51 protein-coding genes and 1 pseudogene (2 of these 52 running past the window's edge) are annotated in these 57110 nt (G+C 67.5%); 19 read left to right on the forward strand and 33 right to left on the reverse strand.

The genetic code is table 11. The features are described from left to right. From benC to DIE22_RS17055, 6 genes are all read right to left on the reverse strand, one after another. Positions 1-596, reverse strand: the 5' portion of a protein-coding gene (benC, locus tag DIE22_RS17030) for a benzoate 1,2-dioxygenase electron transfer component BenC (RefSeq protein ID WP_124605605.1). It extends 427 nt beyond the left edge of the window; 596 of the gene's 1023 nt are visible here — the first part of the coding sequence; the start codon lies at positions 594-596; the stop codon falls past the left edge of the window. 39 nt (positions 597-635) lie between these two features. Further along, positions 636-1124: a benzoate 1,2-dioxygenase small subunit gene (benB, locus tag DIE22_RS17035; protein ID WP_124605606.1), complete on the reverse strand. Its 489-nt coding sequence runs from the start codon at positions 1122-1124 to the stop codon at positions 636-638. After that, positions 1121-2479: a Rieske 2Fe-2S domain-containing protein gene (locus DIE22_RS17040; RefSeq protein WP_124605607.1), complete on the reverse strand. Its 1359-nt coding sequence runs from the start codon at positions 2477-2479 to the stop codon at positions 1121-1123. The genes benB and DIE22_RS17040 overlap by 4 nt, the downstream gene beginning before the upstream one ends. Positions 2480-2595: 116 nt before the next feature. Then, positions 2596-3531 carry a catechol 1,2-dioxygenase gene (catA, locus tag DIE22_RS17045; RefSeq protein WP_124605608.1) on the reverse strand — a complete coding sequence of 312 codons (936 nt, stop codon included), beginning with the start codon at positions 3529-3531 and terminating at the stop codon, positions 2596-2598. A gap of 74 nt (positions 3532-3605) precedes the next feature. Continuing rightward, positions 3606-3896: a muconolactone Delta-isomerase gene (gene catC, locus DIE22_RS17050; RefSeq protein ID WP_124605609.1), complete on the reverse strand. Its 291-nt coding sequence runs from the start codon at positions 3894-3896 to the stop codon at positions 3606-3608. A gap of 25 nt (positions 3897-3921) precedes the next feature. Continuing rightward, on the reverse strand, positions 3922-5058 hold the full coding sequence (locus DIE22_RS17055) for a muconate/chloromuconate family cycloisomerase (RefSeq protein ID WP_124605610.1): 1137 nt from the start codon (positions 5056-5058) through the stop codon (positions 3922-3924). Between the two features lie 1018 nt (positions 5059-6076). Here DIE22_RS17055 and DIE22_RS17070 point away from each other — a divergent pair. Both DIE22_RS17070 and DIE22_RS17075 read left to right on the forward strand, forming a co-directional pair. After that, a complete protein-coding gene (locus DIE22_RS17070) occupies positions 6077-6970 on the forward strand; it encodes a hypothetical protein (RefSeq protein WP_124605611.1) in 894 nt (297 codons plus the stop codon). A gap of 307 nt (positions 6971-7277) precedes the next feature. Further along, entirely contained in the window at positions 7278-8054 is a 777-nt protein-coding gene (locus DIE22_RS17075) for a hypothetical protein (RefSeq protein WP_124605612.1), read from the forward strand. Positions 8055-8292: 238 nt separating this feature from the next. On the opposite strand, the gene DIE22_RS17080 is transcribed toward DIE22_RS17075, so the two are convergent. Then, the gene (locus DIE22_RS17080; protein WP_124605613.1) at positions 8293-9477 is read right to left on the reverse strand and encodes a sugar transporter; all 1185 of its coding nucleotides are present in this window, start codon (positions 9475-9477) and stop codon (positions 8293-8295) included. A 199-nt stretch (positions 9478-9676) separates the two neighbouring features. Here DIE22_RS17080 and DIE22_RS17085 point away from each other — a divergent pair, with 199 nt between their 5' ends. Both DIE22_RS17085 and DIE22_RS39210 read left to right on the forward strand, forming a co-directional pair. Then, a complete protein-coding gene (locus tag DIE22_RS17085) occupies positions 9677-10351 on the forward strand; it encodes an HAD family hydrolase (protein ID WP_124497714.1) in 675 nt (224 codons plus the stop codon). A 120-nt stretch (positions 10352-10471) separates the two neighbouring features. Beyond that, positions 10472-10555: pseudogene (locus tag DIE22_RS39210) on the forward strand (endonuclease); the annotation flags it as partial. A 238-nt stretch (positions 10556-10793) separates the two neighbouring features. Here the strand turns inward: DIE22_RS39210 and DIE22_RS17100 are convergent. Genes DIE22_RS17100 through DIE22_RS17115 form a run of 4 tightly spaced genes read right to left on the reverse strand, consistent with a single transcriptional unit; the run spans position 10794 to position 17545 of the window. Further along, a complete protein-coding gene (locus tag DIE22_RS17100; RefSeq protein ID WP_124605614.1) occupies positions 10794-12233 on the reverse strand; it encodes a hypothetical protein in 1440 nt (479 codons plus the stop codon). Between the two features lie 26 nt (positions 12234-12259). Next, positions 12260-12547 (reverse strand): PAAR domain-containing protein, encoded by a 288-nt coding sequence (locus DIE22_RS17105; protein ID WP_124605615.1) that lies wholly within the window; start codon positions 12545-12547, stop codon positions 12260-12262. A 1-nt stretch (position 12548) separates the two neighbouring features. Continuing rightward, a complete protein-coding gene (locus tag DIE22_RS17110; RefSeq protein WP_124605616.1) occupies positions 12549-14015 on the reverse strand; it encodes a hypothetical protein in 1467 nt (488 codons plus the stop codon). Next, positions 14012-17545 (reverse strand): type VI secretion system Vgr family protein, encoded by a 3534-nt coding sequence (locus DIE22_RS17115; protein ID WP_124605617.1) that lies wholly within the window; start codon positions 17543-17545, stop codon positions 14012-14014. Before DIE22_RS17115 ends, DIE22_RS17110 begins: the two co-directional genes overlap by 4 nt. Before the next feature lie 405 nt (positions 17546-17950). On the opposite strand from DIE22_RS17115, the gene DIE22_RS17120 reads away from it, so the two are divergent. From DIE22_RS17120 to treY, 7 genes are read left to right on the forward strand one after another with little or no spacing between them, the layout of a single operon-like run. Then, positions 17951-21343: an alpha-1,4-glucan--maltose-1-phosphate maltosyltransferase gene (locus DIE22_RS17120; protein ID WP_124605618.1), complete on the forward strand. Its 3393-nt coding sequence runs from the start codon at positions 17951-17953 to the stop codon at positions 21341-21343. Next, entirely contained in the window at positions 21343-24753 is a 3411-nt protein-coding gene (gene treS / locus DIE22_RS17125; protein WP_124497779.1) for a maltose alpha-D-glucosyltransferase, read from the forward strand. Before DIE22_RS17120 ends, treS begins: the two co-directional genes overlap by 1 nt. Continuing rightward, positions 24750-26951: a 1,4-alpha-glucan branching protein GlgB gene (gene glgB / locus DIE22_RS17130; protein ID WP_124605619.1), complete on the forward strand. Its 2202-nt coding sequence runs from the start codon at positions 24750-24752 to the stop codon at positions 26949-26951. Before treS ends, glgB begins: the two co-directional genes overlap by 4 nt. A 32-nt stretch (positions 26952-26983) precedes the next feature. Continuing rightward, a complete protein-coding gene (gene glgX, locus DIE22_RS17135) occupies positions 26984-29098 on the forward strand; it encodes a glycogen debranching protein GlgX (protein ID WP_124605620.1) in 2115 nt (704 codons plus the stop codon). Positions 29099-29107: 9 nt separating this feature from the next. Continuing rightward, the gene (gene treZ / locus DIE22_RS17140; RefSeq protein WP_124605621.1) at positions 29108-30991 is read left to right on the forward strand and encodes a malto-oligosyltrehalose trehalohydrolase; all 1884 of its coding nucleotides are present in this window, start codon (positions 29108-29110) and stop codon (positions 30989-30991) included. Next, positions 30988-33282 (forward strand): 4-alpha-glucanotransferase, encoded by a 2295-nt coding sequence (gene malQ / locus DIE22_RS17145; protein WP_124605622.1) that lies wholly within the window; start codon positions 30988-30990, stop codon positions 33280-33282. Before treZ ends, malQ begins: the two co-directional genes overlap by 4 nt. Beyond that, positions 33279-36053, forward strand: a complete 2775-nt coding sequence (gene treY / locus DIE22_RS17150; RefSeq protein WP_124605623.1) for a malto-oligosyltrehalose synthase — start codon at positions 33279-33281, stop codon at positions 36051-36053. Before malQ ends, treY begins: the two co-directional genes overlap by 4 nt. Before the next feature lie 145 nt (positions 36054-36198). Here treY and arsN2 read toward each other — a convergent pair whose 3' ends face one another. The 5 genes from arsN2 to DIE22_RS17175 form a co-directional block, all read right to left on the reverse strand. After that, entirely contained in the window at positions 36199-36657 is a 459-nt protein-coding gene (arsN2, locus tag DIE22_RS17155; protein ID WP_260426700.1) for an arsenic resistance N-acetyltransferase ArsN2, read from the reverse strand. 9 nt (positions 36658-36666) lie between these two features. After that, on the reverse strand, positions 36667-37389 hold the full coding sequence (arsH, locus tag DIE22_RS17160; RefSeq protein WP_124605624.1) for an arsenical resistance protein ArsH: 723 nt from the start codon (positions 37387-37389) through the stop codon (positions 36667-36669). Positions 37390-37409: 20 nt separating this feature from the next. Beyond that, positions 37410-38480: an ACR3 family arsenite efflux transporter gene (arsB, locus tag DIE22_RS17165; protein WP_124605625.1), complete on the reverse strand. Its 1071-nt coding sequence runs from the start codon at positions 38478-38480 to the stop codon at positions 37410-37412. Positions 38481-38549: 69 nt separating this feature from the next. Beyond that, on the reverse strand, positions 38550-39044 hold the full coding sequence (locus DIE22_RS17170) for an arsenate reductase ArsC (protein WP_124605626.1): 495 nt from the start codon (positions 39042-39044) through the stop codon (positions 38550-38552). 22 nt (positions 39045-39066) lie between these two features. Then, positions 39067-39402, reverse strand: coding sequence for an ArsR/SmtB family transcription factor (locus tag DIE22_RS17175; protein WP_124497728.1), 336 nt, complete (start codon positions 39400-39402; stop codon positions 39067-39069). Positions 39403-39573: 171 nt separating this feature from the next. Here DIE22_RS17175 and DIE22_RS17180 point away from each other — a divergent pair, with 171 nt between their 5' ends. After that, positions 39574-40464 carry a Fic family protein gene (locus DIE22_RS17180; protein ID WP_311767744.1) on the forward strand — a complete coding sequence of 297 codons (891 nt, stop codon included), beginning with the start codon at positions 39574-39576 and terminating at the stop codon, positions 40462-40464. A 20-nt stretch (positions 40465-40484) separates the two neighbouring features. Here DIE22_RS17180 and DIE22_RS17185 read toward each other — a convergent pair whose 3' ends face one another. Continuing rightward, positions 40485-40736 (reverse strand): hypothetical protein, encoded by a 252-nt coding sequence (locus tag DIE22_RS17185; protein ID WP_124497729.1) that lies wholly within the window; start codon positions 40734-40736, stop codon positions 40485-40487. Positions 40737-40852: 116 nt separating this feature from the next. Here DIE22_RS17185 and DIE22_RS17190 point away from each other — a divergent pair, with 116 nt between their 5' ends. Continuing rightward, on the forward strand, positions 40853-42103 hold the full coding sequence (locus DIE22_RS17190) for a phosphatidylserine decarboxylase family protein (RefSeq protein WP_124605627.1): 1251 nt from the start codon (positions 40853-40855) through the stop codon (positions 42101-42103). 34 nt (positions 42104-42137) lie between these two features. On the opposite strand, the gene DIE22_RS17195 is transcribed toward DIE22_RS17190, so the two are convergent. The 5 genes from DIE22_RS17195 to DIE22_RS17215 all read right to left on the reverse strand — a co-directional run bounded on the left by DIE22_RS17195 (position 42138) and on the right by DIE22_RS17215 (position 44697). Next, complete coding sequence (locus DIE22_RS17195; RefSeq protein ID WP_124605628.1) at positions 42138-42365, reverse strand: hypothetical protein; 228 nt, start codon at positions 42363-42365, stop codon at positions 42138-42140. Positions 42366-42620: 255 nt separating this feature from the next. After that, complete coding sequence (locus tag DIE22_RS17200; protein ID WP_124605629.1) at positions 42621-42962, reverse strand: DUF1488 domain-containing protein; 342 nt, start codon at positions 42960-42962, stop codon at positions 42621-42623. Between the two features lie 5 nt (positions 42963-42967). Beyond that, positions 42968-43516 carry a type 1 glutamine amidotransferase domain-containing protein gene (locus tag DIE22_RS17205; RefSeq protein ID WP_124605630.1) on the reverse strand — a complete coding sequence of 183 codons (549 nt, stop codon included), beginning with the start codon at positions 43514-43516 and terminating at the stop codon, positions 42968-42970. Positions 43517-43807: 291 nt separating this feature from the next. Beyond that, positions 43808-44173, reverse strand: a complete 366-nt coding sequence (locus tag DIE22_RS17210; RefSeq protein ID WP_124605631.1) for a DUF3022 domain-containing protein — start codon at positions 44171-44173, stop codon at positions 43808-43810. Between the two features lie 161 nt (positions 44174-44334). Next, positions 44335-44697, reverse strand: coding sequence for a hypothetical protein (locus DIE22_RS17215; protein ID WP_124605632.1), 363 nt, complete (start codon positions 44695-44697; stop codon positions 44335-44337). Positions 44698-44839: 142 nt separating this feature from the next. Between DIE22_RS17215 and DIE22_RS17220 the strand changes: the two genes are divergently transcribed. Next, positions 44840-45196, forward strand: coding sequence for a DUF3175 domain-containing protein (locus tag DIE22_RS17220; RefSeq protein ID WP_124497735.1), 357 nt, complete (start codon positions 44840-44842; stop codon positions 45194-45196). A 42-nt stretch (positions 45197-45238) separates the two neighbouring features. After that, a complete protein-coding gene (locus DIE22_RS17225) occupies positions 45239-46558 on the forward strand; it encodes a sodium:proton antiporter (protein WP_124605633.1) in 1320 nt (439 codons plus the stop codon). 10 nt (positions 46559-46568) lie between these two features. Here the strand turns inward: DIE22_RS17225 and ligD are convergent, their stop codons facing one another. The 11 genes from ligD to DIE22_RS17280 all read right to left on the reverse strand — a co-directional run bounded on the left by ligD (position 46569) and on the right by DIE22_RS17280 (position 55113). Further along, on the reverse strand, positions 46569-49382 hold the full coding sequence (gene ligD / locus DIE22_RS17230) for a DNA ligase D (protein ID WP_124605634.1): 2814 nt from the start codon (positions 49380-49382) through the stop codon (positions 46569-46571). Positions 49383-49406: 24 nt separating this feature from the next. Then, a complete protein-coding gene (locus tag DIE22_RS17235) occupies positions 49407-50432 on the reverse strand; it encodes a Ku protein (RefSeq protein ID WP_124605635.1) in 1026 nt (341 codons plus the stop codon). 211 nt (positions 50433-50643) lie between these two features. Further along, a complete protein-coding gene (locus DIE22_RS17240; protein ID WP_124605636.1) occupies positions 50644-51030 on the reverse strand; it encodes a DUF3022 domain-containing protein in 387 nt (128 codons plus the stop codon). Beyond that, entirely contained in the window at positions 51027-51188 is a 162-nt protein-coding gene (locus tag DIE22_RS17245; RefSeq protein WP_124497739.1) for a DUF1328 domain-containing protein, read from the reverse strand. Before DIE22_RS17245 ends, DIE22_RS17240 begins: the two co-directional genes overlap by 4 nt. A 53-nt stretch (positions 51189-51241) precedes the next feature. Beyond that, the gene (locus DIE22_RS17250; protein ID WP_124497740.1) at positions 51242-51430 is read right to left on the reverse strand and encodes a DUF3008 family protein; all 189 of its coding nucleotides are present in this window, start codon (positions 51428-51430) and stop codon (positions 51242-51244) included. A 70-nt stretch (positions 51431-51500) separates the two neighbouring features. After that, positions 51501-52937, reverse strand: coding sequence for an RNA polymerase factor sigma-54 (locus tag DIE22_RS17255; RefSeq protein ID WP_124605637.1), 1437 nt, complete (start codon positions 52935-52937; stop codon positions 51501-51503). A 236-nt stretch (positions 52938-53173) separates the two neighbouring features. Then, entirely contained in the window at positions 53174-53683 is a 510-nt protein-coding gene (locus tag DIE22_RS17260) for a ferritin-like domain-containing protein (protein WP_124605638.1), read from the reverse strand. Positions 53684-53719: 36 nt separating this feature from the next. Continuing rightward, the gene (locus tag DIE22_RS17265) at positions 53720-53995 is read right to left on the reverse strand and encodes a hypothetical protein (RefSeq protein ID WP_124497743.1); all 276 of its coding nucleotides are present in this window, start codon (positions 53993-53995) and stop codon (positions 53720-53722) included. 51 nt (positions 53996-54046) lie between these two features. Next, entirely contained in the window at positions 54047-54358 is a 312-nt protein-coding gene (locus DIE22_RS17270) for a hypothetical protein (RefSeq protein WP_124605639.1), read from the reverse strand. Next, on the reverse strand, positions 54355-54615 hold the full coding sequence (locus DIE22_RS17275; protein ID WP_124605640.1) for a hypothetical protein: 261 nt from the start codon (positions 54613-54615) through the stop codon (positions 54355-54357). The genes DIE22_RS17270 and DIE22_RS17275 overlap by 4 nt, the downstream gene beginning before the upstream one ends. A 195-nt stretch (positions 54616-54810) precedes the next feature. After that, positions 54811-55113 carry a hypothetical protein gene (locus DIE22_RS17280; protein WP_124605659.1) on the reverse strand — a complete coding sequence of 101 codons (303 nt, stop codon included), beginning with the start codon at positions 55111-55113 and terminating at the stop codon, positions 54811-54813. A gap of 154 nt (positions 55114-55267) precedes the next feature. On the opposite strand from DIE22_RS17280, the gene DIE22_RS17285 reads away from it, so the two are divergent. The 4 genes from DIE22_RS17285 to DIE22_RS17300 all read left to right on the forward strand — a co-directional run. Next, a complete protein-coding gene (locus tag DIE22_RS17285; RefSeq protein WP_124497747.1) occupies positions 55268-55522 on the forward strand; it encodes a hypothetical protein in 255 nt (84 codons plus the stop codon). A 64-nt stretch (positions 55523-55586) separates the two neighbouring features. Beyond that, the gene (locus DIE22_RS17290; protein WP_124497748.1) at positions 55587-56018 is read left to right on the forward strand and encodes a CBS domain-containing protein; all 432 of its coding nucleotides are present in this window, start codon (positions 55587-55589) and stop codon (positions 56016-56018) included. 89 nt (positions 56019-56107) lie between these two features. Beyond that, a complete protein-coding gene (locus DIE22_RS17295) occupies positions 56108-56590 on the forward strand; it encodes a PRC-barrel domain-containing protein (protein ID WP_124605641.1) in 483 nt (160 codons plus the stop codon). A 273-nt stretch (positions 56591-56863) separates the two neighbouring features. Next, positions 56864-57110 carry the 5' portion of an MFS transporter gene (locus DIE22_RS17300; RefSeq protein ID WP_124605642.1) on the forward strand. Its footprint extends 1049 nt past the window's final position, so 247 of the gene's 1296 nt are visible here — the first part of the coding sequence; its start codon is at positions 56864-56866; the stop codon falls past the right edge of the window.

Here is a 57110-nt window from a genome sequence, read left to right on the forward strand (position 1 = left end):
CTGCCGAGCGGCCCGTTCAGCTCCAGCGTGTCGCCTGGCGCGGCCGTCTCGAGCCACGTGCTCATCACGCCGCCCGGGATCTTCTTGATCAGGAAGCCGACCTTCGCGTCGCCCGGCGCGGACGAGAACGAGTACGACCGGTGCTGGCCGCTGCCCGGCACGCCGATGTTCACGTACTGGCCCGGCAGGAACGCCGGTGCGGCCGCGTCGACGTCGAGCTCGAGCACGATCGCCGCATCGTTGTGCTGCTCGACCTTCGTCACGGTCGCGGCAAACGCGCTGTGGCCGGTCTTGCACGCGACCGACGACGTCGGCACCGCGATCACGCAATCGCCTTGCGGCACCATCTGGCACGTCAGCACGAGGCCGCCGTCCTTCTCGTCCTCGGTGAGCGCGTCGTCGATGTAGTCGTCGCCGAGGTCGTAGCGGCCGCTTTCCGCGCGGCACTTGCAGGTGCCGCACACGCCGTCGGAGCAGTCCATCGGCAGGTTGATCTTCGCGCGGAATGCGGCGTCGAGCACCTTCTCGCCGGCCTTGCAGTCGATGAAGCGGGTCACCCCGTCCTCGAAGTTCAGTGCAATCTTGTAGGCGGACATGACATCGTCTCCCTGTATTACGTGTCGAAACAATCGGCGTCAGACGTGGTACACGTCGAGCACCTGCCGGATGTAGTCGTTCTTCAGCACGATCCTCTTGTTCGAGATCAGCAATGCGTCGCCCGAGCGGCGCAGCGTGACGAACATCGTGCCGAAGAAGTGATCGGTGACGCGGTAGCGGTGGTTGAGCGTGTGGAAGTTGTAGCGCACGTCCACCTCGCCGTCGCGCTCGGCCAGCACCTCGACGTTCGTCACGTTGTGGCTGGTACGCGGCTCGGGCGTCGACGCGCCGCTGCGCTCGGTCTTGATCCGGAACACGCGATCCTCGAGGCCGCCGCGATCCGCGTAGTACATCAGCGAGATCTGGCTGTGCGGATCGTCGGTCGGCCGGTCGTCGTCGTCCCATGCGGGCATCCAGTACGTGACGTCCTCCGTGTAGCAGGTCAGCCACGCGTCCCACTCGCGATCGTCGAGCAGGCGCGCTTCGCGATACAGCGCCGCGCAAATGGTCCGGTAATCGATGTTCATGCCTGTCCCTCCCCGCGTTCCTGCTTCAGCGCATCGCGCATCACGTGCACCCAGTGTTCGTGCTGGCACACGAACAGCCCTTCGTCCTCGCTGCGCTCGCCCGACATGCGCGGGTTCAGCCCCATCTTTCTCGCGTTCTCGTCCGGCCCGTCGATCCACAGCGGCGCGCCGCGCGACAGGTCGTTCCACATCGCCGTGATGCCCGCGTAGCCGGCCTGGCATGCGCGAAACTCCTCGAGGTCGTCGGCCGTGCCCATCCCGGTCACGTTGAAGAAATCCTCGTACTGGCGAATCCGCGTCGTGCGGTCGGCTTCGCTCTCGCCCTTCGGCGCGAAGCAGAAGATGCTGACTTCGGTCTTGTCGACGCCGAGCGGGCGCACCACGCGAATCTGCGTGCTGAACTGGTCCATCAGGAACACGTTCGGGTACACGCACAGGTTGCGGGTCTGGTTCACGATGAAGTCGGCCTGCACGTCGCCGACGCGCGCCTCGATCTCGTCACGGTGCTGGTACACCGGCCGCACTTCGGGGTTCATCGTCTTGGTCCACAGCAGGATGTGGCCGTTGTCGAAGCCGTACACGCCCGCGACCGACTTGCTCCAGCCGTTCGCATCGACGGCCTTGGTGCCGTCTTCCTTGCGGCGGCCCATCGTCGCCGCGTAGTTCCAGTGCACGGTGCTCACGTGATAGCCGTCGCAGCCGTTCTCCATCTGCATCTTCCAGTTGCCTTCGTAGATGTAGGAGGAGTTGCCGCGCAGCACCTCGAGCCCGTCCGGCGCCTGGTCGACGATCTGGTCGATGATCACGCGCGCCTCGCCGAGGTAGTCCTCGAGCGGCAGCACGTCGTCGCCGAGGCTGCCGAACAGGAAGCCGCGATAGTTCTGGAAGCGCGCGACCTTCTTCAGGTCGTGCGAGCCGTGCGTGTTGAACTGCACCGGATACTCGGTCGTCTTCTCGTCCTTCACCTTCAGCAGCTTGCCGGTGTTCGAGAAGGTCCAGCCGTGGAACGGGCAGGTGAAGCTGCCCTTGTTGCCGTGCTTGCGGCGGCACAGCATCGCGCCCTTGTGCGCGCAGGCATTGATCACCGCGTGCAGCTCGCCGGTCTTGTCGCGCGTGATGACGACCGGCTGGCGGCCGATCCACGTCGTGTAGTAATCGTTGTTGTTCGGGATCTGGCTCTCGTGCGCGAGGTACACCCAGTTGCGCTCGAAGATGTGCTTCATCTCGAGCTCGTACAGCGCCTCGTTCGTGAAGATGTCGCGGCGGCAGCGGAAGACGCCGGCCTCCTTGTCGTCCTGCACGGCGGTGGCGAGCAGGTGGTCCAGTTCGGTGGTGGGGTCGATCGTGGCGGACATGTTGGTTCCTCCTGTGCGCGTGCCGGGTCCTGCAAGCACGCTCGCATCGGTATCGATTGAATCTCGCGGGGACCCGGCCGGCGGCGGCGCATGCGCGCCGCCGCGCCGTCGGGTGGTTATGCCGTGGCGGAAGCGCGCAGGCGTTCGACGATCTGGTTGTCCTTGCCCTCGACGCGCGGCGTCAGGACGAAGTTGAACTCGATGTCCTGGTACGCATCGGCCTTCAACCCGAGCTCGGCGCCGCCGGTCTTGCCGGTGACGGGCGGAATCAGCGCCTCGCGCGTCGCATACGCGAAGTCATCCCAGATCAGCGGGTCGCCCTCGATGTTGAACTGCGTCGTGAGCTTGCGGTGGTCGTCGCTGGTCACGAAGAAGTGCACGTGCGCCGGGCGGTTGCCGTGACGGCCGAGACGATCGAGCAGCTGCTGCGTCGCGCCCTGCGGCGGACAGCCGTAGCCGACCGGCATCAGCGTGCGGAATGCGTACTGGCCGTCCGCGCCCGTCTTCACCGCGCCGCGCAGGTTGAAATCGCTCTGCTTGCCGGTCGGGTCGAAGTGCGAATAGAAGCCGTGCGAGTTCGCGTGCCAGCATTCGACCAGCGCGCCGGCCACCGGCTTGCCGTCGAGCCCCGTGACCGTGCCGTGGATCACGAGCGGGCCCGCGGCTTCGTCCGCGTCGACGTCGATCTTCGCGACGCCGTCGCGCACCGGCGCGCCGGCGACGTACAGCGGGCCCTCGATCGTGCGCGGCGTGCCGCCGTCCAGGCCGAGCGCCTTGTCCTCGGCGTCCATCCGGATGTCGAGATACTTCTCGAGGCCGAGGCCGGCCGCGAGCAGCGCCGCCTCGCCGTCCTGGCCGAGCTTGTTCAGGTAGTTCACGCCGGCCCACACTTCGTCGGGCGTGATGTCGAGGTCGTCGATCGCCTTGAACAGATCGCCGAGCAGCCGCTGGACGATCTGCTGCGTGCGCGCGTTGCCGCCGTTGCCGTCCGCATTCGACGCGGCCTTCAGCAGATCCTGCACTTCCTTGGTTTCGAATACTTTGACGCTCATGATGGTGTCTCCACGTGTATTGGGGGAATAGTGACCCGGGGTGCTCGCTGTCCGAGAACAGGCGGCTCCGTGGCTCAAACGTCGCCGTCGTGTATCGACGACGGGTGGCGACACAACGGCGTCACCGAAATCTTCATGTACGGGAACAGCGGCAGGCCGGTCAGGATCTCGTGCAGCTCGGCGTTGCCCGACACGTCGAACACGCTGGTGTTCGCGTATTCGCCGGCGATGCGCCAGATGTGACGCCACTTGCCGCTGCGCTGCAGCGCCTGCGAGTAAGCCTTCTCGCGGGTCTTGATCTCGTCGGCCACGCCGGCCGGCAGGTCGGCCGGGAGGTTGACGTCCATGCGTACGTGGAAAAGCATCGTGATGTCCTGGTACGTAAGCGGGTTAGCGGGAGACTTTCGTCAGCCCGTCGCGGGTGAAGCGCGCGACTGTCGCTTCGTCGAGCTCGATGCCGAGGCCCGGGCCGCTCGGCACGGTCAGCTCGAAATCGCTGTAGTCGAGCGGGGTCGCGAGGATCTCCTCGGTAATCAGCAGCGGTCCGAACAGTTCGGTGCCCCACTGCAGGTTCGCGAAGCTCGCGAACAGGTGCGCGGACGCGACCGTGCTGAACGCGCCTTCGAGCATCGTGCCGCCGTACAGCTCGATGCCCGCCGCATCCGCGATCGCCGCGACGCGCTGCGCGGCAAAGAGGCCGCCGCTCTGCTCGATCTTGATCGCAAACACGTCCGCGCCGTGCTGCTTCGCGATCTCGAACGCGCTGTCCGGGCCCTGGAGGATTTCATCGGCCATCAGCGCGACCGGGAAGCGGCACATCAGCCGGGCGAGCGCCGCGGCCGATGCGACCGGCTGCTCGACCAGTTCGCAACCGGCATCGGCCAGCGCCGGAATCGCGCGCGCGGCCTGCGTTTCGCTCCAGGCCATGTTCACGTCGACGCGCACCGACGCCCGCTCGCCGACCGCCCGCTTGATCTCGGCCACGTGCCGGATGTCCTCGGCGAGCGCCTTCGCGCCGATCTTCAGCTTGAACACGTTGTGGCGGCGCAGGTCGAGCATGAGTTCGGCCTCCGCGATATCGGTGGCCGTGTTGCCCGATGCGAGCGTCCACGCGACCGGCAGGCGATCGCGCCGGCGGCCGCCGAGCAGTTCGCTGACCGGCACGCCGAGGCGCTTGCCGTGCGCGTCGAGCAGCGCGGTCTCGAGCGCGCTCTTCGCGAAGTGATTGACCTTCGCGAGCTTGCCGAGGAACGCCATCAGCGTCTGGATGCGCGTGGCGTCACGGCCGATGATCGCCGGCGCGAGGTACGCGTCGATCGCGAGCTTCATCGTTTCCGGGCTTTCCGGGCCGTAGGCCATCCCGGCGATCGTCGTGCCTTCGCCGACACCCGTCACGCCGTCGCTGCAGGTCACCTTCACCAGCATCAGCGTCTGGCCGTGCATCGTGGCGACCGACAGCTTGTGCGGGCGGATCGTCGGCAAATCGACGAGGCGGGTTTCAATGCGTTCGATGGTGACTGGAGACATGGGGCACGCTGCGTGTGGGGAGTTCATGGGACGGATTTATACGCGGCGGGGAAATGGAGCGTCCAATACTTTTGGCCTCGCTTTTCAATACCTGACAGGTATTGGAATTCAGCTTAAGACACGGAATATTGCGGTGCGCCATACCTTTTTTGGCTAGGTATGCGGGCTGAGAGGCTTGCTGGAGCGGGGGCGCGCGTGTTCGGGGCGTCGCTTGGGCGGGGGCGCGATGCGGCTGCTTTCGGCGGCGGGAAAACCGGCTGAAACGGGTGGCCTGCCTGAGTCGATCAGGGTTTTCCTGAGGGCAAAACGGTGGGGTTGACCGTCGGTCTTCGGCTTCGGCATTCGGTAGCGGGCGCTCATGCGGACTCTCAAACGACTGCCTTCGTCCTCTGCCCGCACAACATCAAATCCCTGCGTTGGCACCCTGCACGCCCATTTTTTGGTGTGACTTAAAGAAGGAATTGGAAGCGGCCGTAAACGCAGTTATGAGAAAAAATCTGATCGTCTGGGGACTTGTCTTCGCGCTGACGGGTTGCGCAAGTTGGTGTGACGACAGCGCAAACAAGGAGAAGTGTCTGAACCGAGTGCACGTGGCTCAAGCTGTCGGCGTGGTGGCGCTTGTCGTCACGGCGGCGGTGGCGGCAGCAAAGGCGGGAGGCGGCGGGACTGGCAGCAATTACCCGGGAAACTGTCAATACGACTGGCAAACTGCCGCAGATGGGTCCCGTTGCGGCGCGCGCTCTGCAGAGTCACGCCCAGGCGGCTACTGACGCACAAAGGTGAAAGCACGCACACATCGATAAATTAGCGCGAATGACCGTCACGCACGAACGTACGAACTTTTCCGGCCTTCACAGCTGTCTCAACGACCTAGTATCTAGCAAGCGGGCGTCTGCAGCCGGCCACTTTCGGTCATTCGCCGCGCACAAGGGAATGTCAAACGACTGCCCTTACCGGCTATGCTTGAGACGCTGGACTGACCCCGTCCCGTGGCCCGGTATCGGAAAAGGACAACAAGATGACTTTGGTTATAGGGCACGCCACGAGAGAAATCGGATTCTTGATTGCCGACACCCTGCTGAGTTCGCCCGTCCCACTGAGAGGGGATGACGGGACAATCAACGGTGTCAGTCACACCTTAAAGATTCACATACTGTCAGGCCGCCTTGCTGTGGCGTTCGCTGGGGATCCGGGTTTGGCCAACGACCTCATTGCGGAACTAAAAGCTGAGGCCGAGGTGGATCCGAATCTAGACACGCCGCAACGTCTTTTCGAGAAGTACCGGCTACGCGCAACCGAGATACCGGAGATCAAACGCTCAGATTTTCTGATTCTGCGTCTGCTTAATGATGGCCCGAGACTCGACAAGGTGACGCTAGAGGACGGCATACGGGATGCAGAACGAGCTTACATAGGCGACGCGGAAGGCTACCGGCAGCTAACCGAACTTTTGGGCACGTATGCTGGACCGAAGGTACACATGGTGCAACAACCAGACGGTTCATTCATAACGGAACCGTTCGAGCCAATGGACGGCGAGCAGTGGTTCACAATCGCTACGGACGCGTTGGAGGCGCTGTGTCACAAAAGATCCGTCGAAACGGTCGGGGCAGTATCTGACGCGATTACTCGAGTAGTGAATGCTCGAATCTCCGGAGAACTGGAGTATCTGCAAGCGGTGTATGTGGGGCGATCGAATGAAGAAGGGCTTACCGGATATACGCTTCTCGCTGCAAACACAGGCACTCGGGCAACGGCCATATATTTCTACGCGGGGAAAGTGGGTTTCGTGTTTCTGCCTGGAGACCGGGCCGGGTGTCAGAGGCTGGCCGCTGACTCAGATGTCCAATTTATCGACGCTGCCCGACAGCAATACGGGATCGAATTGACCGGTCCAACTGGGCCAGCATGACCTCAAAGCGAATGGACTTCAAGACCGAGCAAGATCGATGAACCGGCTCGAAAAAGACGGCGTTATGCCTTTCACGTGAGACGCGAGCCGGGTGCGCGCATCGCGCTCGCTCGCGTGTCGATTCGGGTCCTTTTTCGGACAGGCACTAGTATGGCAATTGGTCATTCGAAAGAAGCCCCGTTTCAGCTACCGGGCAACCAAACAAAGACTTGAGTTGATGAGGCGTTGCTTCCATATGAAACCAAAAATCTGCAATACGTCGGGTATGATTTGTCGTAACACACAGAAATAAATTGAAAAGTACGCAATGGACTCATCGAAAACAATTCAAGTCGGTCGAGACAAGACCGCACCATTTGTCGCGTTCGGCGACGATAGTCAGTATGGGGATTCCCTTTCGTTTGCCTTCGTATTGGTGCCACGTACGCGTCTGAGGTTTGCTGAGCGAAAACTAGAGCGGCTGAAAAAGCGGTTCAAAATTCCGCTGGATACGACTCTTCATTGTCGAACCTTGTTCAGCGGCCAACAGCGCGAAAAATCTGGTTTGGGGCACCTGTCTCCCGGAGACGTCCGAGACGTCGTTGCCCACACCGTGACGATCATCAATGAAGTGAATGGACGGATTCATTTCGCCGTCCAAGACGTTAGCACTTTCTTTTCAGCGTTAGGAAGTGAAATCCAGATGTACAACCAGGACGGGAGTCCAAGCGTCGAACTCCCAGTTACCCGTGATCCTAAGGGCCTTCTCGGGATGATGGCGCTTGCGTGTTTTCCGCTTGACGAGACTGGCCGTCACGGGCCCACCGCCTCGCAGTGTGAAATTTACGTGTCAGAAGACAAAACCAAGATAAGCTTTATCGGCGACAAACGGTCTCGAGCGGATTCACACTATGCTGGTTTTTTCGAGCAGGGCAGCGCTTTCGGTCAACTGAACGCCAATATCGTTTCAGCTAATGCTATTCCGCTGCTTCAGTTGGCAGACGTTGCATCATACATTTGCAGCCACGCGTTTAGCAAAACTGGTGACGTGCAGTTTTGGAGGGATCAATGCGCCCGTATTGCAAATTGGTTTCGGGTAGGCTAAGAGCAAATGTTGGTGAGACTGCTGCTTTCGTAACGATTTTCCCAGGAACGAATGCGGAGAATTGAACGACCGAAGCAAGCTGCGAACCCGCCGTACAGCATATGTGGGTGCGAGTGACCGTTTCGAGTTGCGGATTCAACCCGTCGATGCAACACACTTGAGGCTGGATAGCAGCAAGGAGTGTTGCCATGAGCTCGATGCCGCGGGGCTCGGGAGCGACGGGCAGCGCTGACGGCGGCTACGCCACCGCCCGCCGCTCATGCAGCCGCAATGCGGCCCACGCGACCCCGGCCGAGAAGATCCCGACCACCCCGCCGAACGTGCCGATCCACGGCAGCCCGAAATCCCCGGCGATATGGTTGCCGAGCAGCGCGCCGGCGCCGATCCCGACGTTGTAGAGCCCGGAAAAGATCGACACCGCGAGATCGGTCGCCTCCGGTGCCAGCTTCAGCACCCACGCCTGCATCGCGAGACCGAAGCAGACGATCGCCCCACCCCACACCAGCGTGTGAACCGACAGCGTGACGATGTTCAGCGCGCTCGGGAACAGGATCAGCAGACAGGCCGACAGCGCGATGATCGACGCGAGCAGGAAGTCGGCCGGCCGTTCCGGAAACACGCGGTTGAAGCAGAGCGCGGCCGGCATGCCGGCGACGCCGAACAGGATCAGCACGTAGGTGATCCGGCTGCTGCTCGCATGATTGACGCTTTGCACGAACGGCTCGATGTACGTGTACGACGTGAAGTGCGCGGATACCACCAGCACGGTGATCGCGTACAGCGCCACCAGCGCCGGCTTGCGCAGGAACATGCCGATGCTCGCGAGCGAGCCGGCGCCCTGGCTCGGGAGCGTCGGCAGCGTCACGCGCAGCATCAGCAGCGCGACGGCCGCCGCGCCGCCGATCACGAGGAACGTGACACGCCAGCCGAGCGCCTCGCCGATCACGCGCCCGAGCGGAATGCCGGCGACCATCGCGATCGCCGAGCCCATCGCGAGCAGGCTGAGCGCGCGGCTTTTCCGGTCGCTCGGCGCGAGCCGCACGGCCAGCGGGACGGAAATCGACCAGAACACCGCGTGCGCGCACGCGATGCCGAGCCGGCCGATCATCAGCACCGTGAAATTCCACGCGACGCCGGTCACGACATGGCTGCCGATGAACACCAGCAGCGCGCAGCTCAGCAGCTTGCGGCGCTCGACGTGACGCGTGACGAAGGTCAGCGGCAGCGACACGACGGCGACGGCCCACGCGTAGATCGTCAGCATCAGGCCGACGGCGGTCGGCTGCATCTGCAGGCTGTCGCCGATCGCGCTCAGCAACGCGACGGGCACGAACTCGGTGGTATTGAAAATGAAGGCAGTGAGGGCCAGGGCCAGAACGCCCCACCACGACTGTTCGGAACTGACGGCGTCCGGGGTTGCCATACGGGAATTCGACAAAGGTTGGGGGCGCGGGCAGCCGGCCCGGCGCATCGGCGCGATTGTATCAGCGGCGCTTGACACGCTGCTGCCGGCCGCGATGCGGGGACATGGCGATGACACGGCCGTGCGTCGATAATGTCCGATGTGTCGAAGCAGCTTTCACGAACGATTCGCCCGAATGACCTCGGGCCGGGAGATTTACATGCGCATTGAAACGTCGTTTCTGTTCGATCTCGACGGCACGCTCGTCGACAGCGTCTACCAGCACGTGCTCGCGTGGAAGGAGGCGCTCGATGCCGAAGGCATCGAGCTGTCGGTGTGGCGCATCCACCGCAAGATCGGGATGAGCGGCGGCCTGTTCCTGAACCAGCTGCTGCGCGAGACGGCCGGCGACATCGACGCCGAGCGCGTCGAACGGCTCGCACGGCTGCATGCGGCCGCGTACCAGCGGCTGCGCGCACAGGTTCGGCCGCTGCCGGGCGCGCGCGAGCTGCTGGCCGCGCTGTCGAATGCAGGCATTCGCTGGGCGATCGCGACCAGCGGGCGGATGGAAACCGCCGCGATCAATCTCGAGGCGCTCGGCGTCGATCCGGCGAGGAACGTGGTCGTCACGCGCGACCAGGTCAAGTATGCGAAGCCGGATCCCGACCTGTTCCTGACCGCTGCCGCGAAACTGAACGTGCCGATCGAACATACGGTCGTGGTCGGCGACAGCATCTGGGACATGCTCGCCGCGAGCCGCTGCCGTGCGCTGGGTGTCGGGCTGCTGTCGGGCGGTTACGGCAGCGACGAGCTGGAACGCGCGGGGGCGCTGCGCGTGTATGACGACCCGGCGGATCTGCTGTGGCATCTGGACGAGATCGCGGCGCGGCCGTGATGCCCGAACCGTCCGCCTGACCTGCATCGTCCGGGTTTCCGAAAGCGTCTTCAGCGGATTCAGCGCTTTCGGGCCCGGGTTCGTGCCGTTCCCGATCGCCCGGTAGTGCCATGCGTGAGCAGCGCGCGTGCGCGGCACGCGTCGGATCACTATCCGCTCGTCGCGCGGATGCGTGCAATGCCGGGCACGCCGCTTGCACGCTGAACGCCCCGGCCTGATGGAACCTGACGGAGCTTGCCGATGCGAACCGACGAACTCGCCGGAACGGCGCTCGATTACTGGTGCGCGCGCGTTGTGCGCGGACGACGATTCGGCTACCGGCGAGCGCTCGGATATTCGGTCGATTCCGCGGATGTGAGGCTGCGCCGCATGGGCAGTCCATCAGCCTCGAATTGCCACGACCATGCGACGCACATGTAGAAACGACAACGTCCGGCGCGAGTCATCCGTACTCGCGCAAAACGTCATTCGTATAGAGGCGCGGTCCCCAAAAAAGGCGCCACGCGAAGCTCAGCACGACGCCGACGCCGATCGCGGCCGTCAACACGGTCTCGGAGGTGCTCCACGCCTGGTTGGGCGACATCAGAATCAAGAACGTCCACAGACCCATGAAGCCGGTCAACTCGGCCCACGGGAACAGCGCGTATTCGTATTCGGACTTCCACGGTACGTCCGCCACCGGTTTATCCTTGACGACGACATTCAGCGCGACGCCATTCGGCCTGGGCAGTGCGACGAGTTGCGCACCCTGACCGAAATGCGCCATCTTCGCCGCCAGCGCCTGAAGGAGCCACCGTGCTGCCGGCGCCTGCGGACCCACTGCCTGATCGAGCGCATGTTTCTCCACTTTCAGCTCGGTGTCCTTCACGGCTCCCAGCGTCGTGTGCAGCCCCAGTCCCTTCAGGCGGCTATACCAGAAATGGCGGATTCGCTCACGCGGCACCTGTTCCGCGCCGAGCAGCCGTGCGAGCGCCTTGTCGACTTCGTCTGCATCCGCGACGATCTGGCGGAACAGCCAGGCCTGACATTTCAGTTGCGGCTTTTCCCGCATGAGCTCAGGCGAACCGAGCAGCAACGCAACTGCTGCCTCGGAAGTGTCCGGCTGGACATCCGGCTGCGCGCCGTTGAGATGCCACGCCAGCATCAGGCGGTATTTCGGGTTCCGGGCTGGCGCGTATGAATCCGCATGGGCCGCGCCGGTGTCATCCTCGAACCAGATGTCCGCAAATCCCGGATCCTTGTCGTCACTCAACCACCGGATGCGAGGTTTCCCGGGTAATTGCAGTTGCGTCCACACGGCCTGCACGTCCACATACGATTCGGCACGCTCGCACTGCATCACGATGTCGAACGAACCGCTGCGCATCGCCTGCGTGAGCCGCGTCGACAGTGGCGTCAGCAGCTTTTCGATCACCGCGCGCTCTCGGGACACGCCGTCCGCTCCTTCGATACCATCGAGTCGCATCGCTCTGCCGGGATTTTCCGGCGGACTCCCTTCAAGCTTCAACATGCGCTCGGCAAGGTTCGGCTCCGGCGCAAGAATCACGTTGTCGAGAACGGCCAGGCCCGAACGAACCTGGCGTTGCCATCTCGTGAGCAAATGCCAGCGCGCCGCATTCCTGACCGCCGCTTCAAACGCGCGACTGTCGTACATCGACGCATAAAGCACAAAGCTGACCGCTATCCAGAGCGCAAATGGCGCGGCCAGCGCGGTTCGCATGAAGTCGTCCGAAGCCATGGACTTTCCGGGCGGCCACACGGCGACAGTGCCGGCCAGAAACGCGCACTCGATCAGGACAAACAGTGCCACATATAGCCAGACGGGCGGTGGTTTGTCCGCCGTCCACTCGCCGTGGGCAGGCGGGGTCCAGCGAAATTTCATCGTGCCTCCATGATGAGCACGTTGCGTTATTCAACAATCCAGTCGCGCTGCGAAGCGACGAGGCGTGGCGGCGGATTGCAGGCGCACCGGCAAAGATCACCCTCGAGCGCATGCTGCTTGCCGTTGAAATCATCCTCTCGTGGTCTCGCGCCGTCGGGTTCGATATAACCGATGATGTTGCATGCAGGGCATCGGACCCTCGCTCCCAGATAACTCAATTTTCGATCGTCGAGACCGATGTCATCGAGACCGTCAAGCACGACGCCATTCGCGGTGGTTCGGTCCTGTTGGAAGATGCAGGCGCTTTCGGCCATGTCACACGCCGATCCATTCCCAGTCGGCGTCACCGCCGGTATGTTTTGCTGCCGGCATCGTGTCTCCGTGCCGTAGCGTGACGATGCCCGCCACGTCGTAGCGCGTGGAATTCCAGCCTTCACGCACGCGCGGAAGCCATCGGCCGCTACGCGGGCAAGGCGTGCCAGGCTCGCTGAACTGCCGGGTCTCGTCGATGGTGTCGAACGAATACGGCTTGACCGGGGTCGGGGCGCTGCCTTCCCATCGCCATTGCACCGGGCCGTCGAGTTCGATGCCGTCGGCGGCCTCCTGGAGCATCTTCACGTTGCCCGTCAGCGCAACGTCCCCGGCCTTGAACGGTTTGAGCTGGAGGCTGCGATAGGCACCGTTTCCGGTCGTTCGCACCGCTCGGTATAGGCCGTCTTCCGCGAACGTCTCGCCCGGGTTGACCGGGCGGGATGACATCGTGGCTCGGTGCGTTGCCTCCCATTGTTCACGCTCCGATGAAGTCGACGGGTAGTCGTGGTCGAAAGTTATACGGCTTTTGATCGGCTTAAAATCTACTTGCGTCGAAAGCCCCCATCCGTAGCCCTCATATTCAATTCTCATAAAAGCCGCACCGGAAAGCTCATAATCACCTCTAGAAATATTATTATCAGGATAAGCCTCAAATATTAAATCCCTCCCCTCCCCAGCCTCAAGAACAACCACTCCATCCGGAAACTCATGTCGATTAATAATTTTTCTTCCAGACAACCCAAACCCCCAATCATCTCGCGGCCTCATCCTCCCTAGCTCACTATAAGGAGCAACTCCCAACCCACCACTTGTTGTTGTCCCTCCCCATTGATCCGGCGTCTTGAATTTAATCCATCCACTCCCTGAATTTATGAATCTCACCGACACAACATAATGGTCTAATTTTCGCTCAATGTTCACCGTCGTGAAATCGAGCTTTATGATCTTTCGCCCCTCCGCCCACGCTTGCTCAGAAAGTCTGAAAGGTGCATCAAACACTCGACGATTGAAGCTTTCCGGAATCAGGCGCAATGAACCAGACCTCCGAACGGCCTTACCTTCATCTACGCAGACAACACTGAACGTTGCAGCCGGATCATGCGTTTCGGGACCACCGGCCTGAATATCCTTATCGCACAAAGCGCGAGCCACGTCTTTCAGTTGCAGCACATCACTATTTTTCAGATTTAGAGAAAAAACCCCCACACCCGTTTGCGACCTATCATTGATGGTATCCCCTTTGGCAAAGTAAAACCTTCCTTCTCCGTCAAAAGTCATCTTTCTCGAACCGTATTGAAGGCCACCAGACCACGAAAGAAAAAATTCACCAGATTTCATGGAGTTATTATCTGAATTATTCGCCATAACGCATCGCCCCCCAACCAGCACAAAAATTAAAATCAAAATTATCTTTTTTAACAATTCATGCCTCACGTGCCGCACAATATTAACGTCTATGCCGTTCTTCACTTCTCGCCATTGGCTCGAATATTCTTCTGGGGTACTTCGTAACCGACCGCCCACAACTTGTTGGTCCGAGCCGAGAACCATCTACGAATGTACTCAAGGTAGTACGGCGACGTGGTCGCCGTCGGTTGAAGGCATCCGCCTCCCATGAGATGGGTTGCAGTTTCAACAACCCAGAACGTATCTTTGGCCTTATTAGCATCGGCAAGCGCGAAATCTATGCTCATACCATCTTTGACATAAATTTCATGCACAAAACCGCCCTGTTCCCAATATTCGTCAGGAAAATTAAACAGATGCCCCGTTTCATGCGCCTTTGTTTGCGTGAACAGTCGCATATATCGTCCATTGTTCAACTGATACTCCGTTTCCGGCCAATTCAGAGCATCGGCTCGCTCGGTTGTCGGATATAGATTGATGGTGATGTTTGGATTGAGAGCTTGGGCATCAGTCCCCCCAACCACATGCACATCAGCACAGAATTTGACGGAAACTCTGCAACCACAGGCGCCGCCCTTTTGGCACCCGCCAAGAATCAACTTGTAGTTGCCCTGATTCAGCGTTTTTTCAATCTGGCTTTTGTAGGTTGAAGCGTCGACTTCTTTCAGGTCTCGCTCCACCAGCATCAACCCCTGCGCACCAAGGGATTTACGAGAATTTGCTCCGTTCTGAAACGTTTCATACTGAACAACAACGTAGTCATTGTTCGCGTCCCGCAACGGCTCCCCGGTCGCTCGATTCATTTTCACCAGCAGTCGCGGCACCAATGCGATAACCACCTTCGCCGTCAACGTTTTACTGACCGAATCGTAGGTGAACTGGCATGTGGTCGGCGCCGTCCCTGCACACATGACAGGTTGGCCGTCCTCCGTAAGACGCTCGGTCCTCGCCCAGCCATACTTTTGATACGGCGGCGTCTCCCGCATCATCGTTGCCGATTCAACAAAATCGGCCAGTTGCCAGTTGCATGGCGCCGGACTCTGCAACTCAATGGGATCAGGCGGAACGCAGATTGACTTCTCGTTTTCGGCGTCGTTCACCGTCAAACCGCCATTGCCTGGCGTTTTGGAACCCGCACCCGACTTCCCACCGAACAAGCCACCGAGAAACGACGGCGCCGCGGCGCCGGTATCTGCCGACGCATCCGTCACGGACGCAGGAGATGCCGGCGGAACGAAGTTCGGATTGGTGCGCCAGACCTCGCAGCCCGTCGTATACGGCACGAACTGCGGCGCAAATGCCGCGCCGCCCAGATCCATCTGCGCCGGCCCGGTCTTTTTCAGGCTACTGGTCTTGAACAACACACCGCCGCGCGTCCCCATTTCGATGCCGCCTGGCGTCATGCGGAAATACGAGCCGCCAACGTTCATCACGATTTCCCTGGACGACTTGACGTGGAGCACGCCGTTCACCGTCTCGACCGTCATGTCTTCCTGCGACGCAAGCTGCATGCGACCGCGCTGTGCCTGCACCACGACCGCGCCCGCCGCCGCGATCAGGCTCATGCCTTTCTGCGTGAACAGCGACACCATGTCGTGCGCGGCCACCGTGAAGCGCTTCCAGACGCTCCAGCTCGCATCGCCCCTGGCGATGCCCGTGATGTTTTCGCCGGCGACGACCTGCACGCTCTTGCCCGCCACGACGCCGGCCGATGCCGGCGCGGTCACCAGCACACCGGACTGCTGAAGCTGGTCAAACGCCTCGTTCGCGGCCCGCTGACGGTCGATATCGGCCGCCTCGGCCTTCGACGCCTGAGCGGACGACGCCAGCGCTTTCGCCAGCGCCAGCGCATCCTCGAGCTGTGCAACGGTTTCCTGCATGTCGAGTTGCTTGCCGGACGCGCCGTGTCGCGCATGGGCCGACACCAGCACGCCACCGCCGCCTCGCAGCGCGGCAGGCCCATCCGATCTCAGTTCGGCACCGCTACCCCGCTCGCTCTGGGCGCGGTCCACCATATGTCCGAGATTGAGTTGCGACTTGCCATGCTCGGTCGCGACCTTGATGTGCTCGCGCCGTTCCCTGTCATCCATCTCCAGCGTGTTGTTCGAGCGCGTGCGGATCGTGTTGCGCGTGCCCCAGGGAACGCCCGCGACGATCGGATCCGTGTGTTGGGCGGTATGCAGCACGTGGCTGATGAACGGCAAATCCACGCAGCCCCACAGGAAGCTCACGCCGACCACCGTACCCTCGACGAGCCCGAAATGAAAACCGGTCTGGTTCGGCCCCGCGAACGGCTTGGCCAACCGCATCGGGCAGCTCTGCAGACCGGGCGTCCGCGTGTCGCGATCCAGATGAAGATCGACGATGTATTCGCCCTGACCATCCAGATACGGATCCCGCCAGCCGCCCGACGACGCGATCGTCCCGGTGATGACGCCGTCGATGCGCGGCCAGGTTTCTTCCTTCAACGGCAGTCGATACTGGCGATCGGACGGAATCGCGTCGAACGCCACGTGATATGCCTTCTTCCGGCTCGCGCGGCACGTCACCCTCACCACGAGCAGGCCATGCTTCGCATCCGGCAATGGCCGGTTCGACAGTTTCAGCACCGAGCCGGGCGTGAGGTCCAGCATGTCGCACTCGCCGCGGTACTCGACCTGTCCGGCCAGCGCCGCCTCGCGGCGCAGTTGCGCTTCCTCCCTCGCCTCGTCCTCGCTGGGGCTCGGCGCCCCCCAGGTATACGTTTCACCATACGTCGTGCGATCGTCGCGAATCGAGCTGACCGCCTCGATCGGCTTCGATATCGCCGATTCGGTATGGAACGTGCGTACCGCGTAGGCCGCCGGCAAGGTCTTCGCGTGCATTTCGAGCACGCCGACCGACTCGACGCCTCCGGCTTCCAGTCCGCTGTGCGGCCGGTACGCAACCGTCAAGCTGTCCGGGTCGCGGCGATAGTGCGCATATTCGTCGCCGAAACGAATGCGCTCGCAACGTTCGCCTTCCTCGCACACGAACCAGATACCCGAGCGTCTGCACAAGCGCGTAATGAACGCAAGGTCATCCTCGCCCCATTGCATCACGAAGCTGCGCCTGCGATAGGTCCGGTACAGCTGGAATTCAAAGCGCGCGAAGATCTTGTTGAACTCATGTTCCCGAAGAATCTGCTCGATGATTTCGGGAATGCTCATGTCGAGGAAAAACCGGCATTTGGGCGCATTGCGTAGCAGCGCCAGACGCGATTCCAGCACGATTTCGTACAGCGACTGGTCGCGGTTGGTCGCCTTCAGCGCGAAGCCGGTCACGATACCTTGCACTCGCCGCGCCTTTTCCGGTTGGCTCCAGCGGTCACGCGGCGGCGGCTGGATGACGAATGCACCCATTCGATTCAGGAATTCGCCGCGCGACAAATCATGCCGCGGATGCGTGAACTGAATCGCGTACTTCGTCGGCTCACCGATTCCACGCGCGCCTTCGAACTCGTACACGTCCGCGAGCGCGGCTGCCGGCGCACCCTTGATATCGAGGCGGTAGAACTGATGGATGTCGATGCCCGCACGCGCGGTTGTATCGGAAATTGCCGTGCTTGTGGTCAAGGCGCCCCCGTCGAACGTTTTTGGAATATCGCGAGCGATCCTAACCGTCCGGGAGGCAACGAGACCATAGGACCCGTATGAATTTGCCGCGTATATCGATGCGACCGTTTCATCGGGATCGGTTCTTGCGTACCGGACCTGCAGCGACAAACGCCCCATCCAGTCCGGACGTCGAGGTTTTCATCAGTGACTCGACGTCTTTGGAAAAAATTTCACGACGTCGGACCACTCCGCGGCCACGCCAACCCGCGCAAAAATGCGGCGACCGTTCCCCCGGCATGCAAAAACGACAGTCCGGAGCCGTCGAAAGCCCTGCGGGCGCTTGCCGCACCGGGCGCCGCACAGCAGGCACGCGCGTTGCGGCGAACCGCAGTCACCGTTCGCCACCGCCCGCACACGCCATCCATGAACGCCACACCGCCCTTCGCCCCGCACCTCTACTTCTGCGACGCCCGCCTCATCGGCCCGCTCGACGCGTGGCCCGACACGTTCGCGCACGTCGCGGGCATGGGCTTCGACCACGTACTGATCGGCGGCTTCTGGGCCGCCAGCGTCGCGGGCTTTCCGCGCCACGTCGCGGACTTCCACCGGCCGGCCGCGACGTTCGCGACCCGCGCCGGCGCGCTCGAGACGTTCTCGCGGCTCGCGCAGCTTGCGCACGGTCACGGGCTGCGGGTGCTGCTCGAAGTGGTGCCGGACCGCATCGCCCGCGACAATCCGCTGCGCGCCGAGCACCCGGACTGGTACGTCGTGCGCTCGCATGACGACGCGCTGATCGATCCGCGCTGCGCCGCACACGAACTGGACGTCGCGCATGCGCAGATCGGCGAGGACGCGACGCACGATGCACTGTCCGCGTGGTGGTGCGCGCACCTCGCCGCGTTCGCGGATGCCGGCGCGGCCGGTTTCCTGATCGACGCGCCGCACCGCCTGCCGGCCGCGTGGTGGCCCGGCTGGCGCGCGGCGCTGCGTCGCGCGCGCCCGGACGTCGCGGTGCTGGCCGGTGTGCCCGGCCATGCGCGCGACGCGCTCGCGCAGCTCGAGGCGGCCGGCTTCGACGCGGTGTTCTCGTCGGCACGCTGGTGGGATCTGCGCGCGCCCTGGTTCGTCGACGAACACCGGTTGCTGCGCCGCATCGGCTCGCCGATCGCGTTTCCGGACGCATTCGACGGCCCGCGTCTCGCCGACGACTGGAGCACCGCGCCGGACGAGACGGTCGCCCGCGCCTACCACCGCGCGTTGTGGACCGCGGCCGCGGTCGGCACCGGCTGGCTCGTGCCGATGGGCTTCGAGCGCGGCGTCGCGCTGCCGCTGATGGCACGCGACGCGGACGCCGCGCGCTACCGCGCCGCGTTCGACGGCGCGCGCTTCGACCTGTCCGGCACGATCGCCGACGCGAACGCGTGGCGCCGCGCGACGCCGCTCGCGGCCGAGCGCGGCGAAATCGCGCAACTGAGCGCGCCCGGCGCGGCCGCGACCGCGCTGCTGCGCGGCATGGGCCCGTCGCTCGAACACGACGACACCGCGCTGCTGATCGCGCTGAATCCCGATCTCGCTACCCCAGCGCGCGTCGATTCCGCCGCCATCCTGCCCGGCGTGCCGGGCGGCTTCACGCACGTCGCGACGCCGGACGGCACGTACAAGCACGCGCCGGTCGCGCTGGAGGCCTTCACGCTCGAGCCCGGCGGCCATGCGCTGCTCGACGCGTGGCGCGCGCCGCCCGCGACCACGCACGCCGATGCCGCCCGCGAGCACGCCGCCCTGTCCGCCGCGCTCGCGGGCGACCGGATCGCGATCGAACGCGTCGAGCCGGCGGTCGACGGCGGCCGCTTCGCGATCAAGCGCGTGATCGGCGAAACGCTGGTCGTGCACGCATCGATCTTCTCGGACGGCCATGCGCATCTCGCGGCCGCGCTGCAATGGCGCGCGGACGACGAAGACGCATGGCGCGAAGTGCCGTTCGTCGCGCAGTCGAACGACCGCTGGCACACGCGCATCGCGCTCGACCGGCTCGGCCGCCACGCGTTCCGCGTGATCGCGTGGCGCGACGACTGGGCGTCGCTCGTCACCGACGTCGCGAAGAAGCGCGCGGCCGGCCAGGACGTGACGCTGGAAGTACGCGAAGCGCAACTGCTGCTCGCGACCGCGCTGAAGCGCGCCGATCCGGCCGATCCGCGCGCGGTCGCGCACATGGAACGGCTGGCCGCCGACTTCAGGGACGCGTCGCCCGACGGCCGCCTCGCGCTGCTGGACGCGCCGGCACTCGCCGACGCGTACGCGGCGCTGCGCTACCGGCCGTTCGTCACGCACGACGACACCGTCTACCCGGTCGAGGTCGAACGCCGCGCCGCACGCTTCTCGAGCTGGTACGAGATGTTCCCGCGCTCGGCGAGCAACGACCCGCGCCGGCACGGCACGTTCGACGACGTGATCGCACAACTGCCGCGCATCCGCGACATGGGCTTCGACGTGCTGTATTTCCCGCCGATCCACCCGATCGGCACGACCGCGCGCAAGGGCCGCAACAACTCGCTGAAGGCGGGCCCCGACGACGTCGGCAGCCCGTATGCGATCGGCGCGCCCGACGGCGGCCACACGGCCGTGCATCGGGAGCTCGGCACGCTCGCGTCGTTCCGCGTGCTGGTCGACGCGGCACACGCGCAGGGGCTCGAGATCGCGCTCGATTTCGCGATCCAGTGCTCGCCCGACCATCCGTGGCTCGCCGCGCATCCGGGCTGGTTCGCGTGGCGGCCCGACGGCTCGCTGCGCTATGCGGAGAATCCGCCGAAGCGCTACCAGGACATCGTTAACCCCGATTTCTACGCGCCGGACGCGCTGCCCGGCCTGTGGCTCGCGCTGCGCGACGCGGTGCTGTTCTGGGTCGACGCGGGCGTGCGGATCTTCCGCGTCGACAATCCGCACACCAAGCCGCTGCCGTTCTGGGCGTGGATGATCGCCGACGTGCGCGGCAAGCATCCGGACGTCGTGTTCCTGTCGGAGGCGTTCACGCGGCCGGGAATGATGTACCGGCTCGCGAAGGTCGGCTTCTCGCAGTCGTACACGTATTTCACGTGGCGCGAGACGAAGCACGAATTCATCGACTACCTGACCGAGCTGACGGCCGGCCCCGCACGCGAGTTCTTCCGGCCGAACTTCTTCGTGAACACGCCCGACATCAATCCGCGCCACCTGCAGAACGCGCCGCACGCGCAATTCGTGATCCGTGCGGCGCTGGCGGCGACGCTCGCCGGGTCCTGGGGCCTGTACTCGGGCTTCGAGACCGGCGAGTCGGCGCCGCTGCCCGACAGCGAGGAATACGCTGACGCGGAGAAATACGAGCTGCGCGCGCGCGACTGGCGCAAGGCCGCGCGCATCGGCGCCGAAGTCGCGCGGCTGAACCGCGCGCGGCGCGACCATCCGGCGCTGCAGACGCACCTCGGCCTCACGTTCGTCGACGCGGACAACGACCAGGTGCTCGTGTTCGTGAAGGCGACGCCCGCGCACGACAGCGTCGTCGCGGTCGCGATCAGTCTCGACCCGTGGCATCCGCAGGCCGCGAACTTCACGCTCGACGCGTCGCTGTGGCGTGCCTTCGGGCTCGCGGACGGCGAACCGCTCGACGCGTTCGAACAGGATGCCGCGCAGGCCGAAACCTGGCGCGGGCATCGCCAGTACGTCTCGCTCGACCCGCACGTGCGGCCGTATGCGATCTGGCGGCTCGCGCCGTCTCCCGGCGCCGCGCGAGCGGCGGCGCCCGACCCGGGCGATGCCCGGGGCCCTTCCGGAGCCCACGGATGATGAAACGCGAAGATTCCCTCGACGACGTGCGCCGCGCGCAGTTTCCGTCGCTCGCACCAGCCGGCACCCCGCGCCGGCGCCGTTCGCGGCGCCGGGCGCCCGCGCTCTGCGCGGACGATCCGCTGTGGTACAAGGACGCGATCATCTACCAGGTGCACGTGAAGTCGTTCTACGACTCGAACAACGACGGGATCGGCGACTTCCCGGGCCTGATCATGAAGCTCGACTATATCGCCGAGCTCGGCGTCGACACGATCTGGCTGCTGCCGTTCTACCCGTCGCCGCGGCGCGACGACGGCTACGACATCGCCGACTACCGCGACGTGCATCCCGACTACGGCACCCTTGCCGACGTGCGGCGCTTCATCCGCGAGGCGCATGCACGCGGCATCCGCGTGATCGCCGAGCTCGTGATCAACCACACGTCGGACCAGCATCCATGGTTCCAGCGCGCGCGGCGCGCGAAGCCCGGCTCGATGCATCGCGACTACTACGTGTGGTCCGACACCGACACGAAATACGCGGGCACGCGGATCATCTTCCTCGATACGGAAACCTCGAACTGGACGCACGACCCCGTCGCCGGCCAGTACTACTGGCACCGCTTCTACTCGCACCAGCCGGACCTGAACTTCGACAACCCGGCCGTCGTGCGCGAGGTGATCCAGGTGATGCGCTTCTGGCTCGATCTCGGCATCGACGGGCTGCGGCTCGACGCGGTGCCGTACCTGGTCGAGCGCGAAGGCACCAACAACGAGAACCTGCCCGAGACGCATGCGATCCTGAAGCGGATCCGCGCGACGATCGACGCCGAGTATCCGAACCGGATGCTGCTCGCGGAAGCGAACCAGTGGCCCGAGGACGTGCAGGAATACTTCGGCAACGAGAACGAATGCCACATGGCGTTCCACTTCCCGCTGATGCCGCGCATCTACATGTCGATCGCGAGCGAGGACCGCTTCCCGATCGTCGACATCATGCGGCAGACGCCGGCGCTCGCGCCGAGCAACCAGTGGGCCGTGTTCCTGCGCAACCACGACGAGCTGACGCTCGAGATGGTCACCGACTCGGAGCGCGACCTGTTGTGGCAGACCTATGCGTCCGACCGGCGTGCGCGGATCAATCTCGGCATCCGGCGCCGCCTCGCGCCGCTGATGGAGCGCGACCGGCGCCGCATCGAGCTGATCAACTCGCTGCTGCTGTCGATGCCCGGCACGCCGGTGATCTACTACGGCGACGAGCTCGGGATGGGCGACAACATCCACCTCGGCGACCGCGACGGCGTGCGCACGCCGATGCAATGGTCGTCGGACCGCAACGGCGGCTTCTCGCGCGCGGACCCGGAACTGCTGGTGCTGCCGCCCGTGATGGGCTCGCTGTACGGCTATGACGCGGTCAACGTCGAGGCGCAGACGCGCGACCCGCACTCGCTGCTGAACTGGACCCGCCGGATCCTGTCGACACGCCGCGCGACGCAGGCGTTCGGTCGCGGCGCGATCCGCTTCCTGCGTCCGGAGAACCGCAAGGTGCTCGCATACCTGCGCGAGCTGGAAGGCCACGAGACGGTGCTGTGCGTCGCGAACCTGTCGCGCGCGTCGCAGGCGGTCGAGCTCGACCTGTCCGAATTCGCGGGCCGCGTGCCGATCGAGATGACGTCGGACTCGGCGTTCCCGCCGATCGGGCAGCTCACGTACCTGCTCACCTTTCCGCCGTACGGGTTCCTGTGGTTCGTGCTGTCCGAGCACGGCCGCGAGCCGTCGTGGCGGCAACCGCATGCGGAGCCGCTGCCCGAATACGTGACGATCGTGATGCGGCGCGGCGACGTGCGTCCGGACGTCGGGCAGCTGCACACGCTCGCGCACGATGCGCTCGCGTCGTGGCTCGCGCGGCGGCGCTGGTTCGCATCGAAGGATCGCGCGATCGGCGACGCGTGGCTGAACATCGTCACGCCGATGCCGGACGAACCGTTCCAGTACGCGGAGGCCTGGGTGTCCGCGAGCGACGGCGGCGTCGAACGCTACGTCGTGCCGCTGGCCGCCGCATGGGGCGGCGAGACATCGCACCCGCTGTTCGCGCAGCTCGCGCTCGCGCGCGTGCGGCGCGGCCATACGGTCGGCTACCTGACCGACGCGTTCGCGCTGCCCTCGTTCGCGCGCGGGATACTGCGCAAGCTGCGCGACGGCGCGACCGTGCCGACGTCCGACGGCGGCCGCCTCGACTTCCTGCCCGAGTTCGCGCTCGCCGGGCTCGATCCCGGCGACGACGTCGAGGTGCGCTGGCTCGCGGCCGAGCAGAGCAACAGTTCGCTCGTGATCGGCGACGCCATCGTGCTGAAACTGGTGCGCAAGGTCGCGCACGGCATCCACCCGGAAGCGGAAATGAGCCGGTACCTGACGCGGATCGGCTATGCGAACACCGCGACGCTCGCCGGTGAAGTCGTGCACGTCGATCCGGACGGCACGCCGCATACGGTCGCGATCCTGCAGCGCTACGTCGACAATCAGGGCGACGCGTGGACGCGCTCGTTCGACTTCCTGAGGCGTGCGGTCGACGAGCTCGCGCTGCCCGCCATCGACGATGGCGAAGCGGCCGAGCCCGACGAGGAACCCGATGCGCTGCTCGGCTACGCGGCGTTCGCGGGGATCGTCGGCACGCGGCTTGGCCAGTTGCACGTCGCGCTTGCACAGCCGTCCGACGACCCGGCGTTCATGCCGGAGCGCGCGACGCCCGAACACATCGATGGCTGGCGCGTCGATGCGGTCGCATCGTTCGAGCACGCGCTCGACGTGCTGGCCACGCGGCTCGATACGCTCGACCCGGCCGCGCGTGCCGCGGCCGACACGCTGCTCGCGTCGCGCGACGCGGCCGTGCAGGCGCTCGGCGGGCTGGTGCCGCGCATGCTCGACGCACAATGCATCCGCATTCACGGCGACTTCCATCTCGGCCAGGTGCTCGACGTGCAGGGCGATGCGCTGCTGATCGACTTCGAGGGCGAGCCCGCGCGTCCGCTGGAGCGGCGCCGCGCGAAGTCGCATCCGCTGCGCGACGTGGCCGGCTTCCTGCGCTCGCTGTCGTACGTGAGCGCGGCCGCGCAGTTCGTGATCGAGAAGGCGCCGCCGCAGGCGGCCGGCCGCAAGCGCGCGCTGTTCGACCGCTTCGGGCAGGCCGCCGCCGACCGCTTCGTCGAATGCTATCGCGCGGCCGCGGACCAGGCGCCCGAACGCTTCGTCGATCCGCGCTACGCCGATCGCCTGCTCGCGCTGTTCCTGATCGACAAGGCGTCGTACGAGCTGTGCTACGAAGCCGCCAACCGCCCCGACTGGCTCGGCGTGCCGGTCGGCGGGCTCGCCGCGCTCGTCGAACGCCTGCTCGACACGAACGGCGAGCCCGACAATGGAGGCACCCGATGACCGACACACTGTTCGACCGCCGCGATATCGATGCGCTGCTCGCCGGGCGCCATCCGGACCCGTTCGCGTGCCTCGGCCCGCATCGCGATACCGGGCGGATCGTCGTGCGCGCACTGCTGCCCGGCGCGCGGCGCGTGCGCGCGGTGACGCCCGACGGCGACGACCTCGGCACGCTCGCGTGTGTCGACGATGCCGGCTGCTTCGCCGGGACGATCGCACGCAACGGCCATTACCGGCTCGCGATCGAGTGGCCCGACACGCACCAGGTGACCGACGACGCGTATGCGTTCGGCCTGCTGCTCGACGACGCGGCGCTCGCACGGTTCGCGGCGGGCGACCCGGCCGCCGTGCTCGACTGCCTCGGCGCAACGCCCACGCGCGTCGACGGGATCGACGGCGTGCGCTTCGCGGTATGGGCGCCGAACGCGCAGCGCGTGTCGGTCGTCGGCGAGTTCAACACCTGGGACGGCCGCCGTCATCCGATGCGGCTGCGGCGGCCATGGGGCGTGTGGGAGCTGTTCGTGCCGGGGATTGGCGCCGGCGAGCACTACAAGTACGAGCTGTGCGCGGCCGACGGGCACGTGCTGCCGCACAAGGCCGACCCGTGCGCACGCGCGACCGAGGCGCCGCCGCGCACCGCGTCCGTCGTCGCCGATACGGCGGCGCTCGACGCGTTCGCGTGGCACGACGACGGCTGGATCCACGCGCGGCCGCATGCGGACCGCCGCTTTCGCATCCCGTGGTCGATCTACGAGGTGCATCCGGAGTCGTGGCAGCGCGTGCCCGAGGAGATGGACCGCAGCGCGACCTGGGACGAACTCGCCGAGCGGCTGATCCCGTACGCGCACGGCATGGGCTTCACGCACGTCGAATTCATGCCGATCTCGGAGTACCCGTTCGGCGGCTCGTGGGGCTACCAGCCGCTCGCGCAGTTCGCGCCGTCCGCGCGCTTCGGGCCGGTCGACGGCTTCGCGCGCTTCGTCGACCGCGCGCATGCGGCCGGCCTCGGCGTGATCGTCGATTGGGTGCCCGCGCACTTCCCCAACGATCCGCACGGCCTCGCGCAGTTCGACGGCAGCGCGCTGTACGAGCACGCCGATCCGCGCGAAGGCATGCATCCGGACTGGAACACCTGCGTGTTCAACCTCGGGCGCAACGAGGTCGGCGCGTTCCTCGTCGCGTCGGCGCTCGCGTGGGCGCGCCGCTATCACGTCGACGGAATCCGCGTCGACGCGGTCGCGTCGATGCTGTACCGCGACTATTCGCGCAAGGAAGGCGACTGGGTGCCGAACATCTACGGCGGGCGCGAGAACCTCGAATCGGTCGCGTTCCTGCGCGCGCTGAACGACACGCTGCACGGTGCGCTCGCGCCCGCCGGCGTCGTCACCTTCGCGGAGGAATCGACCGCGTGGCCGGGCGTCACCGCGTCGACCGTCGACGGCGGGCTCGGCTTCGACTTCAAGTGGAACATGGGCTGGATGCACGACACCCTCGCGTATCTGCGCGAGGATCCGATCCATCGCCGCTATCACCACGACCGGATGACCTTCGGGCTCGTCTATGCGTTCTCCGAGCGCTTCGTGCTGCCGCTGTCGCACGACGAGGTCGTGCACGGCAAGGGCTCGCTCGCCGCGAAGATGCCGGGCGACGCATGGCAGCGGCTCGCGACGCTGCGCGCGTACTTCGGCTTCATGTGGGCGCATCCGGGCAAGAAGCTGCTGTTCATGGGCAGCGAATTCGCGCAATGGGCCGAATTCGCGCACGACGCGACGCCGCACTGGGACCTGCTCGACGCGCCCGCGCATCGCGGCGTGCAGCGGCTCGTGCGCGACCTGAACCGCGCGTACGCGGCCGAGCCGGCACTGCACGCGCTGGACTGCCACGCGGCCGGCTTCGCCTGGCTGATCGGCGACGATCGCGACAACAGCGTGTTCGCGTTCGCGCGCCGCGACGACACGGGGCGCCTCGTCGTTGCGGTCTGCAACTTCACGCCGGTGCCGCGCGCCGGCTATCGCATCGGACTGCCCGCGCCCGGGCGGTGGCGCGAACTGATGAACACCGATGCGGCCACGTACGGCGGCACGAACGCCGGCAACGACGGCGTCGTGTGGGCGGAGGACCGCCCCACGCACGGTGAATCGTGGTCGGCCAGCTTGCGCCTGCCGCCGCTCGCGACCCTATGGCTGAGCCCGGCCTGACTCCCGGCGCCCTCGACACGGAAATGATCCCCATGCCGACCGCCCTGCCTGCCCGTCTCGACCCCGGCCGCTGCTATCCGCTCGGCGCGACCTGGGACGGTCTCGGCACCAATTTCGCGGTATTTTCCGCGCATGCGCAGCGCATCCAGCTGTGCGTGTTCGACCCGACCGGCCGCAAGGAGCTCGCACGGCTCGACCTGCCCGAATGCACCGACGAGGTGTGGCACGGCTACCTGCCGAACGCGCATCCGGGCACCGTGTACGGCTTTCGCGCGGACGGCCCGTACCAGCCGCAGCACGGCCATCGCTTCAATCCGACCAAGCTGCTGCTCGACCCGTATGCGCGCAAGCTGGTCGGCCACTTTCGCTGGTCCGACGCGCTGTTCGGCTATCGCGTGCATTCGAACCGCGCGGACCTGTCGATGGACCGGCGCGACTCGGCGCCTGCGATGCCGAAGGCCGTGGTCGTCGACGAGGCGTTCGACTGGCGTACCGACCGGCGCCCGAACGTCCCGTGGCGCAGCACCGTGATCTACGAGACCCACGTGCGCGGCGCATCGATGCGCCGCGCCGGGCTGCGCGCGCCGGAACGCGGCACGTTCGCGTCGCTCGCCCACCCGGCATTCATCGATCACCTGCTGTCGATCGGCGTGACGACGGTCGAGCTGCTGCCGGTGCATGCGTTCCTGCAGCAGCGCGCGCTCGTGCAACGCGGGTTGCGCAACTACTGGGGCTACGATACGGCCGCGTTCTTCGCGCCGGAGCCGTCGTACCTGTCGACGCGGCGGCTCGACGAAATGCGCATCGCGATCCGCCAGCTGCATGCGGCCGGCATCGAAGTCGTGCTCGACGTCGTCTACAACCACACGTGCGAAGGCAACGAACTCGGCCCGACGCTGTCCTGGCGCGGCCTCGACAACGCGAGCTACTACCGGCTGCGGCCGGACGATCCGCGCTACCACGTCGACGAGACCGGCTGCGGCAACACGCTGAACCTGTCGCATCCGCGCGTCGTGCAGATGGTGATGGATTCGTTGCGCTACTGGGCGAGCGCGTTCAACGTCGACGGCTTTCGTTTCGATCTCGGCGTGACGCTCGGCCGCGAGGATCACGGCTTCGAACCCGGCGCGGGGTTCTTCGACGCGTTGCGGCAGGACCCGGTGCTCGCGCAGCGCAAGCTGATCACCGAGCCGTGGGATCTCGGCCCCGGCGGCTATCAGCTGGGCCGCCATCCGCCCGGCTTCGCCGAATGGAACGACCGCTTTCGCGACACGGTGCGGCGCTTCTGGCGCGGCGACGCGGGCCAGCGCCAGGAACTCGCCGCGCGGCTCGCGGGCTCGGCCGACCTGTTCAATCACCAGCGGCGCCGCACGTGGGCGTCGGTCAATTTCATCACCGCGCACGACGGCTTCACGCTCGCCGATCTGGTGTCGTATGCGCACAAGCACAACGACGCGAACGGCGAGGACAACCACGACGGCCATGGCGACAACTGCAGCGCGAACTGGGGCGTCGAAGGCGCCACCGACGATGCATCGATCCGCGACCTGCGCGCGCGGGTCGCGCGCTCGATGCTCGCGACGCTGTTTACCGCGCTCGGCACGCCGATGATCGTGGCCGGCGACGAATTCGGCAGGACGCAGCACGGTAACAACAACGCCTATTGCCAGGATAACGAACTGTCATGGCTCGACTGGGATCTCGCGCGCACCGACGAAGGCGTGCAGATGATGCGCTTCGTGTCGCGGCTCGCGGCACTCCGACGCATGTACACGGTGATGTCGGCGCCGCACTATCCGTCCGGCGACCGCGACTGTGCAGCAGGCATGCACGAGATCGACTGGTTCGACGAGCGCGGCGACCCGCTGACCGTGCCCGCGTGGGAAGACGGCGAACGGCGTGCGCTGACGATACGGCGCGTCGGCACCGGCCGCACCGGGCGCATCGAGGCGTTGCTCGTGATGCTGAATGCGTCGGCCGCCACGATCACGTTCAAGCTGCCGGCGCCCGTGCTCGACTACCGCGTGCTGCTCGACACGGCGACGCCCGACACCGGCCCGCGCTCGTGGCCGAACGCCGGTCTCGACGTCGCCGCGCATGCGGCCGCGATCGCGGTCGCGGCCGTGCCGCCAGACCTGTCTTCGTGAGGAGCCGCCATGACGTCACGCACTGCCCATCCGCCCGGCACGCACGCATTCGCTTCGTCGTTCGGCGCGGCCTGCCTCGACGCGGCGCACACGCGCTTCCGGTTGTGGGCGCCCGCGAGCCGCACGGCCGCGGTCGAACTGCACGGCGAACGGCGCGTCGCGATGCGGACCGCCGGCGACGGCTGGTTCGAGATCGTCGCGCCGTGCGGTCCGGGCACGCTGTACCGCTTCCTGCTCGACGACGGTCTCGCGGTGCCCGATCCCGCATCGCGTTTCCAGCCGGATGACGTACACGGCCCGAGCCAGGTCGTCGATCCGGCCGCGTACCGCTGGCGCCACGACGCGTGGCGCGGCCGGCCGTGGCACGAGACGGTGCTGTACGAACTGCACGTCGGCGCGTGCGGCGGCTACGCGAAGGTCGAGCGGCGCCTGCCCGGCATCGCCGCGCTCGGCGTGACCGCGCTCGAGCTGATGCCCGTCAACGCGTTCCCCGGCGCGCGCAACTGGGGCTACGACGGCGTGCTGCCGTTCGCGCCCGCTGCGTCGTACGGACGGCCCGAGGAACTGAAGGCACTCGTCGACGCCGCGCACGGGCTCGGGCTGCAGGTGTTTCTCGACGTCGTGTACAACCACTTCGGCCCCGAAGGCAACCTGCTACCGCGCTATGCGCCCGAATTCTTCCGCGCGGACCGGCAGACCACCTGGGGGCCCGCGATCGACTTCTCGCGTGCGCAGACGAGCGCGTTCTTCATCGAGAACGCGCTGTACTGGCTCGACGAATTCCGCTTCGACGGCCTGCGCATCGACGCCGCGCACGCGATCGACGACGACACATGGCTGCGCGAGCTCGCACGCCGCGTGCGCGCGCATGCGGGCGGTGCGCGCCACGTGCACCTGGTGCTCGAGAACGAACGCAATGCGGCGAGCCTGCTCGGGCCTGACGGTTTCGACGCGCAGTGGAACGACGACTTCCACAACAGCGCGCACGTGCTGCTGACCGGCGAGCGCGAAGGCTACTACCGCGCATACGCCGATGCGCCGCTCCGTCATCTCGCGCGCACGCTCGGCGAAGGGTTCGCGTACCAGGGCGAGCCGTCGCCGCTGCACGACGGCGCGCCGCGCGGCGAGCCGAGCGCGCACCTGCCGCCGACCGCGTTCGTCACGTTCCTGCAGAACCACGACCAGATCGGCAATCGCGCGTTCGGCGAGCGGCTGCGCGCGCTCGCGAACGACGACGCGGTGCGCGCGGCGACCGCGTTGATGCTGCTCGCGCCGCAGATTCCGCTGCTGTTCATGGGCGAGGAAGCCGGCAGCACGCAGCCGTTCCAGTTCTTCACCGACTATCGCGGCGAACTCGCCGATGCGGTGCGCGAAGGCCGGCGCCGCGAGTTCGCGGCATTCCCCGCGTTCGCCGATCCCGCGCATCGCCATGCGATCCCCGATCCGAACGACCTCGGCACGTTCGTGCGCTCGTCGCCGGGCCACGCGGACGACGCAGCATGGCCCGACGCTGACGCGTGGCGGCACTTCTACCACAGCGCGCTGGCCGTACGCGCGGCGCTCGTGACCCCGCACCTGGCCGGCGCCCGTGCGCTCGGCGTCGATCTGCTGTCCGCCCACGGCAACAGCGACGGCAACGGCAATGCGGCCGCGCTCGTCGCGCGCTGGCGGCTCGGCGACGGCAGCACGCTGACGCTCGCGTTCAATCCCGGCTCGCGCGATGCAGTGCTGCCCGCGCTGCCGGTCGGCAAGATCGTGTTCGAGACGCCGGCGCGGGCGCGCGACCGGCTCGCCGACCAGCGCCTGCCCCCACGCACCTGCATCGCGTGGCGCGACGGCGCGGTCAACCGCGATGCGCTGAATCACCGCGCGAACGGACATACGCGGCCATGACGACCGACGTGCCGATCGCCGAACTCGCGCGCGCGGCCGGGCTGGAGCCGGACTGGATCGATGCGGGCGGCGTCGCGCGGCGGGTGGACGACGACGCGCTCGTCGCGCTCGTCGATGCGCTCGGCTGGCCGTGCGGCACGCCGAGCGAGCGGGTCGACAGCGCGGCGGCGCTCGCCGGCGCGCGCGACGCGACGCCGTGCGTCGTGACCGGTGACGCCGGCGTGCCGTTGACGCTGCCGCGCAGCATCGCGCCGCCGGGCACGCGCTTCCGGATCTCGCTCGAATCGGGCGAGTACGTCGACGGGCACGTGGCCGATGCGGGCAAACACGGCACGCTGCCGCCGCTCGCGCTGCCCGGCTATCACGCACTCGACATCGGAGCACGACGGATCGGGCTCGCGATCGCGCCGCCGCGTGCGCGGCCGTTCGACGCCGGCGACGGCATGCCGCAAGCGCGGCGCCGCTGGGGCATCGCGGCCCAGCTCTACAGCCTGCGCCGCACGGGCGACGACGGCGCGGGCGACTACACCGCGCTCGCCGGCCTCGCCGCGCGCGCGGCACGGCATGGCGCGGACGCGGTCGCGATCAGCCCGACGCATGCCGGCTATCCGGCGCTGCCCGAGCACGACAGCCCGTATTCGCCGTCGTCGCGCCGCTGGCACAACGTCGCGTATCTCGACTGCGATGCGGCGCCGGGCGCCGATAGCGTGCGGCAGACGAGCGGCCCGGCGGCGCACGACGTGCCTGCGCCGGATACGCCGCTGATCGACTGGCCGCACGTCCTGCCGCTCAAGCTGCGTCGGCTGCGCGCATGCTTCGATGCATGGCGCGCGAACGGCGAGCCATCGCGCGACGCGCTCGAACGGTTTCGCGCGACGGGCGGCGCATCGCTCGACGCGCATGCGCGCTTCGACGCGCTGCAGGCGTTCTGCATCGACAACGGGATCGGCGCGGACTGGCGGCAATGGCCCGTGCAGTGGCAGATGCCGGCTTCGGCCGAGGTCGACGCCTTCGCGCATGCGCATGCCGAGACGATCGCGTTCCACACGTTCCTGCAATGGTGCGCGTCGGACGCGCTCGGCCACGCGCAGCATGCGACGCGCGACGCGGGGATGACGATCGGGCTGATCGCCGACCTCGCGGTCGGCTCCGATCGCGCGGGCAGCGACGCGTGGGCGCACGGCACCGCGCTGCTGCGCGGCGTGTCGGTCGGCGCGCCGCCCGACCTGTTCAATGCGGACGGCCAGGCGTGGGGCGTGACGACGTGGACGCCCGCCGCACTGCGCGCGAACGGCTTCGCGCCGTTCGTCGACCTGTTGCGCACGGCCTTCGCGCATGCGGGCGGGATTCGCATCGATCATGTGCTCGGCTTCGCGCGGACGTGGATCGTGCCGGACGGCCGGTCGCCGCGCGACGGCGCGTACCTGCGCTATCCGGTCGACGATCTCGTGCGGCTCGTCGCGCTGGAGGCGGCACGGCATCGCGCCGTCGCGATCGGCGAGGATCTCGGCACAGTGCCGGCGGGCTTTCGCGAGCGGCTCGGCGCGCAGGGCATCGCGGGAATGCGCGTGCTGTGGTTCGAACGTGACGCGAATGGCGTGTTTCGGCCGCCGTCCGCGTGGGATCGCGACACGATCGCGATGACCTCGACTCATGACCTGCCGACGGTGGCCGGCTGGTGGCGTGGTGTCGATCTCGAGTGGCGGCGGGTCGTGGCTGGTGCGGATGCGGATACGGCCAGGCATGCGCGCGCGGCTGACGAGCGCGACCCGGCGCAACGCACCGCGAGTGCGCGCAATGCCGACGACGACATCGGTCACGCTGCCGCCGCACACGGCTCGGGCCGCGATGAACACAACGATCCGGGCCCGCGTGACGATACCCCCGCCACGGACGACGGCCACCACAGGCCTCCCGCACCCGACACATCGCCCCCCGCCCCCGACCTCATCGCCGCGCAGGCCGAACGCGCCGCCGACCGCGCGGCGCTGTGGCGCGCGTTGCAGCACGCGGGCTGCGCACCGGCCGGCGCGCCCATCCCGTCCGCCGACACGCCGCCCGTCGGCGCGATCCTTGCATGCGTCGCACGCAGCCCGGCGCCGCTCGCGATCGTGCCGCTCGAGGATCTGCTCGCCCTGGACGAGCAACCGAATCTCCCCGGCCCGCCGTGCGGCCATCCGAACTGGCTGCGCCGGCTGCCGCGCACGGTCGACGCGCTGTTCGACGCCCACGTGCGCAAGCGCATCGCGGCGATCGAGCGCGCGCGCCGCGCCGCGGAGGACGACGCATGACGCCGCGCGCAACCCTGCGATTGCAGCTGCACGCGGGCTTCACGTTCGACGACGCGGCCGCGCACGCCGACTACTTCGCGCGGCTCGGCGTGAGCCACCTGTACCTGTCGCCGATCACGACGGCCGAGCCCGGCTCGCTGCACGGCTACGACACCGTCGACCATCACGCGATCAGCGCGGAACTCGGCGGCGCAGCCGGCTTCCGGCGCCTCCTCGACGCGCTGCGTGCGCGCGGCCTCGGCGTGATCGTCGACATCGTGCCCAACCACATGGGCGTCGGCGGCGCCTCGAACGGCTGGTGGAACGACGTGCTCGAATGGGGACCGGCGAGCCCGTATGCGCGCCATTTCGACATCGACTGGCATCCGCCCGATGCGGCGCTCGACGGCAAGGTGCTGCTGCCCTGCCTCGGCGCGCCATACGGTGACGCGCTCGCGGCCGGCGACATCACGCTCGGCGCCGATCCGTCGACGGGACGCTTCTTCATCGCCTGCCCGGGCAGAACCCTGCCAATCGCGGCGGCGACCTACGCGGAGATCCTGCGCATCGCGAACCGCGCGGACCTGAACGCGCTCGCCGAACGCTTCGCCGCCCCGACGGTGCGCGGCAGCGCGCGACTCGCGGCCGCGCACACGGCGCTGCGCGACCATGCCGCCGCACAGGGGCCGCATGCGTTCGACGCGATATTGCGCGGCGCCGATCCGCGCCGCGCACGCTCGCGCGCGTGCCTGCATCATTTGCTGGAACGCCAGCACTACCGGCTCGCGTGGTGGCGCACGGCCGCCGACGAACTGAACTGGCGGCGCTTCTTCGACATCGCGACGCTCGCGGCCGTCCGCGTCGAGGACGCAGCGGTGTTCGATGCGGTGCACGCGCTGCCGCTGGCGCTTCATGCGGCCGGCTGCATCGACGGTCTGCGCGTCGATCACGTCGACGGCCTCGCCGATCCGCGCGCGTACTGCCGGCGCCTGCATGCGCGGCTCGCCGCGCAGCGCGACGAGCGGCCGTACATCGTCGTCGAGAAGATCCTCGCGCCGGGCGAGACGCTGCGCGACGACTGGCGCGTCGACGGCACGACCGGCTACGACTTCATGAACGACGTCGCCGCGCTGCTGCACGACCCGGCCGGCGCCGCGCCGCTCGCCGCGCACTGGGCGGCCGTGTCGGGGTCGGCGCGGTCGTTCGCGCAGGACGCGGTGGCCGGCAAGCGGCGCGTGCTGATGCGGCAGCTCGCCGGCGAGCACGAACGCGTCGCGCGAGCGTTCCACCGCATCGCGCGCGCGGCGCCCGCGACGCGCGACATCAGCCGGATCGCGATCCAGCGCGTGCTGGGCGAGCTCGCCGTGCACCTGCCCGTGTACCGGATGTACCCGACACCCGGCGACGAGCCGAGCGCCGCCGACCGTCGCGTGCTGGCGCACGCGTACGACGCGGCGTGCGCCGCGATCGACCCGTCCGATCGCTACGCGCTCGATCGCGTCGCCGGCTGGCTCGGGGTGCCGGGCACGCGCGTGCCGCGCGCGGATACCGCGGCACTGCACGCGGCACGCGTCGCATTCGCACAGCTCACCGCGCCACTCGCCGCGAAGGGTGTCGAGGACACGGCCAACTACCGTTACGGGCGGCTGTTGTCGCGCAACGAGGTCGGCGCCGATGCCGGCGACTTCAGCCTGTCGCGCGGCGCATTCCATGCGCGCAACCGGCGCCGCGCACGCACCGTGCCGCATACACTCGTCGCGACCGCGACGCATGATCACAAGCGCGGCGAGGATGCGCGCGCGCGGCTCGCGGTGCTGAGCGAAGTACCCGACGCGTGGCGCGCGGTGTCGCTCGACTGGTCCGCGCTGAACCAGCCGCATCGTGGCGGTGCGCATCGCGATCTCGCGTGGGCGCCGGGGCCGGCCGCGGAAGCGATGCTGTACCAGACGCTCGTCGGCTGCTGGCCGCCGGGGCTCGCGCCCGACGATGCGGCCGGGCTCGCGATGCTTGCCGAGCGCGTGGTGCGCTGGCAGACGAAGGCGCTGCGCGAAGCGAAACAGCATACCGACTGGCTCGCGCCGGACGCCGGCCATGAACGCGCTTGCGAGCAGTTCGTCCGCGCGATCCTGACGCCGCACGGCGCGGGCGATTTCGTGCACCGGCTGCATGCGTTCGTCACGCGGATCGCGCCGGCCGGTGTCGTCAACAGTCTCGCGCAGGCGGCGCTGCGGATGGCGTCGCCGGGCGTGCCCGACCTGTATCAAGGTACCGAGTCATGGGATCACTCGCTCGTCGATCCGGACAACCGGCGCGAGGTGCCGTTTGCGGTGCTCGCGGCCGAGCGGGTCGACGAGCCGGTCGCCGCGTATCTGCGTGACTGGCCCGATGCGCGCGTGAAGCGGGCGCTCGTCGAGCGGATGCTCGCGCTGCGCACGCGCTGGCCGGCGACGTTCGCGGATGGCGCGTATGTGCCGCTGCGCGTGCGCGGCAGGCTCGGACGGCATGCGGTGGCGTTCGCGCGATGCGACGAAACGGCGACGATCGTGGTGATTGCGACGCGGCTCGCGTGCCGGTTGCTTGGCGAAGTACCGGGCTTGCCGCGCGTCGAGCCTCGGGAATGGGGCGATACGGCCGTGGTGCTGCCGCGCGGCGCCGGCGAGCGGTGGATCGACTGGCTGAACCACGGAAGCGAAATCGGGGCGCCGGACGGCACGATGCGGCTCGATCGTTGTCTTGCCGCGTTGCCGGTTGCGGTGATCCTGGCAGCCGATACGAAGGACCCGCAGCCGTAATCGATTTTGTGCAAATCGGCCCGCGGATAATCGCTTTTGCACGACCAAAATCATTTTTCGCACAAAACAGGTTTCGCCAATCGATTTTGTGCAAAGACGGGCGGCGCCCGCCACCAGCCTTCTCGCTGCGGTCCAGCCAGTCCGCTCAACACGCCAGCAACATCGCGGCAGCCGCATCCGGACACACCCCCTGAAACTGGCTGGACGCCAGCAGCGGCCGCGGCACGTCCTTGCGGGCAACGGGCACGAAACCCAAACCGGTGAAATAGTCTGCCGCGGTCGTCGTCAGCAACCCGATCGACTGGACGTCGCGCGCGCGGCACGCCGCGATCAGCCGCGCAACGATCGTGCGACCGAGGCCGTTCCCTTGCGCATGCGAAACGACGGCGATCGACCGGATCAGCGCGAAGTCACCGTAATATTCGATACCGCCGCATCCCGTCACGGCAGGTGGTTCGGCAAGCACGATGAAGTTGTCCAGATGCGCCGCGACACCCGCGACGGGCAGGTTCGACGCGCGAAGCAATGCCTCGATCGAGGCCAGGTCGGATAACGCTGCAGAACGAAGTTGCATGACATCGACTCCCGATTGGATCGGCGGCATCCGTACGGTTCAGATCCCGCGCTGATTCACCCGCTTCGACAATGCCTCCGCGCTTTCCTTGCGCTCGCTGTACCGATCGACCAGATACGGGCCGATGTCGCGCGTGAGCAGCGTGAACTTGACCAGCTCCTCCATCACGTCGACGACCCGATCGTAATAGGCCGACGGCTTCATCCGACCCGCTTCGTCGAATTCCATGAACGCCTTGGCCACCGACGACTGGTTCGGGATCGTCAGCATGCGCATCCAGCGCCCCAGCACGCGCATCTGGTTCACCGCGTTGAACGACTGCGAGCCGCCGCTGACCTGCGTCACCGCGAGCGTCTTGCCCTGCGTCGGCCGCACGGCGCCGACCGACAGCGGGATCCAGTCGATCTGCGACTTCATGATCCCCGTCATCGCGCCGTGCCGCTCCGGCGAGCACCACACCATCCCCTCGGACCACATCACCCGTTCGCGCAGCTCGACGACCTTCGGATGACTCTCCGGCGCATCGTCGGGCAGCGGCAGGCCGCTCGGATTGAACACGCGCACCTCGGCGCCCATCGCCGTGAGCAGGCGCCCGGCTTCCTCGACCAGCAGCCGGCTGAACGAACGCTCGCGCAGCGAGCCGTACAGCAGCAGGAAGCGCGGCGGATGCGTGGACGGCGACGCCGGCCGCAAGCGGCTCGCGTCCGGCACGCGGAAAAGTTCAGGGTCGAGTTGCGGCAGGTCGGTCAGTCGGTCGGTCATGAAAAGATTCCGTGGTTGGCTCAAGCGCGCTCGTACCAGCCCTTCGACCGGTTGACGATGCGCACGACCAGCAGCATGACCGGCACCTCGATCAACACGCCGACGACAGTCGCCAGCGCCGCACCGGAGTGAAAACCGAACAGGCTGATCGCGGCCGCGACGGCGAGCTCGAAGAAATTGGATGCGCCGATCAGCGCGGACGGGCACGCGACGTTGTGCTTCTCGCCCACCGCGCGATTGAGCCAGTACGCGAGCGCCGCATTGAAGAACACCTGGATCAGGATCGGCACCGCGAGCAGTGCGATCACCAGCGGCTGCTTCAGGATCGCTTCGCCCTGGAACGCGAACAGCAGCACGAGCGTCGCGAGCAGCGCGGCGATCGACCACGGGCCGATCTTCGCCATCGCGGCATCGAACGCGGCCGGTCCGTCGCGCAGCAGCCGCTTGCGCCAGATCTGCGCGAGGATCACCGGCAGCACGATATAGAGGACCACCGACGTAAGCAGCGTCGCCCACGGCACGGTAATCGCGGACATCCCGAGCAGCAGCCCGACCAGCGGCGCGAACGCGATCACCATGATGCTGTCGTTCAGCGCGACCTGCGACAACGTGAACAGCGGATCGCCGCCCGTGAGCCGGCTCCACACGAACACCATCGCCGTGCACGGCGCGGCGGCCAGCAGGATCAGGCCGGCGATGTAGCTGTCGAGCTGGTCCGCCGGCAGCATCGGCGCGAACAGCTGCCGGATGAACAGCCAGCCGAGCAAGGCCATCGAGAACGGCTTGACGAGCCAGTTCACGACGAGCGTGACGCCGATCCCCTTCACATGCTGGCGCACTTCATGCAGCGCGCCGAAGTCCACCTTCACGAGCATCGGCACGATCATCACCCAGATCAGCAGCCCGACTGGCAGGTTGACCTGCGCGTACTCGATGCGGCCGATCCGCTGGAACAGGCCGGGCAGCACCTGGCCGAGCACGATGCCGGCGACGATGCACAGCGCGACCCAGACCGTCAGGTAGCGTTCGAAGAAGTTGATCGCGGGCTTGACGACGGCGTCGCGGGGCGGGATGACGTTGGACGTGTTCATCGGACAGGAGAAGTCGGGCTGGAGAAAGGCACGCGGCACGCCGGTTCACGCAAGCCGCCGTGCAAGCGCTCAGTTTCGCGAGATGGCGGTCAATGCCGTCTGGAGTTCGGCGTTGCTCATGCGCTCGAGCGGCAGTGCCAGCAGTTGCAGCATCCGATAGCCGAGCGCCTCGCGTGTCAGCTCGAACGCGAGCCGCTTGCCCGCGTCGCCGCCTGCCGCGTTCGACGGATCGGCGTAGCCCCAATGCACTTTCACCGGACTGCCGGGCCAGTACGGGCACGTCTCCGCGGCCGCGCTGTCGCATACCGTGACGACGATGCGCATTGCCGGCGCGCCGTCGCCGACGAATTCGTCCCAGCTCTTGCTGTGGTATCCGTTGACGTCGACGCCGGCGCGCGTCAGCGCGTCCAGCGCGAACGGATTGAGCCGGCCGCTCGGCGCGCTGCCGGCGCTGTAGGCGCGCACGTCGCAGCCGAGCTTCGCGGCCCAGTGGTTGAGCATCCCTTCCGCGAGCACGCTGCGCGCGGAGTTGTGGGTACAGAGGATCAGGACGTTGGTGGTCATCGGCAGAGGCGTGAATGCGTGCTTACGTCGGGTCGGAGCAGGAGGTCGAACAGGCGGAGACCGGCGAGCACGGATTGCCGCCGCAGCAGTTCTCGGTGAGGTAGCCGATGAGTCCGTTCATCGTCGCGAAGTTCGCGCAATAGAACACGAAGCGGCCTTCCTGGCGGCTCGTGACGAGCTGCGCGTGGGCCAGTTCCTTCAGATGAAACGACAGCGACGACGGCGGCACGTCGAGCAGTGTCGCGATTTGCCCGGCCGCCAGGCCCGACGGGCCGGCCTGCACGAGCGCGCGAAAGACGGCGAGGCGCGACTCGTGCGCGAGGGCCGACAGGGCGGCGATGGTCTGGTTCGTTTCCATGTTTCGATATTACTCGAAATATGGAAACAATGGAAACTGGCATGCACGGCCGCCGACGATCGCACCCTTGATCCCTTCCGCATAATCGATTTTGTGCAAATCACCCCGCGTATAATCGTTTTTGTACGCCCGTAATCGATTTGCGCACTGAACGACCGCAAATAATCGATTTTGCGCGGTAGCCGACCCGAACTGCAGCGGGAAATCCTTGGCGAGCGCACCACCCTTACGCATTTCGGCTTCCGCCAGTCACCCGTATTCGTCGGAGAAACCGTACGCTTCAACGAGATCGTGCACTACGTCGCCCCCTCTCAAGACGACGTGCCAGTCATGCTCGACGGGCTTCGCGTATTCCTGGAGCGCACCGCCGGACAATCCCCGGTCATGCGCAGCGCCGTTGCGGCCTTCGGCTTTGTCTACATTCATCCGCTTGCTGACGGAAACGGCCGGGTCCATCGCTTTCTGATCAACGATGTCCTGCGGCGGGACGGCGCCATTCCAGAGCCCGTGATCCTCCCGGTATCCGCGGTCATCATGGACGATGCGGGCGAACGCCGCGGCTATGACAAAGTCCTGGACCACGTGTCCGCTCCGCTGATGGCGCACGTTCGCGGGAGTGTGTCGTTCGAAGCGGCTCAGACTGCCTATCCTGACGGTGTCGTCTCCAACTTCGCGTTCGACGGCGAACAACAGGCGCAGCCGCTATGGCGCTACCCGGACCTTGGCCCGCACGTGCAGTATCTCGCCAATATCGTCAAGCGCACGCTGACCGAACACATGCGCGAAGAGTCGCGTTATCTGCGCAGTCACGCGCGGGCTCGGCAGGCTGTCAAGGAAATCGTGGAAATGCCGGACCACCAGGCCGACCGCGTGCTCCGCTCGATCGAGCAAAACCAGGGGCAACTCAGCAACGTTCTGGCCAAGGAGATGCCTGTCCTGCAACAAACCGGCGTCTGGCCCGCCATCGTGGACGCCGTATCTTCGGCCTTCCGCGACGAGGAATCGACCGATCCTGCGGTCGTCGATCGCTATCGGCCGGAGCGGCCAGCGGGCCAGCAGTAAGCGCGCGACGTCGCGCGACGTCACGACCACTCCTCCGGCGGCATCGCCCCGTCGTCATCCTCCCAATGCGGCTCGCCCGTCTCCGCACTCCCGTGCGTCGTCACAGGCGCGTTCGTGCGGCCGCGTCCGGTCCGCCGCGTGCCGCCGCGCGACGTCGTCGCACGCACGCGTGCCCGCGTGCGCGTCGGCGCCACGGTTCGCTGCTCGTCGCCGCGGCCCTCGCCGGTCGAAGCCGCATCCTGGATCTGTCGCGCATTCGAAGCTGCGTTCATTTCATGCTCCGTGTGATTGAAAAAGCTGATCGCCGGAATGCAGCAATTTCGGTGCCGCGCGCCGGGCAAGCGCCTTGCTGCCCGCATTCGTACCGCAACCGTTGCCGGAGGCGACCATGCCGACAGACAGCAGCACGCCGCCCGGGACACGCCATCGCCTCGGCGAATGGATGGCCCGCGAGGAATCGCACATGGCCGCGTACCGCGAAAAAATCGCGAACGAAGCGCGCGCGCAGGCCGGCGAACGGCTGCGCACGCCGGCCGTGCAGGCACTCGCGCAGTTGTTCGACGACAACGCCGTGCTGCACATGTGCCTCACGCGCGCGATCGACGAGGCACGCGAAGCGGGCCGCACGCTCGGCTACACATCGATCGGCGAACTGATGACGGTGATCGATCACCTGATGACCTATACGCCGCCGTTCAGCGAAACGAGCCTGATCGTGTGCCCGCTGAACGCGTTCCTCGACTGGCCGATGTGCATGCCGTCGGGCCATGCGGTGTTTCGCGACGCGGCGGTCAACGCGCATCTGAAGCAGGTGCTGAACGTGTGGTGCGACTTCCTCGGCGGCCCGCATTCGCGCGCGCATCTGGACACGTCGGCGCCCGACGGCTGGTTCTGCGAAGCCGCGCGCCAGCGCCTCGGCCTGGCGCAGTTCCGGTATCGCGAGGACCAGCCGCACTGGGGCTTCGACTCGTGGAACGACTTCTTCACGCGGCGTTTTCGCGCGGATGCGCGGCCGGTCGCGGCGCCTGACGATCCGCACGTGATCGTCAGCGCGTGCGAAGCCGCGCCGTATCACACCGAATCGAACCTGAGGATTCGCGACACGTTCTGGATCAAGGGCCAACCGTATTCGCTGCGCGACATCCTCACGCCCGCGCGGCTGCCGCTCGCCGAACGCTTCGTCGGCGGCGACCTGTACCAGGTGTACCTGAGCGCGTACAACTATCACCGCTGGCATGCGCCGGTGCGCGGCACCGTCACGCACGCGTACCGGGTCGACGGCACCTACTACTCGGTCGCCGAGGCGGAAGGCCCGGACCCGGCCGGGCTCAACGACTCGCAGGGTTACATGACGGCCGTCGCCACGCGCGCGGTGGTCGCGATCGACTGTGACGATCCGGGGATCGGCACGGTGGCCGCCGTATTCGTCGGGATGGGCGACGTGTCGTCGTGCGTGATCGAGGTCGTGCCGGGGCAGCGCGTCGACAAGGGCGACGAGATCGGCCGTTTCCAGTACGGCGGCTCGACCTGCTGCCTGCTGTTCGAGCCCGGCGTGATCGAGCGCTTCCTGTCCGCGCCGCCGTTCGACGGCTATACGCCGGTCGTGCAGGTCAACGCGTCGGTCGCGATCGCGCACTGAGCCGCGACAGCGATCCGGACGGCTCGCACGCGTGTCACGCGTCGGCGCCTCCAAAGCCGCAGCCGCCGCCGTGCCGCTGCATGCACTGCACGACCGACAGCCCGTCGGCAGTCAGCGCGGGACGGCTCGCGCCCGACGCGTCGAGGCGCATCTCGATCAGTTGTTGTTCGACTAGGGCGACGACGTCGTCGCTGTCGGGCTGGATCTGTTCCGGTGCGCGATGTACCAGGAACAGTGCGGCAAATTCATGTGCTGTCAGCATGTTGTCTCCTCCCATTGACGGCTTGACGCGATGCGGCGGGGCATCGCGACGGCGCGGGTGCGAATCGTGCGCCGCAATAAGGGATACATGCAGGGAGCGTGCCAGTATGTGGGACGAAGAAGCCCCGTGAGCAGCCGGCGCGCGGCGCGATGTGTCACTTCAGGCCGAGCGGGAGGCGCTGCAAAGTTTTCAACGGCGTGTAATGGCGCGCCAAGGGGGCACGATGCGGCACGCGCGCCACCCGCGCCGCGCGAATCACGACTTCCGCGAGCGGAGCAGCCCGGCGCGCGCTGTCTTGCCCGCCGCCTTGTCGCGCACCCGGAAGTAGCCGCTGTGCAGTTCCACGCCGCCCTTGCCGTCGGCGAGCACTTCCTCGCACGCGGCCTCGATGCGCGCGCGGCCGCGGTCGAACGCGTCGCGCAGATCGGCTTCGAGCGCGGAGCGCGCGCCGAAATGATCCTCGAGCGCCTCGACCGTGATCGCGCAGATCAGCGGCTTCCCGTCGACCTCGACGACGAAGCGCATCTGCAGCACCGCGCCGTCGAACTCGGGCGGAGCATCGGTCAGCGTCACGTGATGAACGGAGTCGGCCGGCATGTCGCTCACGCTCCCCGCGACGCGAGGCACTGCACCAGCGCGCCGTTGAAGGCGGGCAGGTCGGCGGGCTTGCGGCTCGTGATCAGGTTGCCGTCGCGCATGACCTCCTGGTCGACCCACTTGCCGCCCGCGTTGCGGATGTCGTCCTGCAGGCTCGGCCAGCTCGTCATCGTGCGGCCGTCCACCAGCCCGGACGAGACGAGCAGCCAGCCGCCGTGACAGATCGCCGCGATGGGCTTGCCCGCGCCGACGGCCGCGGTCACGAACTCGCGCGCGGCCGGCAGCATCCGGATCGCGTCGCCGTTGACGACGCCGCCCGGCAGCACGACCGCGTCGTAGTCGCCTTCGCGTGCGTCGTCGAACGTGCGGTCGACCTTCACGCGATCGCCCTTGTCGACGTGCCTGAATCCCTGGATCTCGCCGCGCTGCTGCGAAATCACGTCGACGTGCGCGCCTTCGGCCGTCAGCGCGCGCTGCGGTTCGACGAGCTCGGCTTCCTCGAAGCCGTCGACCGCGAGTATCGCTACCTTGCGTTGGTCCAGCTTGCCGATCATGGAACGCTCCCTGTCGTTGCGGCACCGGTCGTGCCATGCCCGTCGCGCAGCAATCGGCGTGCCGCGCCTCGATGGATTCATGCCGTACGACCCCGTTTCGGCGGGGCGCGACCCGCAATCGCCAGACGATGGCGCGTACGTGTGCCGCCACGTGGTGCGCGCGGCGGGCCGCGTCACACCGCGCCGCGCGGCGTCTGCAAAGATTTCAACGGGATGTGTAACGCGTCCGCATTCAGCGGAACCGCCGGCGGGCTTCGTGCGAGGCTGCGCGCGCGAACTGCCACGCCACGCTCACTGCAGGTGACGCGCGGCGTCGAGCATCGCGTCCGTCAACTCGACCGTCAGCGTCAGGTCCTCGGTCACGTCCGGCAGCGAGTCGAGCGTCGCCTGCACGCTTTCGTGCAGCATCACATGCACGCGCCTCCGTGCGCCGTCGTCGAGGTCCGCATAGCGCTCCATCGTGTCGCAGTCCAGCGCGAGCACGACCGCGTGCCGCGCGGCATCGGGCGGCGCATCGGACGCGCGCGCCCACGCCGCATGAAACTTGATCCTGCCGGTCGCGACGTCGAGATGCACCGTCGTATCGAGATCGTCGGTATCGACCGCTTCGGTGTCCAGCTCGCTGTCGTCGAGCGAGATCCGGGAATTCGATTGCATGATGTCCTCCTGCGTGGTGGCGGCGTGCCGGCCCCGCGGCCGGCACCCGGCACCCGGCACCCGGCACCCGGCATGCGGCATGCGGCATGCGGCATCCGGCGGCCGGCGGCCGGCGGCCGCCATCGCGCCGCGCCGGCCGTGCCGGCGCGACACCGAGATCGTCAGTAACCGCTGGAACCCGTGCCGCCGGCACCGCCCATGCCGCCATTTCCGGCGCTGCCGGCGCTACCGCTGCCGCCGGCCCCGGCACCGGTCGGGCCACCCGGCTTGGTCCGCACGGGCGGGCGCGGGCCGCGCGGCTCCCGCATGCGGGTCGCGGGCGGCGGTGCTGCGGCATTCCCGTTCGACAGGCCGCCCGTGCCCTGTGCCGACGTATCCGGTGGCGACAGGATCGGCGCGCCGGTGCCCTCGTCCGGACGCTGCGAGTTCTGTGCCCACGCGGCCGGCGCCGCGGCGACGAGCGCGACGGCCGCGCACGCGAGGATCCGGCGCGCGACGGATTTCGATTCGGATGCTGCCTTCATGGAACGTTCTCCCTCAATGGAACCGCGGTCGTGGCATTTCCCGCGCGTACGGTTCAGCAAGGCCCGTGCCGTCAGCGATGCGGCACGCGGCTTGCGGCGCCCATGACCAACGCCCCATCCCGATCCCGTACGGAGTCCTGCGATGTCGTCAGCTTCCGCTTCCCGTCCGCAAGGCAAACGCGCGACACGCCGCCCGGGCCGTGCGCGCGGCAACGATCCGCATCACCGCAAGCGCTGGTCCGCCGACGTGATGCAAAAAAGCGATGCGCTCGACCTCGAGCCCGAGATCTTCAAGTCCGACGATCCGGGTGCGATCGCAGCCTCCCTCAAGCGCTCGGCCGAACGCAGCCGCCGCCGCAAGGCGTCGCCGTTCCAGTCGGCGATGTCGATGCTGAACTTCTACGTGAACCGCGCGGGCCGTAACCTGCCGAAAACGCGCCGCGCGACGCTCGAACGCGCGAAGCGCAAACTGCGCGAGGCGTTCGGCCGCAAGCCGTGACGGCACCCGCCTGCTCCGTATCGACCTGTTCCGCCGGCCCTCATGCATGAAACGCTGTGGTATCTGATCGTCGGCGCGGTGCTGATGGGCATGGGCATCGCGACCTCGGCGCTGCGTCACCTGCCGTGCAGCACCGCGATGGTCTATCTGGCGCTCGGCGTCGCGCTCGGCCCGTCCGGCGCCGGCCTCCTGCATCTCGACATCGCGCGCGACGCGCAACTGCTGCGCGAGATCGTCGAGGTCGCGCTGCTGGTGTCGCTGTTCGCGATCGGGCTGCGGCTGCGCGTGCCGCTGTCCGACGCACTGTGGCTCGTGCCGTGCCGGCTCGGCCTGCTCGCGATGATCGTCACGGTGCCGCTGCTCGCCGGCTGCGCGGTGCTGACGCTCGGTCTCGGCTGGGGTCCCGCGCTACTGCTCGCGGCGATCCTCGCGCCGACCGACCCGGTGCTCGCGCACGACGTGCAGGTGCACGATCCCGGCGACCGCGACCTCGTGCGCTTCGCACTGTCCGGCGAAGGCGGGCTGAACGACGGGATCGCGCTGCCGTTCGCGCTCGCGGGCCTCGCGCTGTGCGGCGCGCCCGACACGCCGCACGCGCGGCCGGCGCTGTCGGGCACGTTCGCGCTGGCCGCGCTGTGGGGCATCGCGGGCGCGGCCGCGATCGGCGGCGTGCTCGGCGCGGCCACCACCCAGGCGATCGGCTGGCTGCGCACACGCCATGCACAGGCGCTCGGCTTCGAAAGCTTCTTCGCGCTCGCGCTGATCGTGCTGTCGTTCGGCGCCGCGCAGCGCGCGCATGCGTTCGGCTTCATCGCGACGTTCGCGGCGGGCGTCGCGATGCGACGCGTCGAGCATCGCGCGAGCGGCGAGCGCCGGCCGCGCGAAGTGATCGGCCGGATCGATTCGGAAGACGTGGCCGCAACCGAGAAACATCCGGAGAAAGCCCACGCGTTCATGACCGAATCGGTGCTCGATTTCACGATCGAGCTCGAACGGATCGCGGAAGCGCTCGTGATGACGATGATCGGCAGCGTGCTGGGGACGCTGTCGGCTCCGCTCGTCACGTGGGGCGCGGTTGCGCTGTCGGTCGTGCTGTTCCTGGCCGTGCGGCCGGCGGCGGTGCTGCTGACGCTCACCGGCTCGCGCGCGACGCATGCGCAACGGCGGCTGATGGCCTGGTTCGGCATACGCGGAATCGGCTCGTTCTACTACCTGCTGTTCGCGCTCGAACACGGGCCGTCCAGCGCGGTGCGGCCGCTCGCGGCACCGGTGCTCGCCGTCGTGTCGGCATCGGTGATCGCGCATGGCATATCGGCGACGCCGCTGATGGACTGGTATTACCGGCTGCAGCACCGGCGCTGACGGTGTCATGTCATGTCGAGCCGAGCCGCGCGCGCATCCGCGCGGTGATCCGCTGGCGCGTGCCGGCATAGCCTTCCCACGGATCGCGCTCGAGCCGGTCGAGGCGTTCGTGCAGCGTGTCGATCGTCCATTGCGCGCCGCCCGTCGTGTCGGGCACCTCGTCCCAGCGCAGCGGCACCGATACGCCCATCCCGGGCCGCGCGCGCGCCGAATATGCGGCGATCGTGCTCGCGCCGCGGCCGTTGCGCAGATAGTCGATGAAGATCCTGCCGCGCCGGTGCTTCGGCCCCATCGTCGCGGTGAAGCGATCGGGCAATGCATTGGCGACATGCTGCGCGACCGCACGCGAGAAGTCCTTCACGTCGTCCCATCCCGTGTGCCGCGCGATCGGCACGACGACGTGCAGCCCCTTGCCGCCGCTCGTCTTGCAGAACGATGCGAGACCGAGTTCGTCGAGCAGCCCGCGCATCAGTTGCGCGGCTTCGATCATCGCGCTCCACGGCAGCGCCGGATCGGGATCGAGGTCGAACACGATCCGGTCCGGCCGCTCGATGTTCGACGCGTGCGCGTTCCACGTATGCAGTTCGATCGTGCCCATCTGCGCGGCGCCGAGCAGCGCGTCGACATTGTCGAGCGACAGCAGCGGGCCATGGCCCGGATCGAGCCCCGCGTGTTGCGTGACGAACGGGATTTCGCGGCGCTTCGCGTGCTTCTGGAAGAACAGCTCGCCCGCGATGTCGCCGGGCGCGCGCACGAGCGCCACGGGCCGGCCCTTCAGGTCCGGCAGCAGCCACGGCGCAACCCATTGCCAGTAATGCGCGAGATCGATCTTGCGCGTGCCGCTGCGCGGATCGAGCACGCGATCGGGATGCGTCATGCGCACGCGGCCGAGCAGGCCGGGGCTATCGTCGTCCGCGGCGCGAGCGGATGCGCGTGAACGCGCGTGGTGCTTGCGGCCGCGCGTATCGCGATCGGCCGGCGACGCGTGCTTGCGCTTGTCGTGGTGCGCGGTTTGACGCTGCTCCATCGTCACCTCCGTTTCCGCATGCTTCGGCACTTCACGGACGATCTGCGCCGCCGGCTTGTCGTCGCGCAGCGCGATGAACGCGGCCTGCCGCACGATGCCGTCGCCGGTCCATTCCGCGAACGCGCATTCGGCGACGAGCGTCGGCTCGATCCAGTGCACGCGCGTGCGCGTGCGTTCGCGTGGCGGCGGATCGAACGGCGTCGTGTCGCGCTCGTGCTTGCGCAGGATCGCGGCGAGCCGGTCGAGCATCCTCGTGTCGAAGCCCGTGCCGACACGGCCGACGTAGCGCAGCGGCACCGGCCCGCGCCGCCGCTTGCCGTCCGGCGCCGGTTCATGCACGCCGAGCAGCAGCGCACCGAAACCGTGGCGGCTGCCGGACGGCTCGGTATAGCCGCCGATCACGAACTCCTGCCGGCGCCGGCATTTGAGCTTGATCCAGGCCGGCGAGCGTCCGGCGCGATAGCGCGACTCCGCGCGCTTGCCGATCAGCCCTTCGAGGCCGGTATCGCATGCGCTCGCGATCAGCGAGGCGACGTCGTCGCCGAGATCGGGCGAAAAGCGCAGCCGCGCGGGGTCGCTGTCGGCGAGCAGCGGTTCGAGCAACGCGCGGCGCGCGTTGAGCGGTGCGTCGCGCAGGTCGTAACCGTCGAGATAGGGCAAGTCGAACACGAACCAGGTGACCGCGTCCGAATGCCCTGCGCCGAGCGCGTTCTGCAGCGCCTGGAAATCGGGAAGACCGTTCGCGCCGAGCACGACGGCCTCGCCGTCGAGCCAGGCGCCTTCGACGTCGAGCGCCGCGAGCGCGTCGCGTTGCGCGCGCAGCTTCGCGGTCCAGTCGCGGCCTTCGCGCGTCATCAGCTTCACATGCCGGCGCGCGCCCTTCCCGGCAATGCGCGCGAGGATCCGGTAGCCGTCGAACTTCAGTTCGTAGCGCCAGTCGCCCTGCGTCGGCGGACCGTCGACCAGCGTCGCGAGCTGTGGCGCGACGCGTTCGGGCAGCGCAGCGCGCACCGCGCCTTCGATATCGGAAGGATCGACGGGCGGGCGGGCCTGGTCGTCATGTCGTGCGGCGCGTTTGCCGTGTTTGTCTCGCTTGCCGCGCTTTTCACGTTCGCCGGCCTTGTCGCCCCGGTCGCGCGGCGTACCGCGCGCACGCGTCGAACCGCCGTCGGAACGCGCCCGCGCCGACGTTGCCGCGCCGTCATGCACACTCCCCGGCCGCTCGCCGACGACGTCGAATTCAGCCGTGCCGCGCGCATCGTCGTCGCGCTCCTTGATCAGCAGCCACTGCTCCTGCCGTCCCTGCTGCCGGCCGGTGCGCACGAGCGCCCAGCCGCCGTGCAGCTTCTCGCCATCGAGCCGGAACGTCAGCTTGCCCGCGCGGTAGCCGTCGCGCGCCTGCGCGACGCCGCCGTCGGGCGTCCATGTGCCTTCGTCCCACACGACGACCGACCCGGCGCCGTAGTGCCCGGCCGGAATCTCGCCTTCGAACGACGCGTATTCGAGCGGATGATCCTCGACATGCACGGCGAGGCGCCTCACCGACGGATCGACGCTCGGCCCCTTCGGTACGGCCCACGACTTCAGCGTGCCGTCGAGTTCGAGCCGGAAGTCGTAATGCAGGCGCCGCGCGTGGTGTTCCTGGATCACGAAGCGCAGCGGATGACGGGCGTGCGAAGCCGGCCGCGCGTCGGGCTTCGCGCCCGCCTTCGCACGCCGCCGCCCATGCGCCCCTTCGGGTTCCGGCGTCGCGCCGAAGTGGCGTTTGCGGCGATACGGATCGAGCTTGGCGGCCATCGCGTCACCTCGCATCGCGCGGCATCATGCGGCGTGCTTGCGGTGCACGGCGGTTTTCTTCTCCGCATGCGTGCCCGCCGCGGCACGTCTTGCGGCCGGCCGTTTCGCCGCGGTCTTCGTGGCCGCCCCCTTCGGCGCCGTCTTCGCAGCCGGCTTCGCAGCCGGCTTGCGGCGCCCGCCGCCGCGCGACGTCGAGGGCGATCCATCCGCATCGTCCTCGCCCGCATCGCGCAGGTCCGCCGCACGCGCGCCGCCACCGCCCTTCAGGCTGCGCTTCAGCAGCTCGGTCAGGTCGACCACGTTGGTCGCGGTGCGTGCCGTCAGCGCCGGCCGTTCCTCGATCTCCTCGATCTTGCCCGCGCGCACCTTGCGCTCGACCAGCTCGAGGATGTCGTCGCGAAACGTGTCGTGATACTCGTCGGGCGTCCATGTGCCCGACATGTCGTCGATCAGCTTCCTGGCCATCCCGAGTTCGCGCGCGGTCACACCCGCGTGCTTCGCATCGCCGGCCGGCACCGACAGCTCGTCGAGCGGGCGCAACTCTTCCTGCCAGCGCAGCGTGTCGAGCGCGAGCAGCGGCCCGACCGGGATCAGCGCGCCGAGATGCTGGCGGTCGCGCATCACGACCAGCGCGATGCCGATCTTGCCGCTGTCCTTCAGCGCGTCTCGCAACAGCGCGTAGACCTTCTCGCCCTTGCGGTCCGGCACGAGGTAGTACGGCGTGTCGAGATACAGGAACGACACCGCGTCCTCGTCGACGAAGGTCAGGATGTCGACGGTCTGCGTCGACTCGGGGTTCGCCGCGCGGATTTCCTCGTCGGTCAGCACGACATAGCGCTCCTTCTCGTACTCATAGCCGCGCACGATGTCCTCGCGCATGACTTCCTTGCCGGTGCGCTTGTTGATCTGCCGGTAGCCGACCGGATCCATCGAGCGCTTGTCGAGCAGCCGGAACGACGGCTTCACGGTGCGCGTCGCCGGGAACAGCTGCACGGGCACGTGAACGAGTCCGAAGCTGATCGCGCCTTTCCATATCATCCGGGGTGCCATGCCTGTCCTCCTTTGCTGCGTGTGTGCCCGCCGCCCGAAGCGGCGGACGCCCCGCGCGGCGCTACGCCGGCACGTCCTCGCATCGGGTCGGTGAAGGGCGGCGTGCGCGAGCGCGTCGCGGCACTCCCGGCGCCGTCACGGCAAACGGACGAGCCGCGCGGCGTGCCGACGCGGCCCGGCCGCGGTGTCGCTGCAGGCTGCGGCAGTTGCGTCAGGGCGCGCGCAATGCGCGATCGAGTTCGGCGCGCGTCACGTCGAGCGTGACGCTGCATTCGATCTCGGCATCTTCGACGCGCGGCTTTTGTTCGTCCACCGCGCGCCGCGCGAGGTCGCACAGCCGGGTGCGCACGCGCAGCCGGTCGGCCGCGCCGAGCGACCCATAGCGCGTGAGCACGTCCGGATCGAAGCGCAGGTCGACCGCGCAACGCCACGTGCGCGCGCTTTCATCGGCCGGCACGCGCACCCACGACACCTGGATCGTCAGCCGCCCCGATGCGTCGTCCGCATGCACGACGAGGGTCGACTGCGACGGAAATCCGTTCGCGAGCGCATTTTCGAGTTCCGCGATGCGCTGCGAACGGTCGGGGGTGACCGTCATCGTCGCACGACGCCCAGTAGCAGCGTGACCAGGAAGATCACGACGAAGATGTAGAACAGGATCTTCGCGATCTCGGCCGCGCCGGCCGCGATGCCGCCGAAGCCGAGCACGGCGGCGACGATCGCGATGACGAAGAAGATGATGGCGTATCGAAGCATGAATTCCTCCTGGGTCCTGGAGAACGGCGAGCGTCGACGCGTGCCGCCGCCGATCAAGAATCGTGCTTGTGCTTGGGTTTGCCGCGGACCGGCGTCGACGCCATTTTCTCGAGTGCCTTCTCGCTCATCGACTTCGCCATCGACCTCGAAGGCGGCTTCAGGTCCTTCATTTTCGTTTCACCGCGCTTGGCCGACAGGGCGGCCCCCGCGGCGCGCTGCTGTGCCTGGGACTTGGCGGGCATGGCTTTCCTCCTCTCGGTGGCGCGCGCGAGCACCGCGGCTCGCGGGCCGCGCGCGGTTCGGACCGTATCGTCATGCGGCGTCGCGCCGGCGCAGTTCGGCCGGCGGAATCTTCATCGCCTGGCGATACTTGGTCACCGTACGACGCGCAAGAAGGATGCCGCGCCCCGCGAGGTTCTGCGTGAGCGCGACGTCGGACAGCGGCTCGCTGTGGCGCTCGGCCGCGATCATGTCGCGGATCAGCACCTTCGCGGCGGACGCCGAGCACACGCCCTTGCCGGCCGCCTCGAGCTTGCGCGGGAAGAAGTGCTTGAACTCGAACGTGCCGTGCGGCGTGGCCATGTACTTGTTGCCCGTCGCGCGCGACACGGTCGATTCGTGCAGGTCGAGCGCTTCGGCGATGTCGCGCAGCACGAGCGGCTTCATCGCGATCTCGCCGTAGCGGAAGAAATCGCGCTGCCGTGCGACGATGCATTCGCCGACCCGCTGGATCGTGTCGAAGCGCTTCTGCACGTTGCGGATCAGCCAGCGCGCTTCCTGCAGTTGCTGGCCGAGCGGCGAATCGCGCTCGCCGCTCGACTGCGCGAACAGCGTCGCATAGCGTTCGTGCAGCCGCGCGCGCGGCAGCACGGCCGGGTTGATCGTCACGATCCATTCGTCGCGCACCTGGCGCACGATCACGTCGGGCACCACGTAGTCGCCGCGCGTGCTGCCGTAGTGGTTGCCGGGACGCGGATCGAGCCCGCGTACCAGCGCGCACGCGGCATGCATCGTCGCCTGGTTGCAGCCGACGCGCCGCTGGATCTCCGCCGTTTCGCGCCGCGCGAGCCGTTCGAGGTGTTCGCGCGCGATCGCCTTCGCTTCCGCGAGCGCCGGCGTGCCGGCCGGAATCGCGTCGAGCTGCAGCACCAGGCATTCGGACAGCGAGCGCGCGGCGATGCCCGGGCGGTCGAGCATCTGCACGAGCCGCAGCGCAACCACGAGATCCTGTTCCGACAGCAGCAGCGCCGGATCGGCCGCGACCAGCAGCTCCGCCAGTTCCTGGCGCAGGTAGCCGTCTTCGTCGAGCGCGTCGATCACGATGCGCGCGGCCTCGCGGTCGCGCCGGTTCAGCGGATAGAGCCGCAGCGCGTCGTGCAGTTGCTGGTGCAGCGACGGCTCCGCCGCCATCCATTCGCCGGGCGACAGGTCGCTCGCGTCGTCGGCCTGGTGGCCCGTGCCGCGCTGCGCCGGGGCGGCCGTGTACGACACGTCGCCCTCCGGCGGACGCACGTCGTCACGCTCGGGCTCCGGCTCGGGCGTCGCGGCTTCGGCCGCGCGTTCGGGCGCGTCGTCGGCGGCGGCGTCGTCGTCGCCCTGGCCATCTTCGAGAAACGGATTCGAGTCGAGCGCCTGCCGCAATTCCTGCTGGAATTCGAGCGAAGACAACTGCAGCAGGCGAAGCGACTGCTGAAGCCTCGGCGTGAGTGCCAGATGCTGTCGCATCTGGAGCGCAAGCGTAACGGACATCGATGCCCTCCTGACGGTGTGCGGAATGCGTATGCGGGAATCCACGCAGCTTCCATGCCAAGACGGCGACTTGCCGTCCGGCGCGGTTCCCGCAGGTTTGCACCCCGTTATCGGGGGGCGTCAGGACCGCTTTTTTACAAGCGGCGGAAAGTTAGGGGGCACGAAATTCGCGCAGGGCCGCGCGGTGTCCGGGCGTCGACACGTTGTCGCCGCCTGCGCACGGGCGGCCTCCGCGCTCATCGCTTCGCATCGATGCGATCGACGGCCGAGCGATCGAGAAACGCCGTCGTCAGCGCCGGCAGATGATGCAGCAGCCACGCGGCCATGTCGTGCTCCTGCTGCAGGATCCGCGCGCAGCATGCGCGGATTTCTTCCTCGCCGGTCGCGCGCGCGGCCTCGACGAGCGCCGTATAGGCGGCAATCTCGACCTGCTGGAATGCGTAGACGGCCATCGCGCCCTTCACGACCTCGTCGCTCGCCAGCATCTCGCCCGCCACCTGCCGGTACGCCGCGATCCGTCCCGCGAGATCCTTGATCGCGGACGGCGTCGTGCCGAGCCGCTGCAGGCACGCCTCGACGAGCGCCTGCTGGCCGAGCGTGTCGTCGAGATGCAGGCGCAGGCGATCCTGCCACTGCGGATAGTGGGCGACGCGCTTCGCCTGCGCATCGAGCAGCGTCTCGGCCTGGCGTGCCATCACATACGCATCGCGCAGCCAGTCCTCCAGGTGTGCGTGCGGGTTCGCCATCGCGGTCCTCCTGCCACGTCACGCCGCGGCAGCGCGTCAGTACTGCATCGGCGGCGGCGTGCCCGGCGGCGGCACGTCGACCGGTTCGCCGCCGCCTGCGTCCGCCGGCAGCGTGTTGTACGGCGACCGACGCGTGTCGTAGCGCGTGTTCGCGTCCGGCATCGTCGTGGTCGGCGACGCGCCATGGCCGTCCGGCGGCGCCGGCGGTGCACCGCGTGCGCCGTAGGTGGCCTGCGGTTGCGTGCATGCGCCCAGCGCGCACGCGGCGGCGAACGCACAGGCGCCCACGCGTATCGTCTGGATCGGTTTCATCGAAATCCTCCGTCGGGTCGGCGGCGCCGGGCCCGGTCGTGGCGGCACGGCTCAGAGCCGCTTGAAATGGAAATCGCCCGCATACGCGGTCGGCGCGCGGTGCGCCATCATCGTGTCGAACTCGGCCGCGACGCGCGTCAATGCGTCGCGTTGCCGCTCGACATCGGCCTGTTCGAGCGCCGCGAACGCGTCGGCGTCGAACGTGACGGTCAGCGACGCCGGATGGCCGTCGACGCGGAAGCCGAAATGCAGTGCGCCGGCCGGCTGCTCCTCGACATGGAACGGCAGCGCGCGCGCCTCGAAATGGCGGCCGAGCGTCTCGGCCACGTCGCGCAGCATGCCGGGTTTCACGCTGATGCTCATCGTGGGCCCTCCGTGGACGGGATGAACGCCGCCGGCGGCACGCCCGTCGGCGGCGCGTGAATCGGCGGCTCCCGCGTCGGCGGCTCGCGTTCCGGTGGCGGCCGCTCCGGCGGGTCGCCCTCCGGATCGCGATACGGTTCCGGCGTGCCGGGCGGCAAGTCGTCCGGCACGGGCGGCTCGGAATCCGGGTTGACGTCGGGCGGCACCGGCGGTTCGGGCCGGTGCAGCGACTGGGTGCGGTGCGGGTTCATGGGCATGCGATCGTTGCGGTATCCTCACGGGATCGGGGCGGCTGCGCGGCGCGCATGGGCCGCTCGGTGGTCGACGAACACATGGGCAGCAAGACGCATGCCGTCCGTGTACGGCCCCGCCCCGCACGGCCGCGCACGCCGACGCGCGAGGCGCCGTGCCTTCGCTACACCGCGCGCTGCAATTCTTTCAAGGGCATCGCGCTACCCTTCGTATGCGGCCATCACGAGCCACAGCTCGCGGCCGTCGTCGCGCACCCGCGCGGCGAGCGCATACGGATCGGCCGGCTCGCATGCGCGCTGCAGCGCGAACCGCGCCCGCTCGGTCGAGCCGAATGTCTCGTCGAGCGGTCGCACGTCGGCCTTGCCATCGAACATCCGGCGATCGGGCCGGTAGATCAGCGGCTCCTGTTTCCACGCGCGGAAATGGCTCTTCACCGAATCGAACCCGCCGCCGCATACGTTGACTTCATAGCGCACTCCAGCCCGTCGTTTCGGAATCTTCATCGTGCCTCCCGCTTGATCTGCGTGTGCGTGCGGCGGGCTGCGCCGCGCGTTGTCGTCGTCGTCCACCGAAGCGGCAAGTCGCGTGCCGCCTGCACGCAGCGGGCATGGTCGTTGCGCGATCAGCGCATCATCGTCACCGACACGGAGGCTCGCCATGAAGGATTCGACCCGGTCCGGCCGCAATGCGCCGGCGCACGAACTGCCTCCCGCCCCGTCGCCGCCGCTGAAGCACCAGGACCAGACGAAGACGCGCCACTCGGAGCGCCATATCGACAAGCAGCTCGAGGACACGTTCCCCGCAAGCGATCCGCCCGCGACCGGCCGCGTCACGCGCATCGAGCCCGACACGCCGCCGGGCACGCACGACGACGGCCCGTGGCAGGACCCGGCCAAACGCCACGACGAATGACGGCCGATACGGCACGCTGCTTGCTGAACCGGACGGCCCCGCTTCAACCCGCAAGGAGGACTTCATGCCTCGCGTCAACGAAATCATGTCGCAGGACGTCGTGCGCATCGCGCCGACCGACTCGATCCGTCATGCAGCGCAACTGATGGAGCGCTACGACATCGGCGCGCTGCCCGTGTGCGACAACGACCGGCTGATCGGCATGGTCACGGACCGCGACCTCGCGGTGCGCGCGATCTCGGCCGGCAAGCCGCCGGAGACGCGGATCCACGAAGTCGCGTCGAGCCCGATCGAATGGTGTTTCGAGGACGATTCGCTGGACGAGATCCAGCACTACATGGCCGACGCGCAACTGCGCCGCCTGCCGGTCGTCGATCACGACAATCGCCTCGTCGGCATGCTGTCGCTCGCGGACATCGCGACGCGCACGACCGGCCCCGCGCGCGACGAAGTCGCGAACACGCTCGAAGGCGTGTCGCAACCGAAGCGGACGTGACGGGGCGATCCGCGCCCCGCCCGACAACCCGCGCGACCCGCAGGGCCCATCCCGGGCACGGTCGCACCCACGCAGCCAGGAGCACAACCATGCAGACTCCCGATCAAGGACGAACCCGCATCATCGGCAAGGGCGCCGCGACGGCAGCCGGGCCCGGCCCGGACGTGATGGCGGCCGACACGCTGGCAGGCGACAAGGTCTATACGACCGATGGCAACGACGTCGGCAAGATCAAGGACATCATGCTCGACGTGCGCTCGGGCCGCATCGCGTATGCCGTGCTGTCGAGCGGCGGCCTGCTCGGCATCGGCGACAAGCTGCTCGCGATTCCATGGAGCGCGCTCACGCTCGATACCGAACGCAAGTGCTTCCTGCTGTCGGTGTCGTCCGAGCGGATCAAGAACGCGCCCGGCTTCGACAAGGACCACTGGCCGGCGATGGCCGACCCGCAATGGGCCGAGCCGCTGCACGAGTACTACGGCAGCGCGCCGTACTGGAGCGCGGGCGACGAGGTCGGGCTGACCGACCCGACCGAGGAGCTGAACGATCCGCGCACGCGCGGGCATCATTGATCGATCACGATTTGCCGGTGGTGGTTTGGCCGACGGGCCCCGCGAATGCGGGGCTTTTTTTGCTTCCGGACGAATCGCCGCGGATGCCGCCACTCGCCCCGTGCCCGGATCCGCCCCATTCCGCGTGCCGGGGCGGACTCGCTCTCATTGATAACCAGACAACATCAATCCTTCCAAAAATTGCACTTATCGTTTCTCCGTCTCCGGGCGACCATTGCCGAAACGACAATCGACCGCTCCCCGCGCATTTTCCGATTCCCTGGAGACACCCTGATGCACCCCTCGCCCAGCCTTCCGACCGGACGTTCGAAGGCCGCCGCGGTATTCCGCGTAACGGCCGGCAACTTCCTCGAGCAGTTCGACTTCTTCCTGTTCGGCTTCTACGCGACGCAGATCGCGGCCGTGTTCTTTCCCGCCGCGAGCGAGTTCGCTTCGCTGATGATGACGTTCGCCGTATTCGGCGCCGGCTTCCTGATGCGGCCACTGGGCGCGATCGTGCTGGGCGCGTACATCGACGACG

The sequence above is a fragment of the Burkholderia sp. Bp9142 genome (assembly GCF_003853415.1).
GTDB lineage: Bacteria > Pseudomonadota > Gammaproteobacteria > Burkholderiales > Burkholderiaceae > Burkholderia.

What these genes read in the sequence shown, in the direction of transcription:
- DIE22_RS17190 (WP_124605627.1), top strand. Translation starts at nt 40,853, where the DNA reads ATGCCGACAGACAGCAGCACGCCGCCCGGGACACGCCATCGCCTCGGC.
- catA (WP_124605608.1), bottom strand. Translation starts at nt 3,531, where the DNA reads ATGAGCGTCAAAGTATTCGAAACCAAGGAAGTGCAGGATCTGCTGAAG.
- treZ (WP_124605621.1), top strand. Translation starts at nt 29,108, where the DNA reads ATGACGTCACGCACTGCCCATCCGCCCGGCACGCACGCATTCGCTTCG.
- DIE22_RS17270 (WP_124605639.1), bottom strand. Translation starts at nt 54,358, where the DNA reads ATGAGCATCAGCGTGAAACCCGGCATGCTGCGCGACGTGGCCGAGACG.
- DIE22_RS17215 (WP_124605632.1), bottom strand. Translation starts at nt 44,697, where the DNA reads ATGAAGGCAGCATCCGAATCGAAATCCGTCGCGCGCCGGATCCTCGCG.
- glgX (WP_124605620.1), top strand. Translation starts at nt 26,984, where the DNA reads ATGCCGACCGCCCTGCCTGCCCGTCTCGACCCCGGCCGCTGCTATCCG.
- DIE22_RS17245 (WP_124497739.1), bottom strand. Translation starts at nt 51,188, where the DNA reads ATGCTTCGATACGCCATCATCTTCTTCGTCATCGCGATCGTCGCCGCC.
- ligD (WP_124605634.1), bottom strand. Translation starts at nt 49,382, where the DNA reads ATGGCCGCCAAGCTCGATCCGTATCGCCGCAAACGCCACTTCGGCGCG.
- DIE22_RS17080 (WP_124605613.1), bottom strand. Translation starts at nt 9,477, where the DNA reads ATGGCAACCCCGGACGCCGTCAGTTCCGAACAGTCGTGGTGGGGCGTT.
- DIE22_RS17100 (WP_124605614.1), bottom strand. Translation starts at nt 12,233, where the DNA reads ATGAAATTTCGCTGGACCCCGCCTGCCCACGGCGAGTGGACGGCGGAC.
- DIE22_RS17290 (WP_124497748.1), top strand. Translation starts at nt 55,587, where the DNA reads ATGCCTCGCGTCAACGAAATCATGTCGCAGGACGTCGTGCGCATCGCG.
- DIE22_RS17040 (WP_124605607.1), bottom strand. Translation starts at nt 2,479, where the DNA reads ATGTCCGCCACGATCGACCCCACCACCGAACTGGACCACCTGCTCGCC.
- treS (WP_124497779.1), top strand. Translation starts at nt 21,343, where the DNA reads ATGAAACGCGAAGATTCCCTCGACGACGTGCGCCGCGCGCAGTTTCCG.
- DIE22_RS17280 (WP_124605659.1), bottom strand. Translation starts at nt 55,113, where the DNA reads ATGAAGATTCCGAAACGACGGGCTGGAGTGCGCTATGAAGTCAACGTA.
- DIE22_RS17120 (WP_124605618.1), top strand. Translation starts at nt 17,951, where the DNA reads ATGAACGCCACACCGCCCTTCGCCCCGCACCTCTACTTCTGCGACGCC.
- DIE22_RS17255 (WP_124605637.1), bottom strand. Translation starts at nt 52,937, where the DNA reads ATGTCCGTTACGCTTGCGCTCCAGATGCGACAGCATCTGGCACTCACG.
- DIE22_RS17070 (WP_124605611.1), top strand. Translation starts at nt 6,077, where the DNA reads ATGACTTTGGTTATAGGGCACGCCACGAGAGAAATCGGATTCTTGATT.
- DIE22_RS17205 (WP_124605630.1), bottom strand. Translation starts at nt 43,516, where the DNA reads ATGATCGGCAAGCTGGACCAACGCAAGGTAGCGATACTCGCGGTCGAC.
- DIE22_RS17085 (WP_124497714.1), top strand. Translation starts at nt 9,677, where the DNA reads ATGCGCATTGAAACGTCGTTTCTGTTCGATCTCGACGGCACGCTCGTC.
- DIE22_RS17105 (WP_124605615.1), bottom strand. Translation starts at nt 12,547, where the DNA reads ATGGCCGAAAGCGCCTGCATCTTCCAACAGGACCGAACCACCGCGAAT.
- catC (WP_124605609.1), bottom strand. Translation starts at nt 3,896, where the DNA reads ATGCTTTTCCACGTACGCATGGACGTCAACCTCCCGGCCGACCTGCCG.
- benB (WP_124605606.1), bottom strand. Translation starts at nt 1,124, where the DNA reads ATGAACATCGATTACCGGACCATTTGCGCGGCGCTGTATCGCGAAGCG.
- DIE22_RS17235 (WP_124605635.1), bottom strand. Translation starts at nt 50,432, where the DNA reads ATGGCACCCCGGATGATATGGAAAGGCGCGATCAGCTTCGGACTCGTT.
- glgB (WP_124605619.1), top strand. Translation starts at nt 24,750, where the DNA reads ATGACCGACACACTGTTCGACCGCCGCGATATCGATGCGCTGCTCGCC.
- DIE22_RS17185 (WP_124497729.1), bottom strand. Translation starts at nt 40,736, where the DNA reads ATGAACGCAGCTTCGAATGCGCGACAGATCCAGGATGCGGCTTCGACC.
- treY (WP_124605623.1), top strand. Translation starts at nt 33,279, where the DNA reads ATGACGCCGCGCGCAACCCTGCGATTGCAGCTGCACGCGGGCTTCACG.
- DIE22_RS17275 (WP_124605640.1), bottom strand. Translation starts at nt 54,615, where the DNA reads ATGCCCATGAACCCGCACCGCACCCAGTCGCTGCACCGGCCCGAACCG.
- DIE22_RS17225 (WP_124605633.1), top strand. Translation starts at nt 45,239, where the DNA reads ATGCATGAAACGCTGTGGTATCTGATCGTCGGCGCGGTGCTGATGGGC.
- DIE22_RS17250 (WP_124497740.1), bottom strand. Translation starts at nt 51,430, where the DNA reads ATGCCCGCCAAGTCCCAGGCACAGCAGCGCGCCGCGGGGGCCGCCCTG.
- DIE22_RS17055 (WP_124605610.1), bottom strand. Translation starts at nt 5,058, where the DNA reads ATGTCTCCAGTCACCATCGAACGCATTGAAACCCGCCTCGTCGATTTG.
- malQ (WP_124605622.1), top strand. Translation starts at nt 30,988, where the DNA reads ATGACGACCGACGTGCCGATCGCCGAACTCGCGCGCGCGGCCGGGCTG.
- arsH (WP_124605624.1), bottom strand. Translation starts at nt 37,389, where the DNA reads ATGACCGACCGACTGACCGACCTGCCGCAACTCGACCCTGAACTTTTC.
- DIE22_RS17285 (WP_124497747.1), top strand. Translation starts at nt 55,268, where the DNA reads ATGAAGGATTCGACCCGGTCCGGCCGCAATGCGCCGGCGCACGAACTG.
- DIE22_RS17265 (WP_124497743.1), bottom strand. Translation starts at nt 53,995, where the DNA reads ATGAAACCGATCCAGACGATACGCGTGGGCGCCTGTGCGTTCGCCGCC.
- DIE22_RS17295 (WP_124605641.1), top strand. Translation starts at nt 56,108, where the DNA reads ATGCAGACTCCCGATCAAGGACGAACCCGCATCATCGGCAAGGGCGCC.
- arsN2 (WP_260426700.1), bottom strand. Translation starts at nt 36,657, where the DNA reads ATGCCGCCGATCCAATCGGGAGTCGATGTCATGCAACTTCGTTCTGCA.
- DIE22_RS17075 (WP_124605612.1), top strand. Translation starts at nt 7,278, where the DNA reads ATGGACTCATCGAAAACAATTCAAGTCGGTCGAGACAAGACCGCACCA.
- arsB (WP_124605625.1), bottom strand. Translation starts at nt 38,480, where the DNA reads ATGAACACGTCCAACGTCATCCCGCCCCGCGACGCCGTCGTCAAGCCC.
- DIE22_RS17240 (WP_124605636.1), bottom strand. Translation starts at nt 51,030, where the DNA reads ATGACGGTCACCCCCGACCGTTCGCAGCGCATCGCGGAACTCGAAAAT.
- DIE22_RS17170 (WP_124605626.1), bottom strand. Translation starts at nt 39,044, where the DNA reads ATGACCACCAACGTCCTGATCCTCTGTACCCACAACTCCGCGCGCAGC.
- DIE22_RS17210 (WP_124605631.1), bottom strand. Translation starts at nt 44,173, where the DNA reads ATGCAATCGAATTCCCGGATCTCGCTCGACGACAGCGAGCTGGACACC.
- DIE22_RS17220 (WP_124497735.1), top strand. Translation starts at nt 44,840, where the DNA reads ATGTCGTCAGCTTCCGCTTCCCGTCCGCAAGGCAAACGCGCGACACGC.
- DIE22_RS17175 (WP_124497728.1), bottom strand. Translation starts at nt 39,402, where the DNA reads ATGGAAACGAACCAGACCATCGCCGCCCTGTCGGCCCTCGCGCACGAG.
- DIE22_RS17200 (WP_124605629.1), bottom strand. Translation starts at nt 42,962, where the DNA reads ATGCCGGCCGACTCCGTTCATCACGTGACGCTGACCGATGCTCCGCCC.
- DIE22_RS17195 (WP_124605628.1), bottom strand. Translation starts at nt 42,365, where the DNA reads ATGCTGACAGCACATGAATTTGCCGCACTGTTCCTGGTACATCGCGCA.
- DIE22_RS17260 (WP_124605638.1), bottom strand. Translation starts at nt 53,683, where the DNA reads ATGGCGAACCCGCACGCACACCTGGAGGACTGGCTGCGCGATGCGTAT.